General features: G+C 32.8%; 42 protein-coding genes. 10 read left to right on the forward strand and 32 right to left on the reverse strand.

Going from position 1 to position 57,283, the window contains the following annotated elements; all coding sequences use genetic code 11:
- Window positions 1-46: 46 nt before the first annotated feature.
- The 30 genes from HY951_06335 to HY951_06480 form a co-directional block, all read right to left on the reverse strand.
- Complete coding sequence (locus HY951_06335; GenBank protein MBI5539658.1) at window positions 47-1,957, reverse strand: general secretion pathway protein GspD; 1,911 nt, start codon at window positions 1,955-1,957, stop codon at window positions 47-49.
- Window positions 1,958-1,967: 10 nt separating this feature from the next.
- Complete coding sequence (locus HY951_06340) at window positions 1,968-3,407, reverse strand: type II/IV secretion system protein (protein MBI5539659.1); 1,440 nt, start codon at window positions 3,405-3,407, stop codon at window positions 1,968-1,970.
- Window positions 3,400-3,933 (reverse strand): hypothetical protein, encoded by a 534-nt coding sequence (locus HY951_06345; GenBank protein ID MBI5539660.1) that lies wholly within the window; start codon window positions 3,931-3,933, stop codon window positions 3,400-3,402. Before HY951_06345 ends, HY951_06340 begins: the two co-directional genes overlap by 8 nt.
- A complete protein-coding gene (locus tag HY951_06350) occupies window positions 3,933-4,337 on the reverse strand; it encodes a type II secretion system protein (protein ID MBI5539661.1) in 405 nt (134 codons plus the stop codon). The genes HY951_06345 and HY951_06350 overlap by 1 nt, the downstream gene beginning before the upstream one ends.
- Window positions 4,334-5,125, reverse strand: a complete 792-nt coding sequence (locus HY951_06355; protein MBI5539662.1) for a LytTR family transcriptional regulator — start codon at window positions 5,123-5,125, stop codon at window positions 4,334-4,336. The genes HY951_06350 and HY951_06355 overlap by 4 nt, the downstream gene beginning before the upstream one ends.
- A 32-nt stretch (window positions 5,126-5,157) precedes the next feature.
- Complete coding sequence (locus tag HY951_06360; GenBank protein MBI5539663.1) at window positions 5,158-5,493, reverse strand: HNH endonuclease; 336 nt, start codon at window positions 5,491-5,493, stop codon at window positions 5,158-5,160.
- Between the two features lie 123 nt (window positions 5,494-5,616).
- The gene (locus HY951_06365) at window positions 5,617-6,360 is read right to left on the reverse strand and encodes a tetratricopeptide repeat protein (protein ID MBI5539664.1); all 744 of its coding nucleotides are present in this window, start codon (window positions 6,358-6,360) and stop codon (window positions 5,617-5,619) included.
- A complete protein-coding gene (locus tag HY951_06370) occupies window positions 6,353-6,931 on the reverse strand; it encodes a sigma-70 family RNA polymerase sigma factor (protein ID MBI5539665.1) in 579 nt (192 codons plus the stop codon). The genes HY951_06365 and HY951_06370 overlap by 8 nt, the downstream gene beginning before the upstream one ends.
- A gap of 63 nt (window positions 6,932-6,994) precedes the next feature.
- A complete protein-coding gene (locus HY951_06375) occupies window positions 6,995-7,465 on the reverse strand; it encodes a hypothetical protein (GenBank protein MBI5539666.1) in 471 nt (156 codons plus the stop codon).
- A 99-nt stretch (window positions 7,466-7,564) separates the two neighbouring features.
- Window positions 7,565-7,882: a hypothetical protein gene (locus HY951_06380; protein MBI5539667.1), complete on the reverse strand. Its 318-nt coding sequence runs from the start codon at window positions 7,880-7,882 to the stop codon at window positions 7,565-7,567.
- Window positions 7,883-7,936: 54 nt separating this feature from the next.
- A complete protein-coding gene (locus HY951_06385) occupies window positions 7,937-9,454 on the reverse strand; it encodes a hypothetical protein (protein MBI5539668.1) in 1,518 nt (505 codons plus the stop codon).
- A 41-nt stretch (window positions 9,455-9,495) separates the two neighbouring features.
- A complete protein-coding gene (locus HY951_06390; protein MBI5539669.1) occupies window positions 9,496-11,562 on the reverse strand; it encodes a T9SS type A sorting domain-containing protein in 2,067 nt (688 codons plus the stop codon).
- 86 nt (window positions 11,563-11,648) lie between these two features.
- The gene (locus HY951_06395) at window positions 11,649-12,185 is read right to left on the reverse strand and encodes a hypothetical protein (GenBank protein MBI5539670.1); all 537 of its coding nucleotides are present in this window, start codon (window positions 12,183-12,185) and stop codon (window positions 11,649-11,651) included.
- Complete coding sequence (locus HY951_06400; protein MBI5539671.1) at window positions 12,169-12,390, reverse strand: hypothetical protein; 222 nt, start codon at window positions 12,388-12,390, stop codon at window positions 12,169-12,171. Before HY951_06400 ends, HY951_06395 begins: the two co-directional genes overlap by 17 nt.
- Window positions 12,391-12,539: 149 nt before the next feature.
- A complete protein-coding gene (locus tag HY951_06405; protein MBI5539672.1) occupies window positions 12,540-13,013 on the reverse strand; it encodes a hypothetical protein in 474 nt (157 codons plus the stop codon).
- Window positions 13,014-13,023: 10 nt separating this feature from the next.
- Window positions 13,024-13,992: a hypothetical protein gene (locus tag HY951_06410; protein MBI5539673.1), complete on the reverse strand. Its 969-nt coding sequence runs from the start codon at window positions 13,990-13,992 to the stop codon at window positions 13,024-13,026.
- Window positions 13,989-14,213 carry a hypothetical protein gene (locus tag HY951_06415; GenBank protein MBI5539674.1) on the reverse strand — a complete coding sequence of 75 codons (225 nt, stop codon included), beginning with the start codon at window positions 14,211-14,213 and terminating at the stop codon, window positions 13,989-13,991. Before HY951_06415 ends, HY951_06410 begins: the two co-directional genes overlap by 4 nt.
- Window positions 14,214-14,227: 14 nt before the next feature.
- Window positions 14,228-14,716 (reverse strand): transglutaminase domain-containing protein, encoded by a 489-nt coding sequence (locus HY951_06420; GenBank protein MBI5539675.1) that lies wholly within the window; start codon window positions 14,714-14,716, stop codon window positions 14,228-14,230.
- Between the two features lie 61 nt (window positions 14,717-14,777).
- The gene (locus tag HY951_06425) at window positions 14,778-15,035 is read right to left on the reverse strand and encodes a hypothetical protein (protein ID MBI5539676.1); all 258 of its coding nucleotides are present in this window, start codon (window positions 15,033-15,035) and stop codon (window positions 14,778-14,780) included.
- 151 nt (window positions 15,036-15,186) lie between these two features.
- Window positions 15,187-15,762 carry a hypothetical protein gene (locus HY951_06430; GenBank protein MBI5539677.1) on the reverse strand — a complete coding sequence of 192 codons (576 nt, stop codon included), beginning with the start codon at window positions 15,760-15,762 and terminating at the stop codon, window positions 15,187-15,189.
- The gene (locus HY951_06435; protein ID MBI5539678.1) at window positions 15,755-24,697 is read right to left on the reverse strand and encodes an RHS repeat-associated core domain-containing protein; all 8,943 of its coding nucleotides are present in this window, start codon (window positions 24,695-24,697) and stop codon (window positions 15,755-15,757) included. Before HY951_06435 ends, HY951_06430 begins: the two co-directional genes overlap by 8 nt.
- Window positions 24,694-25,446 carry a hypothetical protein gene (locus HY951_06440; GenBank protein ID MBI5539679.1) on the reverse strand — a complete coding sequence of 251 codons (753 nt, stop codon included), beginning with the start codon at window positions 25,444-25,446 and terminating at the stop codon, window positions 24,694-24,696. Before HY951_06440 ends, HY951_06435 begins: the two co-directional genes overlap by 4 nt.
- A complete protein-coding gene (locus HY951_06445) occupies window positions 25,443-31,703 on the reverse strand; it encodes a hypothetical protein (GenBank protein ID MBI5539680.1) in 6,261 nt (2,086 codons plus the stop codon). The genes HY951_06440 and HY951_06445 overlap by 4 nt, the downstream gene beginning before the upstream one ends.
- On the reverse strand, window positions 31,700-32,389 hold the full coding sequence (locus HY951_06450) for a hypothetical protein (GenBank protein MBI5539681.1): 690 nt from the start codon (window positions 32,387-32,389) through the stop codon (window positions 31,700-31,702). The genes HY951_06445 and HY951_06450 overlap by 4 nt, the downstream gene beginning before the upstream one ends.
- Window positions 32,358-32,900, reverse strand: coding sequence for an OmpH family outer membrane protein (locus tag HY951_06455; GenBank protein MBI5539682.1), 543 nt, complete (start codon window positions 32,898-32,900; stop codon window positions 32,358-32,360). The genes HY951_06450 and HY951_06455 overlap by 32 nt, the downstream gene beginning before the upstream one ends.
- A gap of 38 nt (window positions 32,901-32,938) precedes the next feature.
- A complete protein-coding gene (locus tag HY951_06460; GenBank protein ID MBI5539683.1) occupies window positions 32,939-35,923 on the reverse strand; it encodes a DNRLRE domain-containing protein in 2,985 nt (994 codons plus the stop codon).
- 20 nt (window positions 35,924-35,943) lie between these two features.
- Window positions 35,944-36,369: a hypothetical protein gene (locus HY951_06465; protein MBI5539684.1), complete on the reverse strand. Its 426-nt coding sequence runs from the start codon at window positions 36,367-36,369 to the stop codon at window positions 35,944-35,946.
- Between the two features lie 315 nt (window positions 36,370-36,684).
- A complete protein-coding gene (locus tag HY951_06470) occupies window positions 36,685-38,397 on the reverse strand; it encodes a tail fiber domain-containing protein (GenBank protein ID MBI5539685.1) in 1,713 nt (570 codons plus the stop codon).
- A gap of 746 nt (window positions 38,398-39,143) precedes the next feature.
- Window positions 39,144-40,064: a cytochrome c gene (locus HY951_06475; protein MBI5539686.1), complete on the reverse strand. Its 921-nt coding sequence runs from the start codon at window positions 40,062-40,064 to the stop codon at window positions 39,144-39,146.
- A 132-nt stretch (window positions 40,065-40,196) separates the two neighbouring features.
- Window positions 40,197-41,153, reverse strand: coding sequence for a 4Fe-4S dicluster domain-containing protein (locus tag HY951_06480; GenBank protein MBI5539687.1), 957 nt, complete (start codon window positions 41,151-41,153; stop codon window positions 40,197-40,199).
- A 179-nt stretch (window positions 41,154-41,332) separates the two neighbouring features.
- Between HY951_06480 and HY951_06485 the strand changes: the two genes are divergently transcribed.
- Genes HY951_06485 through HY951_06525 form a run of 9 tightly spaced genes read left to right on the forward strand, consistent with a single transcriptional unit; the run spans window position 41,333 to window position 54,243 of the window.
- Window positions 41,333-42,208 carry a c-type cytochrome gene (locus HY951_06485; GenBank protein ID MBI5539688.1) on the forward strand — a complete coding sequence of 292 codons (876 nt, stop codon included), beginning with the start codon at window positions 41,333-41,335 and terminating at the stop codon, window positions 42,206-42,208.
- A 31-nt stretch (window positions 42,209-42,239) separates the two neighbouring features.
- Window positions 42,240-45,857: a nitrate reductase subunit alpha gene (locus HY951_06490; protein ID MBI5539689.1), complete on the forward strand. Its 3,618-nt coding sequence runs from the start codon at window positions 42,240-42,242 to the stop codon at window positions 45,855-45,857.
- Window positions 45,858-45,874: 17 nt separating this feature from the next.
- Entirely contained in the window at window positions 45,875-47,362 is a 1,488-nt protein-coding gene (narH, locus tag HY951_06495) for a nitrate reductase subunit beta (GenBank protein ID MBI5539690.1), read from the forward strand.
- Window positions 47,363-47,365: 3 nt separating this feature from the next.
- A complete protein-coding gene (locus HY951_06500) occupies window positions 47,366-47,971 on the forward strand; it encodes a hypothetical protein (protein ID MBI5539691.1) in 606 nt (201 codons plus the stop codon).
- A 12-nt stretch (window positions 47,972-47,983) separates the two neighbouring features.
- Entirely contained in the window at window positions 47,984-48,706 is a 723-nt protein-coding gene (gene narI, locus HY951_06505; protein MBI5539692.1) for a respiratory nitrate reductase subunit gamma, read from the forward strand.
- Window positions 48,707-48,722: 16 nt separating this feature from the next.
- The gene (locus HY951_06510) at window positions 48,723-50,213 is read left to right on the forward strand and encodes a NarK/NasA family nitrate transporter (protein ID MBI5539693.1); all 1,491 of its coding nucleotides are present in this window, start codon (window positions 48,723-48,725) and stop codon (window positions 50,211-50,213) included.
- A 19-nt stretch (window positions 50,214-50,232) separates the two neighbouring features.
- A complete protein-coding gene (locus tag HY951_06515; GenBank protein MBI5539694.1) occupies window positions 50,233-51,576 on the forward strand; it encodes a NarK/NasA family nitrate transporter in 1,344 nt (447 codons plus the stop codon).
- A gap of 12 nt (window positions 51,577-51,588) precedes the next feature.
- Window positions 51,589-52,902, forward strand: coding sequence for a polysulfide reductase NrfD (gene nrfD / locus HY951_06520; GenBank protein ID MBI5539695.1), 1,314 nt, complete (start codon window positions 51,589-51,591; stop codon window positions 52,900-52,902).
- Between the two features lie 42 nt (window positions 52,903-52,944).
- Window positions 52,945-54,243, forward strand: a complete 1,299-nt coding sequence (locus HY951_06525; GenBank protein MBI5539696.1) for an alginate export family protein — start codon at window positions 52,945-52,947, stop codon at window positions 54,241-54,243.
- Window positions 54,244-54,347: 104 nt separating this feature from the next.
- Here the strand turns inward: HY951_06525 and HY951_06530 are convergent, their stop codons facing one another.
- Entirely contained in the window at window positions 54,348-55,463 is a 1,116-nt protein-coding gene (locus tag HY951_06530) for a hypothetical protein (protein ID MBI5539697.1), read from the reverse strand.
- Window positions 55,464-55,676: 213 nt separating this feature from the next.
- Between HY951_06530 and HY951_06535 the strand changes: the two genes are divergently transcribed.
- The gene (locus HY951_06535; GenBank protein MBI5539698.1) at window positions 55,677-56,477 is read left to right on the forward strand and encodes an alpha/beta fold hydrolase; all 801 of its coding nucleotides are present in this window, start codon (window positions 55,677-55,679) and stop codon (window positions 56,475-56,477) included.
- Here the strand turns inward: HY951_06535 and HY951_06540 are convergent.
- Window positions 56,474-57,184: a 3'-5' exonuclease gene (locus tag HY951_06540; GenBank protein ID MBI5539699.1), complete on the reverse strand. Its 711-nt coding sequence runs from the start codon at window positions 57,182-57,184 to the stop codon at window positions 56,474-56,476. The genes HY951_06535 and HY951_06540 overlap by 4 nt on opposite strands.
- Window positions 57,185-57,283: the final 99 nt, after the last annotated feature.

Consider the following 57,283-nt stretch of genomic DNA (forward strand, 5'->3'; position numbering starts at 1 on the left):
ACAGAATTGCCTTTTAATAGCTCTATTTTTTTTAGCTTTTGAAGCATTAATAAATCACTGTAGGTTTAATAAAAATATTGAGTTTACTTACTTTTTTCTCCTTAGTTCTACTACTAAAAACCCATTTTATTATTGGTATTCTTGAAAGTAATGGAACACCTGTTCCTGAATCACTACTTCCATTTTCTTCAAGTCCACCCAACAAAACCATTTCTTCGTTTTTTATTCGAATTAATGATTCAAAATTTCTTGTTACAGAACCAGGAGGTGCGCTTGGGGAAATTCTTGCAGTAAAATCTGATTGTTTAACTTTAATTTCAAGTGTTACCTGATTATCACCAGAAACAATTGGTTTTATTGTTATAGATAAATCAGCATTGATTGATTTATAAGTTCGTGTAGTAATATTTTGAGGGTTTTGTGTTCCTACTACATTATTTTGTTCTTCCATGTAATATTCCGTTTTTCCGATACTTAATGTTGCTTCGTGACCATTAAGTGTAGACATTTTGGGTGTTGACCGTAGGTGCAAAACTCCATTATCTTCAAGAGCCTTAATACTTAAATAAAAATTAGGTGTAACATGACCAAGATTAAACCAACCAAATCCGTTAAATGAATTTATAAGATTATTAATTGTACTTGTACTGAAAGTCATGTCTATTCCCGGAAAAATACTTCCTGCGGTTTTCACTTGTGAATTATCAGCTATACCTGTAGAAATTCCAGTGGCTGTTATATGTTTCTTGGTTACATCCACAATCATTACTTCGATTAAAACTACAGGAACCACCTTGTCAATGCTTCGGATAAAAGCTTTAACAAGCTGCACTTTGGGACTTATTCCGGTTACCAGAAGACTGTTTAGTTCTGGAAACTCTTTAATCTCCACATCTTTTTTAACATCAGCTGGAATTATCTCCATGATTTTGTCAACGGTTCTGTATTGCAATTGAATAACTTCCGATTCTTTCAGAACCATTACTTTCTGTTCACCCAAGACATAGATATTGCCATTTTTTCGATAGGTAAATTCCGTCCCATTCAGCACATTATTCAGAAACTCATCATAGTTCATCCCTGTAATAGCCATATCTACCGTTCCGTCAATCGGGGAAACGATGGAATAATTTATATGCAGTTTGTCTGAAACTTCTTTAATTAAATCAATAATCGGTGCATTTACTACTGAAATATTAATGCTATCCAAAGAAAATATCTGAGTTAATATACTGGCATCAGTAGATTTTCTATTTTTCTTTACATCCCCAGTTGATTTGTTATCAATCTTCTGAATTTCCTTTTTATCCAAAATATAAAAACCATCAGAATTCTTTGTCAGGCTTAAATCATTTGAATATGCCAGCATTTCCATTACCTGATCGAAAGGTTTATCCTGAACAAAACCATTAATTAATATTCCGTTAAGCGAAGATGCAAGAATTATATTCTTGCCGGACTGTCTGGTTATTTCTTTTGCGACTTGTACAAGTGTATCTTTTGTTAAATCAACTGAAAGCTGATCGTTTGCCGAAATGTATTTAATGTTGAGTTTTTTAGGAATAATTTTCACTTCTTCTTTTGGAGCCTGATATTTTGAGACCGTAATAATTGTTCCGATTACGTTTATTTCAAGGTCAAATTCTTTAGCCATGAACATTAACATATCTATAACTCTTACATTTGAAAAATTATTTACAATATTGATATTCAAAGTCGGGTCAACAGAAATATTGATTTTTGCATTATTGGCAACAGCTCGTAGAAACTCTTGTATAGATACTCCACTTACAGACACATCCACCGATTCTTCCATTGCAGGCATTGTAACAGAAAGTGTTGTTAGTTTTTTTTCGATTTCTTTAAACCGGTCTGTTTGCGACCAAGCAGAGCTTATAATCCCCGAAAGAAAAATAAACCATAGTATTTTTAACAAAGTTCCTTTGATTTTTTTCATTCTATTTTCTTTATATCGTAGTCATAAGGATTGGATACACCTCTTCGGATGTTGTTAGACCCTGTTCAAGCAGGCTGAAAGCACTATCAGATAGTCGCAATATTCCCTTTTCTTTGAGCAGTGAACCTACATTCATATCTCCGGCTTTTATCTTTTCTGATAAATTATAATCTATGGTAATTACCTCATAAACCGCTCTACGTCCACGATAACCTGTATAATAACATTTTTCACATCCGGTTGCCGTAAATAATGAATCAATCTTGTTTGGTAAAACAAAATTCTTTGGTAACAGAGCACTGTCATACGGAATTTTCGTTTTACAGTGAGGGCATAAAATCCTAACCAAACGTTGTGCTACAGAAAGACTCAGGGTATTTGCCAGTAAGAACGAAGGAACCTCCATATCAATGAGCCTTGAAATGGTTCCCCATGCTGAATTGGTGTGAATGGTTGATAAAACAAGGTGTCCTGTCAATGCTGCCCTGATTGCCATTTGTGCGGTTTCATTATCCCTGATTTCTCCCAACATGATTATGTCAGGGTCTTGTCGTAAAAAGGTTCGCAAAGCACTGGCAAAGGTAAGACCGATACTTTCTTTTAACTGTACCTGATTTACTCCTTCAAGGGTATATTCTATAGGGTCTTCTATTGTAAGTATGTTTACATTCTCTTTGTTAAGGATTTTCAGGGTAGCGTATAAGGTGGTTGTTTTACCGCTTCCGGTAGGCCCGCTAATAAGGATTATTCCATGAGGCTTTTTAATACCCTCGTAATAATCCTCTAATTGGTGTGCATTAAAACCAAGCGATGTAATATCAACGTTGGTCGAATCTTTACTTAAAAGCCTTAAAACAATCTTTTCTCCGTATAGAGAAGGCAGGACTGAAACTCGTATATCAAATTTATCTTTTCCTGTATTGAAAAATATCCTACCGTCCTGTGGCAGTCTTTTTTCAGCAATGTCAAGGTTTGACTTGATTTTTATTTTGTTAACCAGAGAAGGATACTCGTCTTTTTTAATCACATATCTTTCTACCAGTTTACCATCAATTCGTAAACGGATACGACAATTTTCTTCATAGGTCTCAATGTGAATATCGGAACTGTTTATAGAATTTGCTTCCGAAATAAGTCGGAATAGGAAATCGTCACTTAACCTGCCATTCACAGAAAGCGTTTCTTCACTTGTTTTTCCCTTCCCTTTTCGGTAATAAAGGCTTAATGATTTCTGAATAACCGGTGAGGACGTTTTTTCTAATGTTATTATCTTTCCGAAAAGAACTTCCAGTTCATCTTTTATATTTTCATTGCACTTTATTACATCAATGTAGAATTCAAGATTTCCGTTGTTGGCAGCTTTGGGTAAAATACCATAATGCCATGCCTGATCTGCCGAAACCAGTTGCAATAAATCCGTACTCAGGGTTATGTGGTCGTTCTCAGACATAGTATATTCCTATTAAGTTCGCAACATAAGTATCGTTTTGTAGTTTTCCCGGACAAAAAGAAAATTCAATAATAAGAACCACTATAAACAATATGGCAACTAAACCTGCCAGAGGTATTGTTTTTTCCTTTTTATTCAACAATAACAATGTGGCTAAATGAATAAACAGACTGATAATTAATGCTGAAACCAGAAACAAAATAAAGTTAATGGGTGAAAAAGCCAAACACAGGCAAACAAAGAAGAGCCAGTCGCCTAATCCAATATATTTATTTAAAATATTTACAGGTTTATGGGATTTAACAGAGAACCATACTGAAACCAAAAGAAATTGTAATAAAACAAAGCAGAAGTTTATTCCTGCATTATATAACACTTCCAATAATGTTTTCTCCTGTACTGAAAATAAAAGAAATGAACTTGCTAAAAAAGGGATTATAAGCCAATGAATTCCCCGCCATCTGAAATCCTGATATGCCGTTATTAATAACAATGCAAATAATATTATATGAATAGTCCAGAACATCAGTCTTTGGTGGTTTCTTTAAGGTTTTGGTTCTGGTCTATTTCCCAGACATTAAATACCCCGTCTCCATCAAAATCTACCACTGCTGTTGCCGTTGCTTTAAAACTATTGGTACTGGCTTCCACCACTTCAATTTTGTAGTTTGCTTTGCCGTTTTCAGTAACCAGTTTTGACTGCTCAAAACCAACATCGTCTATGAGTTGTGAGTATTTGGAGTTTTGATAGAAATAGCTTTTCTCAAGGGTATATAAATGGTTTAACTGAACCTGAGCTTCGGTACTTTTTGCCTTTGTTATTAATGGCATGAGTTCAGGTAATGCCAGAAGAATCAGTATTCCCATAATTACAAGTGCAACCAATAGTTCGGTTAACGAAAAGGCTTTTAGCAGATGTTTTTGTTTCATATAATGTTAAGTTGTTTCATTATTTTAGGTTTCCTTCGTATGGAAATTTCAAGCAGCAAATCATTCTCCATGTGTACTGTGTGATTTTTAATTTTATCTATATAATTTTTGTTCACTATTGTTGACCTGTGAATTTTAATAAAACAATCATGTTCCATCAGAATTTTTTCCACTTTATATAAAGGCTTTACTAAAAATTTACTCGATCCATTCCGTAGAAATAAAGTAGTATAGCTTCCATCCGCCCCACAATAAAGGATCTCTGAGACATAACAAAAAAATGTGCCATTCTTATCGCTTATGCCTATTCGTGGTCCTGAATTATATAAACCTCCGAGTTTGTTGATTCTTGAATCAAGATATTCCATCTTGTAATAATTGACCAATTGTTCAATGGAAAGATTAAAATCTCTGACAAAAGAGCAATTATCATTTATAAAATATGTGTTTTCTGAACTGACAATTAAAAATAAGATGAACCCGGAACTCAGTTGTTGTACAGAAACAAGGTTCGGATTTCTTGAGTATTTACATTGTTTGCAATGGCTAATCTTTTTTGAAATCTCGTAATCAAAACCCTTAATCATGTGAGGTGTAATAATTTCCTGATCACTTCTTATTTTGCACTTTTTTGAAAATATTTTAGACTGTAGCTTGTTTTCGCTATCTACCAGATAAGCACAAAGACATTCTATTTCCTGAGTTGAGCATAGCCTGTTAACATTATCAATTGTAACTGGTGGAATATGAGGTTTTATCCACTTGCTGATTTTAGAAATATCATTCATCTTTTTAATTTACTTCAAAAGGAAGGCAAGCGTTATTTTATATACTTATTTTTCAAGGCTCCATCTGCTGTTACCGTACAAAGCCATTGGGGATAATCGTCTGATTTTCCTTTATTATTTTCCCACTGTAAGGGCTGCAAATTTGATAAATCATCTTTCCCTCCTTTACTTTTTGGCTGAATATGATCGATTTCCCATCCCATTGACAATGGGCTATTATTGCCGTGCATCTCTTTTTTTATCCATGCCCCGCAACGGTCTTTTCTATACACATTAGGATCGTAACCCGGTACTGCTGTTGCTTTTTCCCATACAGCATCAATGATGGATTTACCAAAGGATTCGTTTAAAACAGTTTTATTTCTCATAATTCGGTTAGTTTGATTCTATACCCTATAGAGTACGAAAATCAAAAACCTAACCAGTAAAAAAGAAGAAATTTTTAAACTATTTTCAGATTGTGTTGAAAATGAGCAATATAGAAAATTAAATTATTCCAGTTTTTCTAATATTTCGGAAGCTCGTTTGTTTAAGTAGCAATCTTTATTTAATAATTTCCTGAAATGAATGATTGCTTTTTGGGTCTGATTCAATTTAAGGTAACACAAACCGGAATACCAGACAGCATTTTCATGGAAAATACTTTGATTGTCAGAAATTACATTCTCAAAATGTTTTATCGCATCATTAAATCCCTGTAAACTCATGTAAGAAAGTCCTGTAAAATATTCTTTATTAGTATAGAAATCTGAGGTATCAGGTATAAGTTTGAATAATTCAATTGCTTCATAATATTTTTCGAGGTCGTATGCCCTTAACGCCTGAGTATAAATATCGGTATTGGTTTTCTGAGCTCCTCTCGTAATTGTTCCGGCATCATAACGCTCAAAATAAGTAGCATAAAGTTCATCGTTTGTATTGGATTTATTAAAAATGCAAATGGTAGAAATTACTGCTATTACTAAAATCGCACAGGCAGCATAAAGAAAGACCCACTTTTTGAATCTTTTAATCTGTTTTTCTTTTTTAAACTCTTTGGAGATTTCACTTAATTGATTCCGTAATTCATAAACATCTCGATTGGAAAAAGCAGCCCTGATTTCTTTTTGCAAAAAACAGTCCTGCGCCAGTTCTTTATCTGTTTTAAGCTGTAATTCAAAATTAATTAAGTCATCGCCCTGCAACTCTCCGTCAAGGTATCTTTCAATTAATATGGTGCGATCTGATTTATTCATTTACCAAGTTATTATAGGCCGGATGATTTCTTAATAATCCTCTTAAATATTCCAGACACCTGAACTTTTTGTTCATGGCAATCTGGTTGTTTCTATACTCCATCCGGTGAGCAATTTCGTTCATCCCTTTTTCCTGCAAATAATACATGTCCAACACTTCCTGACAATCAGCTTTAAGCTGCTCATATTGAGTCCACATAAGTTTGTGCAACCGTTCTAAATTATATTCACGTAAAAGATTAGTGTCTTCGTATTCTTCTGTAAAGAAATCGATAAAAATCCGTTTATTCTTCATTTTTACTGCATAAATCCAATTATTTTTGCAAATGCTCATGAAATATGCGTCGAATGAACACGATAACAAGAAATCCGGTTTCTGAATCTCCGTATATGCTTTTACAATGGTTTCCTGAAAAATATCTTCCGCCTCAATTACACTTCCAGAATTAATGGTCACATGGCGAATTACTTTTTCCCAATATTCAGAATATAGGAACCTTATTACATGTCTGTTTCGTGCCTTAATTCCTTCAATAATCTGTTCATCAGAATAGGGAAGTCTTATTTTCACATAGTAAATTTTGTATAAAGGTAAGCAAGAGTTACCATCTAACAATTTAACAATGTAAATTATTTATTTAATGTGAGCGATAAAATTCAATAATCCAAGAATTACTAAATATATTGATTCCGCTTCTTGTCTTGAAAAATCTCTCTTTTGCCCGGCATGGTGTGTTTTACCGGACAATGCTGTATTAGCCTTATTTAATTCATCTATCCACTTATAAGTTGCGGTATCGATACTTTTTAACCATTTAAATGCAGTTTCCGAAGCCTCTTGTTTTCTAATTTTTATTAAGTTCCGGGTCAGTGCATCTAAGGTACATCTGCAATGGGCAACGCATTTATTGTAATCTTTCTGATTAAAATATCCCTCTGCTTTATTAAACTCGAAAATAATATCGCCATAGGCTTCTTTTAAAGTCTTATGAGTAAGAGGAATTTCAATAAGTTTTAAACTTTGATAGCCCAGATTCGGAAGGATTTTCTCAACCCAATGGGATTTTGGAATTGAAAAATACAAGTTAACCGTTTCTTTACGCATACCTTCTGCACTATTTATTCTTCTTCCATCTGGAAAATTTATTTCTGTTTTAATAATTGTAAGAACTGTAAAATCAATGATGAAATTAACATCATCTTTTCAGTATTTTTCAATTACACTAATAGCTTTATCATCAAGTATAAAATTAAAGCTATCACTTTCTTTGGTTTCATCTTCTTTTATAGAATAACCTGCAAAAAGGACTGTTTCAGAAAGAAACATGTCAGGATTCTGAAATTTCAGTTTAGCTGAAATCGAAACAACATCAAACACAATTTCTTTTGAAGGTCTATTGTAAACAAAAGAAATAACAATGTTTAGAAATGATTTTAACCCATCAAAGTTTGCGGTTATAAGATTAGTGTCGATTTTTATATCCTGATTTCTTGACAAAAGAGAAAATGAAGAATTATTCATTGTGTTTTATATTTTGTTAAATGTGAGTAAGAAAATTCTAATATTAACTTTTTTTTAAAAAATAACTTTAATTAGTACATTTTCCTTTTTAGAGATATTTGCTTCTAAAATAAAAGCGTTTTGAGATATTGGAATTATATTTTTAACTATCAATTTTTCTATATTTAAATTATTTTGAATATTTTCTGTTGAGAAAATAGGAGTTTTATCTATTTTACCATCGTTATTATGAATTTTATATGCCATTAAATATCCTGAATTACCTTCGGAATATTCTTTTGGTTGTACATCAAGGGGAATTGTCAAATTATCTTTCTTGTCTAAAAATAAGAAAAGGCGGTATTGTTCATTTTCTATACATTTAAACGACATTCCACCAGGCTTTTCAAAACCTGATTGATTTTTTGGTAACCTTTTTATAAATTCTAAAGAACCCTCATTATTTATTTTAGCATAAGACATATCACCAAATAAGCTTTCTGCATATGACTCATGTATTGTTCCTGCACTTTTAACTTTTTTATCGTTTACATTGTATGATTCGCCTATTAGGAAAATATTCTTATCTGAATTTACTGAAATATTACGTACAATAATATCATTAAATTCGGGCGGAAACTCGTAAAATTTTTTATCTGAAAAACTTCCATCATGTTCTATTTTAAATACTATAAATTTATCACGATCCTGAAGTTTTTTACCTTTGTATGTATAGCCTGCACAAATTACAAAGTCTGATGACACCTGATAAAAAGAAAGATCATTTATGAATTTTTCATCAGCTAAAACAGGAATAGTTGTTATAGAATCTGTATTTGAAGCTAATTTTAAAATTTCAATATGAATATTTGGTTTTCCATCCTTTGTCATATAATATCCTGTGTTACTATTAAAAACCCTTGATATTATATAAATGTTTCCTTTTTCATCTATAGTATAATCATAATTTGTCATCAGGTTCCTAGTATAGGGCATTTTTATTTCTTTACCTCTTTCTAAATTTAAATCTGAATTAAAAACATAAAAACCTATTAATTCATTAAATTTACTTTTGTCCTTTTCTAATGATTCGATTTTATATATAATCAAAAGTTTTGTAGAATTAAATGAAAAATTAAATGAGAAATTTTTAACAGCTTGTTCACTGTAATAAGGACCAAATACAGATTTATTTATTTTCGCATTAACCGTTAATAATAGCTTTCCTTCTAATTTTGCCTTAGTCTCATCTGTGCTTAACTCCTTATAAAACAACTTTGTTGTATTTAATTTTACATCACTTATAGAATAAAACAAATAATCTTTATTTCCAATTTTCCCAATGTATTCTTTATCAGCACCTTCAGGTATTGAATATTCGAAAGAATTAATAAGGGAAAGTTGGTTAACATCAAAGCTCTGAATATTATTATCTTTAACTGCAATTAAATTTTCATTTTGTAAAAAATATTGCACTTTTTTTGATTCTATTACCGGATATGGTTTACTTACTTCAACTTTTGGTAATTGTTGAGTATAACCAAATTCATATGCAAAAAGAATTAAGATCGCTATAAATGAAATTGATTTCATAGATTAAATATATACTGTAATTTGTTAATAATTTAAAATTATTATTCTGTCATGACAAATTTAATAAAATTCTTCCCAAAATAATCAAATACATTAACATTGTATATTCCAGACGATAAATTTTCGAGATTTAAACTGTAATCATTGGTATTAATGTTATCCACCTTTATAACCATATTACCCATAATGTCTGTAATTTCAATACTTGAAATCTGGTTTCCTGTAATACGAAGCATTCCATTACAAGGGTTTGGATAAACAGCAACTTTAACATTTTGCATGTCATTAACTGATAACACATCCACATAAATCGAATTAGATGGAATGCTTGAACAACCAGTTTCAGTAACAATACAATAATAAGTGTCGGATACGGCAGGGATATAAATTGTATCGGTTGCACCGGCAATTATTCCTGAAGAATTATACCATTGATTACCGGAAGAAGCATCAGAGTATAATGTATCATTGTTAAAAGATATAACCGGTGTATTTGGAACTGAATTTACTGTTATTAAAACATCAGAAGATTCACCAACTCCATTGCTATTTATTGCGTAAACTGAAATGGTCCCAGAGGAAGCACCTTGTGCAATGTCGACTAAAATAGTATTCGTATTACTTGTACCCGACATACCAGCTGGCAATGTCCAATTATAAGTATCGGCATTAATTACTTCAGGTAATGTAAACTCAACGCCAGTTGAGTTTTCACAAACAGAGAAAGGTGTAATGATACCTGCTGAACCCGGAGGATTTGTATTGTCAATACGGGCTAAAAACGAATTTTTAACATCAATAGATTTAAAGTTAGATGTTAATGTATAGCCTACAAAATAAACGTCTCCTTCAATACTGGTATAAATACTTCCCATATTTCTGTTAGCTATATCTCCACCATTTTCTGCCCATACAGGATTACCCATGCTGTCCATCTTGCACAATATTACATCATCCCATGCACCATCGGCAACAGTATAACCGTTCGCAGTTAGTGTATCATTTCCCAAAACAGAGGTTCCATTAAATCCAGCCATAATATATATATTTTTGTTAAAATCGGCTGCAATGCAAACTCCCATTTCGGTATCTGTATCTTCATCATTATAGCCTTTTATCCATAGCGTATGACCGTCCTGATTCATTTTCAGAACAAACATACCTGTATTTCCCCCAACATTGCTTATTGCACAAGTGTCTACTGTCAGTGTAGATGAATACACTCCGGTAATATAGATGTTTTGATTGTCACAATAAAAGTCTGAAATATCTACCCATTCCTGAGAAGAAACAGCCCACTGACATAAACCTAATGTGTTAAAACGAGCAATGGTCATTCCATAACAAGAGGGAACGAAAACACCATTCCCTAAATCATAATTTCCTGTATTATGTAGTAAAATAGTCCAACCATTTAGATCTGTAGCAATTTCAACAAGTCCACCAACACCAGCCATTTCATCGTCAACCGACACAATTGTGCACTTTGTTGCATTTCCGGCTGTATCCATTACTAATACATAACTATTAATCATTCCTGCACTACCTGTTCTTGATATTGTATCAATTGCCATATCGTTGGAAAAAGTACCACCAACCAAAATCTCACCATTAGGACCATATTCAAGCGATTTAATAAGGATTCCAGAATTTGAAGAGTTTGCAATTTCGTTTGACCAGATAAGATTTCCTTGTGGATTAAATTTTGCAATAAAACCCGGATTATTAGTTGTATAACCATCAAACATTGTAAGCCCACCACTATACGATAAACCCAAATAGATATTTCCATCGCTATCGAGCATCATATCACTGTACATATAAAAGCCCACTGTAAAATCTCTGACCCATTGATAATTTCCAGTATTGTCAAATTTAACAAGGAAGAAGGAAAATACACCAGAAGAGAAAATGGAGTCAGATTCAAAAGCCAGTGTATCTTTAAAACAACCTAAAACATACATGTTTTGATTATTATCGAGAAGTATCTTTTGTGAAAAATTCTCGTGAGTAGAACTCAATGTATGCGTCCAGTCCCATGTTATGGCTTGGCTGAAAAGGCTCAAGCTAAAAAAAATAATGATCGTTGTTAGTGAAATAGTTTTCATATGCGTGATGTTTATTTAGAATATTATTTTAATGTGATTTGTTTTTTCTTATTCGATGTTTAATATTTAAAATCTTTTTTACTTTTCTAAAGTACTATCAGTTTAGGTTGAACCACAACCGAATCTTTTATTGTATTTGTATATTTATTAAGAGAATCTTCAAGCGGAGTAATCTTGTTTGAAGCATAAAAGAACAAGATGATTATTGTAATTAACATTATTAAAAATGAAGCAATCAGACTTTGCATTACACCTCTCCAAAATGATGATTTATTTTTACGAATAATTTCTACAACTTCTTCGCTTGAAACACTGCCTTGCAATAAGCCTTCAAGTGCAGTAGCATAATCCTGTTGTATCTTTGTTACTTGTCTTTCTGTTAATTCAGTTCCATATTGTTGAACTTTTTGGGTAGCATGTGCTTTATATTGCTTAATTGCAGGATAACAGCTTTGGTGAAAACCTGCTAGTTCTGTGTCAGTAGGATGTCTATTGTTATCTTTTTTAAAATTTTCGATAAACTGAATTTTATTCTGCTTGTATAATGCATACGCAACAACTCCAACAAAATCATCATCGTTTTCAACAATCTTACTATATATTTTACTATAATTCCTTTGCATTTTTATTGATATTTGCCCATGCCTGATTGATTTGTTTAACTGTAAATTTTGGCCGATAAATTTTAGACTTCCCAAGTACCTTTATTGTTATTGTACTTGTGCTACATTTATCCATCATGCGATTATTCGTTTGAATAACATCTGTAATGGTAATCTCTTTTTTTTGCTTAAAAGATTCTAATAGTTCTTTTTTATTCATCTTCAACTCCAAGATTAATTTATTCTGAGTTTCTTAATTAATTATGTTGCTGCTTAGTTACAAACTAAGCTGAGTATTGGGAAAATCCTTTTCCTTATTTCCTTTTTCAATTTCTAAAATCTTAGTAACTTTAAAAATAGTTGCTTTCATACGTTTTATTTACTTGTTATTTCCAGAATCTTTTTCAATATAGTATTAACAATGCCATTCTTTATTGTAAACTTTTCAGACTTAACATTACTGTATTCTGTAAAAATTTCTAAAGCAATTTCATTCTTCTTAGAAAAATCATCCATGATCATTCTATAAGTTGATCCGATTCTATTTACACTTCGAGCACAGCAGATTATTACATCAATCTTAATGTTTATAAAAATATTCAGATTATCTCGGACATCATTTGCAATATCTCCAGCACTTAGAATGCCAATTTTTTTGTTATTACAAGTCAACTCTGCTTTAAAATCTATTACCGTATCATTTTTAATGATTAAACTATCTGTATTTACAGTAGAACCATTAAATTTATGTTCTTTGTTACAATACTGCAACAACTCTCGATAAACTAAACCTGCAGTTGTTGTTTTGCCAGATTGTTGTGTGCCTCTTATAATTATTATTTTAGCCATAATTAAAATATTAATTTATTAAATCTTCCTCTGAAATATCTATAACAGAAACTTTGCCCGGTTCACTGGCTTTTTCATCCGAATAAAGATTAATCGTAACAAAGAACAATGTTTTATTATTTATAACCATCATTGGTGGAAAAACCTTACTGGAGTCAGATAATTTAAAATTCAGTTCTGCATTATCAATATTAAAAATTACCAAATAACCTACATCTTTGTTATAATCGCTGGTATATTTTAATATTTGTTTGTAACCATCCTTGATTCGGTTTTTACCGTATTTTTTTACTTTATCAATTATTTTTACCTCAATAATTATCGGATCGTCGGTATCAATTGCACCAACAATATCTGCTCGTTTTCCTGTTGATGATTTTGGTGTTGAAAATGGAAAATCAATACCTTGATCGAATAAAAACAGTCGTAAATCATCTTCAAAAACACCCTCATAGTTCTTTGTAGCATCTTTGTACTGATTTAACAACGTTTCTTTAGTAAACCACTCTGTACGTCTCTTATATTTTTCAAGCAAATAAATTGTTGAATTGGATTTATCTAACCTATCATGAAAATAATTAAAAATAGGGGTTATGTATTCATCTATAATATTTTGAATTGTTTCATGAGCATCGCCACGTTGAAAAGAACTATAATGATTTATGTTATATTTTCCATCTGTATAAGTTTTAATATAATAAGTCAAATATTGATAACAAAAAGCTGCTTGATGTACGTCACTATTAAACTCCATTTGCATTCTGTAATAGTCCTCGCGCTCTATTAATTTGTTAAGAACAGCATCGTTATATGGATGACTTATACATGCTTCATTTAAAAGACCTGACAATTGCTTATTTTTATTTATACTTGTTAATATAAATTTTAATTGATTACCAAATTGGCTATGTGTTGATCTACTAAGTCTGCTTTTCCATTCCTGTAAATCTGTACGTAAATTGTGATTGTTATACATTATTTTCCAAAGTTTTTAAAAATATTTTCTACTTCTTTCATAGCATTGTTTACAGAATCTATTCCAGTATGTACGGATGCTTCACTATCCTGCAACCGGATTGTTAACTTACAATTGTGACAATATACATTTTTCTCAGACTTTGCATCAATTAACTGAATGTCGAATTCATATGAGCATTTCGGACAATTAATACTAATCCATGTGTAATTAAGGTTTATCATTTTCTTCGATAATATTATACACGTATGCAAGAATTGTTGTACACATAGGTTGTTGGTACATATCCATTCGAATAACCTGTTTTTATTGTATAAGCATTTCGACCAATGCAAAACACATCATCAGATGTACTTTCTAATATTAACCAGCCATAATCACTTGTATCAACCTCAACCCAGGCATGACCTTTTCTATGTAAGAAGCCGATGACCACTCTTATATAATTTTGATTTATTCCAGATGCAAGTAGCAATGATGCAAGTAAAAATGAAGTATCCTCACAATCTCCCATACGTCTACTTATTGTTTCTTCTGGAAACGCCCAATACTCATCAAAACCATATTGTTGTTTATCTATCACATACTCAATATTCAGGCTTACATAATTAAAACAAGATTCAATTTGGTTACCCGATAATTGATGAACAATTGCTATCACATCTTTATTGCTAGGTGTTATATAGTCATTATAATAATACCTATTGTTATGTTTTGGGCAGTTCATCTTTTAATTCTAATAGTTTGTTATTCTTATTAATGTTCATCAGCTGCACATTAAAAAATAATTATTTAATTATTCCTAATCTTCTCAAAACACAAATGATAAAATCTTTTCTTGGTCGAGGAGGAGCAATAGTACTACAACATACTTTTATTGCTAATATAATCTTCTCATCATCTATTGATGGATAAATTTCTTTAATTTTTCCTCGTAAATATTCAATTTCCCACTTTTCTTCACAGGAAAAGAAGTTGCTGTCCGTTTTCTTTTTCTTTAGATTATCATAATCTGCCCAATTTTCAAAAATTTTCAGATATTCCATATAACAATGTTTAAATTATTTTTTCAATAAACTTTCTTTTACCAAAAGGTAAGCACCATTTTTGACTTTTTTATTTTTGGGAGGGTCATTGTGAAGTTTTGTTATTATTTATAGTAAAAGATACTAAATGAAGACTTAAGATAGGCAATTTTTATTTTTTGAAATGATTAAACAAATCTTTTTTCATTAAATAAGAGTTATTATCTTCAAACACAATTCTTTTTAAAGAATCATTCTCATATTCAATAATTTTATTTAAACAACCTTCATCATAGTACAAGAACAAACCATTTTTTCTTCCTTGCTTATATTCACCTCTAAATTCCATAATAATATTATATTCTAATCCATGCTTACAGTACCACCAACTTTCCTCAATGCCATTTTTTAATCCTGTTTTATAATTACATTGACGAATATATGAAGGTGTTAATTTACCATTATTAACATTATAATTAATTTGAATAAATTCGCCTTCTTTAAGCCTCTCTTTATATTCACCTTGGAAATTAATAACCAAATTTTCTGAAGAGCTATCTTTTTTTTCCAAATTAAATAATATATATTTTCCATCTGGCAAGGAATCTTTTAAAGAGTAATTAAAACCGTCTAATAAACCTTTTTTCTTGATAAATATAGTATCATCCTTAAAAATTTTAAAAATATTTTGACTCTGAACAATCAATGATGTCAAAAAAAATATAAATAATAGAATTAGTCTAATCATTTGAAACTGCTTCTTTAGTTTTTTTAATAATATCTGTTCCTATTCTTCTTTTACTCTTTCCAGTTGCATCAATAAGAACTTCTCCCTTAACTGATTTATTTTGTCCATTATTTTTAAAAAATGCCCATCCTTTTCCTCTTTTATCAACTAAAACTTCTGCTGAAATATCTTCGTCATTTATAGGTTTCCCATCATATAATGCATCATTTAATCTCTTGGTTAATACACCCTCTTTTTTCAATAGTCTTGCATAATGATTTCTTTTATCTGAATCAGTCAATAAACCTCCTTTACCAAGATGTGATGGGTCATTTTGATTACCAATATTTCCAGTAGTCTGATCAGAATTAGATTCTGCATACTGAGTACATGTAACCTCTATAATTTCTCTTGTTGAGAGTAATCCATAATAATCCCAAGCTTCATTTATTTGATTTTCAGTCATCTTAACATCTCCCAACTTAAGTGCAGTTCTAAATTCATCTTGGTCACTATATTTTTCAGTTGCTGAATATACACCATCTTCTTCAACAATACCTAATACCCTTTTGTATGAGCTGTTCTTTTCTTGGAAAACTTCTGTTGTAGTTTCATTAGTAGGTTTAATTTTTTTACCATCTGGGTCCACAAAAATAATTGGATTATTTGCACAATACTGGTATGGACTTAAAAACGGGTAATTAAATGATAATGGGTCAATAGTCAACCACCTTGCAATCCTACTATCATAAATTCTTGCTCCAAAATCTAAATTACTTCCTGTTGAGCCAGTAATCTCGTCATCCTTTTCTTTGCCGTTAAATCCGAACCTGTAAGTTGTTGCTCCAAAATAATTTCTACCCGGAGTAGGGAAACCAAATGGCATGTAGTTATTTGTTGTTAGATCGTTAACAGTAAAACTATTGGGACCACCAACAGTATCGCCATATTCTTTTACATCGCTCAAAACAATGCGCACATTACCCAAATGGTCGGTTAATTCGTATTGTTTTTTATTTACATTTCGTGTAAACAGGTTCTCTTCCTTAGTATAAAAGCAAACCGGTTGGTTCATCATAAAATTAGCATATTTCCAGTTGGCATCGGTCATTGTTTGGGTAAGAGTGCATGTTGGTGTAGCAGCATCTGGGTTGGTTATAATATATTGATTTTTTGTACCACCCGGAGTAACATATATTTTCCCGTTTTTACTACGCCTTACTTCTCCCGTTGCATTTGCAAGAGATACAGCATTGCCTGTGAAATTATTTATAAGGTGGCGTTTTATTTTTACAGGAGTACCCATTCCCTGATTTATTTCGGTGAAGTAAATGTACTTATTTTCAGGCGAAAAATCAAAACTTTTGCAGAATTTGGCATTGGGTAACCTTACCGAATCAATAGCAGTCGATAAAGTGTCGTGGGTTGCATTAAGGCTATAGATATAAATGGTTCCACGCAAATAACTGCCTGTTCCGTTTTCTTTGTCGGCTACAGCCAGCATAGTGCCATCGGGCGATACCCTTATCTGGCTTACGCCAGCGTTATCTTTTGAGAATTGCTTTTTAAGAATCCTTCCTGTTCCCACACTGTCGGGATACACAGGAAACGCCCATATACTTGTTGAGTCGCTATTGTAGCTTCGCAAATATAAATAACTAAGGTAACCGGGACGATAATCTGCCAAAAGTGCCATAGTACGACCAAAATAAGAGTTGTTAAAGAAATTAATATTCCGTGCCTCGGGTGCTGTTGTGTTGGTAAGATCGATGGTTGTGCAATAGGGCTTTCCTCTTAAAGTAAAAAGATAAAACTGTCCTGCCGAGTCGGGCGTTTGCATAGCCATAGCTTCATTTTTAAATGAAGAAGGAATACTGTAGCAATTATTAATTATGTTATTTGAACGGTCACGCAAAACAGTTACATCAAACATACTGTTAATCGTTTGAAATGTTACTCCGTCAAACCAAACATTTCCGTATCGGTCTTCGCCTGCTGCAAGTGCGCCCGGATTTAAACCGGTTGATAAAAAGCTAACGTTTGGATACGTTGGAGTTGCACCACTGAAGTTTACATATTTAATTCCTGTTTTTGGAGACTGAAGAGGTATAACAACATTAGATTTAAACGACATAAGCGAAAGATTTGCACTGCTTACATCATCAATATTGGGAATAATAAAAGTTGAATAATTTGCAGTAGTTCCAAGTCTTATTTTTTCTGATTTTATTTCAGAGTAATCTGTTTCTAATACCTCATTATGATGCCAGTCATAAGTTTTAACCAACAAATCCGATGTTCGAGTTCCTAAACGGCTACTTCCGTATATTGGTTGTTCCTTTAGCTTGTACTTTATAAGCTCGTAATTATAATCCGTGCTATCTTCATATACAGCCATAATATTTCCCTGTGCATCCCGTATATAAAATGTTTTAAAAACATTATCATTAAAATCAGTTACTTTCTTTATTACCCTGTTTCCTGCTGCATCATAAAAATATTCAAGTCGGTCTTTTTCGGAATTAGAAGTACGAACTATTTTCTTGATTTTTCCAAAAGCTGTCCAGTAAATAGTATCAATCTCATCATCATTGTTCGGGCTTGAAATAAGATTTCCATTAGCATCATATATTAATTGTTCCAAAGATTTTTGAAGATCAGTGGTATACATACCTGAAATATTCTCAATAACAGAATTTACCTGATTAGTGTTATTGTTATAGTTATATGTAAAATCATCGAAAGTATTTCCATTTTCATCAAAACGTAAAAGCGAATTTATATTCCCGTTCGGGTCATATAAATAACGAGTTTCATAAGTGCCGGTAGTACTTAAACTATTATCATACCACTGGCTTGTCAGCAATCTGTTCAGTTCATCGTAATGAAATCTATCACCCTGTAGACCATTATAATTCAAATTATTATTTGTCTTATGCTGATAAGTCCAGGCTGCTATGTTGCCGTTATATAAGCCATCGTACCCCGTGTAAGTAGACGCATCGTTTATTGTCATAAAAGAATTAGTACGTGTAAAGTCGCTGTTAAAATATTCTAATTGCATAGCAAAAGCATCTTGTGCCACATTTTCATTTGCAGCACCATTACGGGCATCAAATCCCGGATCAAGTGAAGGTATAAGAGAAGTTTGATTAATCGATTTAAGCCACCCCTGTAAAGTATATGTGTAATCAGTTCCCTGAACTTTGTCTTCACCCAGCAAAGTACGCCTTAACGGACCGTGAAGAAAATAACTGTACTGAGCATCTTTATCCCAGATATTTCCGTCAACGGATGTTTCAGTTAATACAATCCTGTTATCAGCATCATATGTATACCGATGGAAAAACTGATCGATTTTACCTTCATTATATTTTACTTTTAACACATTGCCATTTACCAAATCGTAATCGTATCCAATATATTGTTTTCCCAGATATGGCAACTCCTGAATAAGCCATTCAACGTTCCCGTGAGGATCGTAACTGTACCATGTGTAAACTGAATCAGCAGTATAGGTATAACTTATCCGGTTAAGCAAATTATGTTGAGAAGAACCATCCAGATAATGAATATTAAAACCAGGAGTAGTATAAACAGTATATACCTGTTGTTTGCAATGACTTGCTGAAGGCCAGGTATTATCATCTAAATGGGCTTGATCCATAAAACCATTTCCGTCAGCTCCTTCACCAGATTCAATTACCCGGAAATTATTATCATATTTGGTATAAGAGAATTTTTCATCAATAGTCTGTTGTGCACTTTGCGAGAATCGCAATAAACCCATGCTGTTATAATAAAACTTTGTTTCACCGGCATCAGGTGTTTTTTGCTCTATAAGTTGTCCCAAACTGTTATATTGATACGTTGTTGCAAGTGGATAAACAGTAGTATCACTTCTTGAATAAGTTTGAGTTAAATCAATCGCAGCAGGAGGTACGGTTTTAATCAAATGACCAGCCCTGTCATAATAGTAGAGTGTATAGTGGTGGTAAGCGAGATTGTATTGTGCAGTATAAGAATCATTAAGAGATGCAGCCAGCGTACATTTATTCTGATATTCCTGAATTAATTCCAGACGGTGTGATTCTATAAAATCATTAGCCTGTATAAGTATCATATTTTTTATGTCAGATATAATAGCCTGTTCACAATTCATAGGTTGTATATCAACAAAACCATCCAGAGTATCTGAAATTACAGGGAATGGTTTCCATTTAATACAAATAGTCTGGTCTTTACAAACATATTTATATTTTAATGTCCAGTAATCGTTTGATAAATTAAATGCTTTTGCACTTTTCTGATTTCCTATTGTATCATTTGAATATCCTCCGAAAACAATATCCCTGTCAAATGTTTGTATTACTGATGTACCATTATTACTAAATGTTATTGGATTAAGATATCCCAGTCCCTGCAAAGCTATATCATAAATATAATTTAATGAATCATCCACTATCACTGACCACATTATTTTGCTTGCAAGACTTCCGGTTGCATGGCGCGTTGAAGTTGTATCATTAATTGTAATAACCTCAGCTGTTGTCATTAAATAATAATTCCCTGAACGAGCTCTCATAATATCTGCACCTTCTTTTGCTTCATGAACATCTGAGCCGAATGTGCGATCATACTGGTATTGTCCGAAAGGATTAGTCCGTACCAGCCAAAGGTCAGATTCACTATAATTTGCTGCATTATGGTCGCCATATCCCTGAGTTGAATAAGAACTACCTGCAATAATAATGTTCCAATCGGGTGTTTCGGTAACTGACCATGCAAAATCATCGTTATTTCCTCCTAACACTTCATTCCATAATACATTTCCATTCTTATCAATTTTAACAAGCCAGTAGTCGGTTGAATTATTCGCAAGAGTATCGGTCACATAGCTGGAAGTGAGCGAACAAGTATCGCATAATGGAGAGTTTGTATATCCACATAACAACACATTGTTATCTCCTGTTAATATGGCATCTGTTAACACATCTGAACCATAGCCTCCATAGGTTTTATCCCAAATTATTTCACCTAATGAACTTACTTTAATTACCCAATAATCACTGGTGCTATATATACCATTTTTACGATTATGAGTCGTTTTATTTCCCGAACTATCGGAAAAAGAAGATCCGCATAACATTATAGATTTATCAGGTAATTCGACAATGGCTTTCAAGTCGTCATTGTCAGTACCACCGTAGGTTTTATCCCAAATTCTATTTCCACTTTTATCCAATTTAATTATCCAAAAATCGTCATATCCGATAGCTCTTGACAATTTGGAATACCCTGGAACCGAATCAGACCTTGATGTACCTGCTAACAAATAACCTTCATCGCAAGTCTGAATAGCACATTTCAAAAAATCTTTATCAGCTGCCTGGATATCAATACCCCATTCTTTTGCCCCAGAACTATCTTTTTTAACAATCCAGTAATCTTCATTAACAGCTGGTAAACCATCTTTGTTCCCGATAGTATCAACTGTATTAGAAGTACCGATTAGTAATAATCCTTTATCCTTAGTTTGAATAACTGAACTGAGTGTTTCCGTATTTCCTCCACCATCAACTTTATCCCATACTTTTAGAAATTTACCATAAGTAGTATCTGTAACATCAGTGGCACTCATAATCTCACTTCTTATTCCGTTGGTTGACACAGTATCCCATCCAGTGCCACCATTAAATGACAAATCGTACATGCCGTTAAAAGACCGTTGAAAATGCGCCCATTGAGTTGAGTCACCCCAAGAATCACCAACTTTTGTTAGTTCACACCCTTCCATGCAATAATCAACCAAAGCATTTGTTAAGCATTGTACCTGTGATTTGGATTTATCAAAAATATCAGGGTCATGAGATGTTGAATAATCAAAAATATAATGTAGCCCAAAAGTAGTATCGGCTGCTAACTGATGCCAGTCACCTTCTATATAATCCTGTTGGTCGTGTATCAGTTGCACCACATTTGATTCAAAACCGGCACGACGTTGATCGCATCGTTCCCTGCACTTATCCATATTTGCTTGTGCAATGGAATCTATTACATCCTGAGTATTTGCAGGATTGCTAAAATAATCCAGTGTAAATGTAAAACAATCGGCACAATCATCGAAAAAGTAATTAGACTGACTGCCAATACAGTTATTTAAAAGTTCAAGATAATGATTTAATGTAGTACCTGTACCCCAACAAGTAAAATCATCATCTGCCCGTGTAAGACAATTTGCACATGAAGTAGTGTCAGCGCAAACTAATTGATTAATGGCTTCCTTACAAGCAGTATGAGATTCGATAGCAGGATTATAATAAACCCATTCATATGCATGAGGATATACTGCTGTCTGACTTGTATCTGTAGAGTTAAAATGATAACCTGTACAAGCAAGAAATTCACTTACTAAATTGAGTTGATGATTATTAGAAGAATCACTTCCCGATATTGTTTGGTATTGTCCATAACTATATACAACTCCTCTCCAACAATTCCATATAGCTTCACAATCATAACCATCCTGTAGCATATTATCAACCATTGTCGCAAATGTATTCCATGTATAATGACTTCCAAAAAATCCTAGATAAGTGTCATGATTTGTAATAACTGTATCATTATAAGATGAAAAATAGGTCATGAAAAGTTCTGCCTGTTCTGCTGTTGTATTTTCAACATCGCATGGAATATTAGGGCAGGCCATAACGGGAATTGGTATTGAGAAACAAGAATTTACAGGAAGTATTATAGTTGAATCATGAAGATCTTTATCTGGAAAAAGATATGCGTTCACATTAACACCAAAAGTATAATAAAAACTATCAACACCTAAAGAATCAAGCAAATGAATATAATATTCAACTGAATCACGAATCAATAATGAATCAGCAGTAAATAAATCATGGACATCGCTAGTCATAAACAAATTCCCCTGACTGTCTGAATTCATTACTGTAACTTCTTTTTGTAATAGATAAGAACCGGCTGGAAGTTTAAATGAATGAGTAATAGTTTTGGTTGTTTGGCAACTATCTGGATGAAGTATTTCCAAAGTATCAGCTGTTATCACAGAATCCAGATCTGTATTTATAACTCTGAGCCTAACCACATAATCGCAAGTACGACAAATGGTTGTATCACAATCATTTTCTAATCTCTGGGGAGTTATTGTGTAATTTACATCAACAGTTGTACTATCATTATCAAATAAAATAAAAGCACCCTGAGCTGTAATTAAATTTCCGTTTTGTGTATTACCATTAGTAGCAAAGTTTACTGAAAAATTAGCATCTGCCTGCGAAGAAAGAGATTCAAGTGCTGCATTGCGGTAGGGGTTTACAGCCAGACAGGTAGCTATTAATTTTCCATCATTCTCATAATATTTTACCGAGGTTGAATTATTTGGATCGGTTACAATCTCCTTATACACGGAATTTCCGGCAGGGGCTTCATTTGCCATAACACGAACCAACTCATTATCGGCAACACCTGTATAATATGTTTTGATAGTATGTGAGTCATTCTTACGAACTGTATGAATTGCTCCAGGATTACTTTGTTGTATTACCCGTCCGGTACCTCCCTGATAAAGTGTTCGGGAAAAAGGATATTTTTCAGCATCGGGAACATAAACATCGCTGTTATTTTCAGAATAATAAGTATAAAAACCAATACTATCAACTGTTTGTTTTGGGGCAAACCATGTAGAATCAGAATCAAAATGTCTGGCAGAATACAAAGAATCGGAATGTCGTTCTTTTAATAAATCCTGAACATATTCCAAAGAATTTGTTGAGACCGGAACCGGTAAAGAAGTTAAAGCTGGTCTACCCGCATAGTCATATACAGTAGCTTTTACCATTACAGTGTCGGCACTTTCGAGATGAACCTGATCTTGTTCCATCTGCTGAAGACCATTGGCAAACGAAATTGTTTCTTTTAGCTTAAAAGGACTCTTTGTAGCAGCTCCACCTTCAGAAAAAACACGGCTATAAATCCAGTTTATATCTTCATTAAATTGATTGTAAAAAAAGATATCATCAACACTTGTGTTATCAGTAAAATTATAAAGTGTTCCCTGTGCAATATGGTGCGACCAACTTCCATAATTTCTGGAATCAGCTTTACCACCCGGATATTGTGTGCTTATTGGTCTTACTCTCCAAATATAGTAACCTGTTCCTTCAGTAAGTGTGAGATCAAGAAAAGTTTGATTTGATTGTGTTTCTATGGTAAGTGCTTTATTCCAATCTACCCATGCATCTACCTCGTCTTCATTCACACGATCAGTACTGGTAGTATCGTACATTTTTAGCAACTGAAATTCATAATCCGAATAAGGACAATCCGATGACCAACTAAATCGCACCCTGTTTGTGTTAGTTTGATTCATGTCAACAGATAATCCTGAAACAAGTTCATTTGCAGACATCGCTAACCAATGAAGATCGATTATATACCATGCTGTTAATTTTACCCAAGTAGCCCAATAAGAACTTGAGCAACCAGAGCAACTCGTATATTCTACTTTAAAATGGTCTACAATTCCTGCAACATCGCTAAAATCGACATGCATTAGTACTTCGGGCTGAGTTTGTGACAAAGCAAGTGTTTCAACCTTCTGAAATAAAATATTGTTAAGAGCATCATATCCAAAAATCGTAACAATTGTGTAATAGCTAAAAGAAGTTGAGCCGAATTCATAATCATCATCTGTAGCAAATCGCACATCAAAGGTGCCATTTCCTCTAGCATAACCACATCCATTTGGTACGGTTACTGATGATACAATAAAATTAATACTATCTGCACTTAGCAAATCAGTTTTATTAATAATAGATGTATCGGTTAAATAATATTGAGATTGGGCTTGTATTGAAGAAAATGAAATTCCTGCTAATAAAAACATCAATACAAAAAGTATCAGCCGATGTTGAATATATGTATTCATAATTTCTTGGATTTTCGAAAATCTTTTACTTGATATTTACTGTAGTCTGAACGTAGTTTTCCGTTAGGTTGGAATACTTTGGAATAAAAATTATTTGTAAGAACTTGTCCTGAATATTTATTATTTATTTCGTTTACTTTAAGCTCCAACGATCTCATTTGTTTTGAAGAAGGAGCAAAATACATTTTCAATGCTTTAATCTGATTTGTAGTGCAATCAATAATATAATCAACTGTCGTAAAACCAAATGATTTAATTCCTTTCTCGTTTAACCTAATTCTTATTTTTCTAATTTCTTTGTTTCCGGTTTTTTCTTTTTTATCACTAATCACAGTACTTACTTTAAAAATACTATCCTGAATAGCAGAAGGTTGAATGGATTTCCTCTGATTTAATTTATTATTGTCAGGATCGTAAAGAGTAATTCTCTTTTCTATAGGTTGTATCACCATCCAAAGTGCATTATCTCCATAATATTGCATATCTGAATTGAGAATAACAGACTTGTCATTTTTTGAATAAAACTCTACTGTTGAATTTGTTGTTTTCTCTGCATTTTCCTGCATGTATTTTATAGTGACACTGTATTTTATGCAAATGGCTGTTTCTTTTTGTTCTTTTAACAATGAATTCCATTGTGCATATGCCTTTTTTAAACAATTAACAGCATCTGTTTTTTCGCTTGTATTAAGCGAAAAAACAGATGTGTTTAATAAAACCAGAATTGATATAATTATATTTTTTATCATGGATTCTGAGAAAAAGGTTCTGATTTAAAATTGTATTCTGTTTCCTGGATAGTTTTTACTCCCTTAGTCGTTTCTTTCAGTTTTCGTATAAGCTTTCCTTCTGCATTATACTGGTAAAAAAGTCCAAAATGCTGGTCATCAAAAATGCAAAGCACATTCTTTGTTGCAACATCGTATACATATGCCTTTACAACAGCATCGGAAGGCTGAAAACGAATGTCGTCAACACGGATAGTTGTAGTACCCTGCGGGAAAATATATCCTAAACAGATGTAAGCAGCAATAGTACTATCATACGAAGAAATACTGCCATCAAACAAAGCCCAGTCACCCACACGGGCAACATATTTTAGGTAACTAAAGGTTTCAACATCTGTCGTTGCTGAATCCCTGACTTCGACCTTAAGTTTATTATAAAACAAATCCTGATGATTTGTTCCTAAATAAACCCATGTCTTAAAAAGTAATCCCTTTTGGGCTATTTTTGAGGAGACAGGAGCATAAGAAAGGATTTTTGAATCATTTCCAGAATTCAATATAAGGCAACTTCGCCCTGCATGACCCAAAGTACTGTCAATATCAACATATGATTCTATGGGAGTTCCGTCTTCAAGAAAATCATTGGAACCATCTTCATAAATATTTTCAAAACTTTCAAAGTAAGAACCTTCATATGTGGAATTTGTTGCAACAAGGTAAGGAAATGAACGGTTATAGCCATATTTGGCGATTGATTTAATTCCCAAAATATTCTCTTCAACTATTTCGTTCCCATCCGGTGTGTAAGATTTAATTCTAGTGAGAGGCAACCAATTATTCAAATTGTTAGCAGATGGCGATGTCCAATTAAATAGTTCCATTTTATATACACCCGAACCATATGAATACGCTGTGTCTTGAATAGACACCGATGTTCTATATGAATAATCGGCATCTTTTCTCCATTTACCAAGTATACCCTTTTCATAATCGTTTCTTCCGGTTAATAATGGATAATATATACTCTCATTATAAGTCCATAGATCAGAGAAAGTACTTGCTTGTGAAGAAATAGTGTTATTTACATAAATTTTTGGTGATGTGTTGTTACAGAATTGTAAGTTGGTTACATATTGTGGAGCAGGTTGGAAAGGAAGGTTAGAATAGTATACCAATTGCATGTTAGTTGTATCAATCGCAAAGGTTCCTATATTACCACTGGGTTCATAAAGTTCAATAGTTGTACTTAACACTCCACCGTTATTTACTTCAAAAGATAATATTGGACTACTCATACTTAAAACAGCTCTAAAATGGTCATCAATCCCACACCCGCTTGTGAATGGATTTGCAATACTGTCAAGTATTGAAGGTGATAGGTCTGAAAAGTATAAAGTACCAATTCCTGTTGTATTAAGGGCATCTGATAATTCATCCCTATAATCCAAAATATCAGTATATGTTGTATCTGTCTCAATATCATCTTCACCGTATGTTGTAAAAGTTCCAGCCATTTCATTTAATTTGTTATTACACCCACTTCTGATAACTTCTAATTCTACATTAACCTCATTACCCAATACCAGAGGGTCAGAATAATATACAGGCAATAGACCTACATAATTTCCACTCACTGAATTAATATTGAAGATTGCCCTCTTGTTCATATCGTTTTTATCAGTCAGAAGAACAATATCTCCTTTTTGCAATTGCTTGATTCTTCTACCTTTTTCCGATGTGTCAGTGACACTCACTAAAACATGTTCAGGACTTTCATAATAAGTTATTTCAATACCTGTAGTGTTGTAAATTTTAAGACGCTCATTTGTTGCTTTTTGCTTGAAATTCGCATACGGAAATGAAGCTGGAATATTATATGTTTTCATTTCACCGTTATGGGAAACACCTTTTAATTCTTTGTCGTTATATGCATCTGTAGTTTTTACAACAAGAGGCTTACCTGTTTCAGGACTGAATGCCAGATTTTCTGATACGATATTCATCCCATCCCTATAGATTTTAATTTTCTTCACAACTGCCGGATATGATATAACCTTTGTTATTGCATGAGTATAAAGTTCCGATTCAGTATATGTGATGGTTGGTTTTAGTGAAAAATACACAAGTGGAATAACACCCGCAAGACCTACATCAGCATCGAATTCTAAAGAAATATTATCATTTTCATCCCGTGTTTCCCTTGTTTCAATCACAGTTTCCATTTCTTTTCCCAATGGCATTTTTGACAAATTATCCCAACCACCTGGAAGCATTACTTTTTTCAAATCCTGAATGGAGGTTAATACCGGTAATTTATCGCCCGGATTGAAATACTCGAATTCTTCACCAGACATTTTTACACGAGAAGCATTCTCAGTATTTGTTGTTGTATTAAAAGAATAGTTTCCTGCATATACAGTTGTCCCTTTTGGCTGTCCATGCATATTGTTCATTTTAAACAAGAATCCTTGTGTTAACCACATATTATCAATTATTCTGTTTATATAGCCTAATGTTAAAGGCAGGTAATCGGTTTTTTTACAACCGCCACTCAGGGTTGTTTTTGAAGCTATAAAAGGAAAATCTCTACATGTATTAAATTCTTTTATTGAAAATCCTGGAGATGTCCTTTTATTGTGAATACTATTTACAACTACACGACCATATCCAACAGACGGGCCGGGTAATAATCCTTCACCTAAAGGCCCTTCAGACTGTTTTCTGTCCCGACCCGAAATAATCCTTTCCAAATCCGGTTGATCTGGTCTTTCTATTGCCTGCACAAGTGCGTTTTCTTCACGCATCCCCCCAGGCTCATTTGTTGCTACACCACTACTACGCCATTTTCTTTTAGCTGCATCCCAGTACTTATATGTATAATCGCTACCAAATAAAACCGGTTCTCCACCAGAAATTCCTTCATCATATAACAATAGTCTTTTTACTCTTATTCCGCCTCCCTTTTTATCTCCGATATATGGAATCTTAAAATAAGAGTCATCATTTGAAATATGTTTGCAAACTAAACTTGCATCAACTTCTGAAAAACTCGCCCCTAAGCTCATTAACCTTTCTGCAATATCTAATGCTCCGTTCGAGGAGAAAATTCCATTACCACAATCACAATTTCCAGAAATTTTTATATCACCAACTCTTTCTTTTTTAACATAATCTTCGCAAACCTGTTCAGGTAAATTGTATTTATTCGAGTCCTTTGTTTTTAATTCGATATAAACCATTCCTGAACCTACATCTAACTTTGCTTCTTTAATATACACATATCCATCTATGTACTCGTTGTTGCAAACAGTTGGGTTTAAATCAGGATTATTTGATCCGATTAACTTATAAAGAAACTTGAAGAAAATCCGTTTATTCGGATCTCGATAATTTCTATTAATAGCATCAGCCACTTCTTGTAATTCAGATGAAGAATAATCATAATCTGATAAATCAAGAAAATATTTAGTAGAATTTGCTGTTTCTGTAATATGATCTATTGATGCCATTACATGAGCATCCTTATCCTGAACATAGCAATAATCATCCTGTTCATATTGTACGTGGATTTCACCACCTGATGGTAGTTGTATCTTTTTTAATTGCCATGCAGCTGGATCAAAAGTCGTGTCCTGAATCTGAGAAAGCCATGGTCTGAGATTATTAAACCTATCCTGACCATTAGTCCTGTAATTTCCCCAGGGATCAAGATTGTAAATACTGTAATTAGGATTTTGTTCAGAGGATGAAAATTGTCCATAATTTGCGAATGAACTATATTCATCAGGGTAGTTTGTTGTGGGATATTCATAGAAAAATTCATAAGGACTGATTCTGGCATTATAAATTCCTTTATAATCGAACCATATTTTACGTAGTGAAAGTTTCCCTTTATTTGAGTTTCCACTTACACTTGTATTTCCGGTATTGTTAACTACATTTCCACACAGTGAGTAATCATATGAAAAATTTACAACTTTTATTAATTCAAGCCCCCCATTCTTTTTAGCATATAGTTCTATTTTATCAAGTTTTTTTAGTTTTTCATTTACATTTTTAGTAGTATCAAAACTTGATGCGTTTCTTACGTTAGGTGAAGCACCTAATCCATCTTCACGAAATGAAGTAATAAATTTGGCAAGATGTGTTTTTGTCTCAATTTCCTTTAAGTAATATATTTCCTTTTCGCCTCCACTTAATGATAACAAATCATCTTTAGGATCAGAAAAAATACCTCTGTTGTAATACATTCCATTATAAGGTGTACGCCAATCGTACCAACCACTACCGTGCTCTTTATCATAAGACCCATAAAGACTATCATACTCAAATCTGGTATATCCACCGAAATCATCATCTGATGGGCCGTTATTTGTTCTGTCAATGTAATCTGGGGTTGTGATTGATGTAAGTAAGTATGCAGTTGCATAAGGTGTTGTAAAACTTTCTCCAACTTTTGATTTCATCGGAGTTGTTATGTCATGATATAATATGTAATAATCATTACTTGTAATCTGTGCTGAGGCAGGATTTATTCCATACGACATGCTTTTTTCATTTCTGGCATATACAGGTAAACCATAGGTATAACTATTTCCATCTGCGTTTACAATCTGATATTCTCCGATTTGTTCTTTTATCCCATTTGTATTTCTGTTAATACAGGAATTTATTTTTGAGTCTTTACAATATGCCCGATAACGACAGGTATCATTGCTGAATATCATTTCTTCAAGCATTTCGCTATTGGTTGAAAAACCAATATAGGATGATCTTCCCGAACGAGGGTTATTTTTAAGTTTAATGATGTCTTGACCAACAACAGGTTCGTATGCTTTTAAGCCAGGTATATTATTCGAACTACTCAGGTTTGCAGTTACCAAATTATCATCATTTGCATAATCAACATATCCTCCTAAATCGTTATTAAATCGAAAGAATAAGGGTTCGTTAAATCCTGTTGAACCCAATGAACTAAAGCTCAGATTATTTTTCCAGGGAGCTACACTAAGAATCTGTTGTCCAAATTGTAATTCAGCACCACCACCGTTATCCAGACCAAGTTCAATTTCTACTCCCACTGTATATAGATTAGTAGTACTACTTACTGAATTAGGTCTGAAATTTCCAGTTTGACCCAAATAGGCTCTAAAACCACCCTGAACATCTTCGCCTGTTACTGAATACATATCAGCATCACTAATTGGAATACCTATAAACACATCTCTTTTATTGTATGAGGAACCTTTTTCTGTATGATAATCCATTACCGAACTACCATTAGTTGCATTTGATGTATATAAATAACCGTATGCGTTATGTGTCTCACTGGGGTTACTTGCCTGATAAGAGAAATTACCCCATATATCTCCGCTTAATCCTATTTGAGCAGGAACAGGAGTCCCTTGTAAACCAAGATCAATAGTCCAGTTGTTACCACTATATCCTGAAACTGAAGTGGGTCTTTCTGTAGTATTAAAATAATGGGCAGTATACATATTACCCATTCCTGCAACAGGACCGGCAAATGTTTGTAATGTTGAACCTTTACTATCTTTATATTTACCAGTATTTGGTTTTGGGTTATTTTCCTTTGGGACACCATTTTTTTTGTTTTCTTTATATGTATCCACCTTTTTTTTAATTTCTGAAGAACTTTCTTCATTTTTTTCTTTACAATAATTTAAAGCAGCAGCAGGGTTTATCGCTGCCGAAAAGCTTTTTTCGCCGTCGTCAACATGAAAACCAAGACTCACAACTCCATTAAAAAGATTTACACCTGCACCCCATGAATATCCAAAGCCTTTATAATTGTTATACCGGATACTCCCATTTGCCCCCAGTCCGGCATCAATACTAAAAAACTCTATATTCACAGCACCCCCTATAGCAGCTGTCATACTGGGATCAGATTGATTCCAAAAGGTAACAGGTGCTCCTTTCCAATCATCAGGGTATCCTCTTTTATTCCTGCTAATTGATCCGGGATTTAATGTCCAGCCATATCCAACCCAAGAAGCCTCTTCTTCAGGAGTTGCACCACTATGATAGGATAATGAAAGAGCATACCCTGCATCATTAGGGCCAGGAATTTCTATTACAGGAAGGTTGTAAGTTAAATCACCCGAAAATTCACTTACCATATTTGTAGTAGCAACTGGCTCAAAACTTGAAAATTCCGGTTGGCTTGGTCCGCTTGTCAATGCAAGGAACGATCCTCCAATGGATAATAAGATTAGCCCACGAATAACATGAGCAGCTGGCTTGGGGATTTTCATATGCTAATTTGATTTTTTAATTTGTTTTGTAATGGCTTTCTGTTAATCTGATTTCGCAAAAAGATAAAGTGATGTATCCCAGTACCAAAAATTTTATCTTCGTAAATAACATCTAATGTATCTGAACTGTAGAATTCTTTCTGAGAAAGGGATTCAGGAGCAAATACAAAAATAAAATCACGGTCAGGCTTAAGTCCGTATATGTTTTCATAATTATATAAAACGGGCTTTGATATTAAATTTCCTGTTTTAAGTTTTATTTGTTCAGACATATTAAAACTCAGAAGCTGTACTCTTTCTTTAAACTCATTAAGGTCTTTTACCCCATTCATAAAAAGATCTGTTTTTTCCTGAAGTTCATTGTTAGGCCCAATAGTAAGCATGATGGTTAAACAACTATCGTAAATAGAAAAAAGACTATCTGTATTTTTAAGATCAATTGTTTTGTCCTTTAAATCTTTTAAAACCAAATAATCTGAAGGCAGATACCTTGCCTGATAAACGATTCCCCAGACCCTTCTTTCTTTTATATAGCCATTATCAGGATCATTTATCCATGATAGGTACTCGTTGTATGTTTCTGGATCAGATTTCTTACATCCAGAAAAAACAAAAGAAGCAACTATGCAGATTACAAAAACTAATGGTATATAATTACTTTTTCTCATCTCCTTTATAATGGTCATTTAGAAGTTTCAAAATAGGGTCGGTTATATCAATTACCTTTGTTCCATATAATATACTCCCAGATAAAGTTGTACCCAGTATTAGGTCATAATCGTGTTGTTCTCCATAATCATAAATAAAACTATTGACCTGATTAAGTACTCCTTCCAGTGCTTTGCTTTCTTCCTGTTGACTCATTGATTCAATAGCCTGGCTATATTTTTGAATATCCATTTGTTTTTGCGTTAACTCTTCGTTTAAAGAAGATTTTTCATTTGGGCTTTTAACCAATTTAAAATTCTCTTGCACTTTGTTGAATTCAGTGATTAACGAATCCAAATTTGATTGCATTCCTGTGATTTTTTCCTTATAACTATATTGTGCATCTTTTGTTCCTGCATAACCCATAATTAACTCCTGTGAACGCACATAACCAATTTTGGGTCGTGTATACCAATAAATAAACACAGATACTCCAATAGAAGTTAATATTGCTATACTGAAAGTTATGATGCTTCGTTTTAATTCCATTTTATTTTGTTTTTAAATTCTAAGATTTTATTTAACATTTAATACTGAACAAGAAAATATCCTTCAAAAGTCAACCCGTCAGCTGTAATAAGGTATCTGTATTGCCCTACAGGAACAAGTGTACCGGAATACTTGCCATCCCAACCTTTGGTATAGTCTGTTGTACTATATAATTCAGTATTCTCAACATTATATACATTAAATTCAAAATCACTAATATATTCTGCCCCTTCAATATTCATAATATCATACCTTCCATCATTATCGGGAGTCAATAATGTTCCATATTGTAAAACAGGATAAATGGTATTATTTACAACAGATAAAGAACTATCTCCATCAGTAAAAGCTATTTCATTCATGAGAATTTTAAAGTAACTGCTATCCATTGATAATGTATCATATTGACTTCCATTCCATACTAGCCACTGTGGAACCTTAGGGGTATAAGTAGTGTCCATAACAAATATTATAGTAGAAGTATCAGTCATAGTGCTATCATAAAAATGCAGCTTAAATTCTTCCGTATTCCCCGGTAAAATTCTGTCAATCCAATAATTTGAGACAGTACCATTATTGCACGTGTCAGAAATCCCGCCACCATTAATTATATAGGTATAAGTTGAGTCCAAAAGCGTTGTGTTTACTCCCAGGCATGGCATATTTCCAAAAGAAACTTTTACATCTTTAAAGTACGCATTTTGATTATATAGCCCTACATCGGCAATAAGCTCATCACTCATATTAGTAGAAATTGAATATAATTGAACTGAATTTTTATAAAAATAAATGTATCCACCTGAACGAAGTATCTTAAATTCATCACCTACTGTATAACTCGTAGATCTTCCAACTGTGCCGTTAACCTGATAAGAATAATTTCCTGAACTAAACCTGAAAGCATAATAAATACTATCCATCTGGGCTTTATTTTGCTTGTTAAATCCAAGAATACGGGTTACACTTGAGTAATTATTTTCACTCACTTTGTAATATATATACCCTTCTTCATTTGCTTTGAGAATATTCCTTGAAACTCCACCTGCATCCCAAGCTGAGGAATTATAAGTTTTGATAATTGAATCTCCACTGAATTCAGCCTTTACAAGTTCTGTCCAAAGAACTTCTCCAGGAATATTTACGGAAAGCACATAATTGGAGTCTAAAAAATCAGTAACTGTAACATCGTATTTTCCAATCCATAAATTCTCTAAACTACTTGTCGTATCACCTGTTTCCCAACTATATAAATATGGCGGAATTCCCTGAGAAGGATTTAAAGAAATACTCCCCAGCGTACTGTCATTCTGGCTTATGCCCACAACCGTATAATTCACCGTTAATGGTGGAATATAGTTAACACAAAATTTTGGAACTGCTGTCTTCTTCCATCGATCAGAAGAGCCCATATATAAATATCGGTATGAAGTTTCTGTAGCTAGTTTATACAACATCCCATTATTAGTCCAGGTTCCACTATGCCAATTTTTAACAAATGAAGTAATATCAACTTTGAAGTTCTCAGTATTTGTTGTTGCCGCTGGGATTGAAACATAATCGGTTGTTGAATAATAATTATTAATGCTATCCCATGTTATTCCGTTCTCTGTCCAACCCAATGTAACACGATTTAAAGTACTTTGACTATTACTTGTACTATGTCTAATCCAGGCAGCAGTTGAATCATACCAATTTAAATAAAACTCAGCATTGCGAATTGTTGATTGACTAGGAATACCAGACAAATTAAGTTGAACAATACTTCTGATTTTATAAGCATATCCGCTAACTGTCCCTGCTTCTGCATTAAAAAAAGGATGTGTCCCAAAATTCGAAGAAGCCCAACTTGCATCATTTACTTTCCATTTTAAAAATGCGTCTTTATCTGGATTAAAATACTTGTTCTTAATATATGGGATATAATATTCTACAATTAGTTTTGGGCGTTCCTGTGTGGCAGACGTATCACTTGAAGCAAAAATTAAGGCTCCTGTTGATGCCTCAGACTGTTTAACCAACAACAAACCATTATTGCTTTCCTTAAGATTAATCCAGTTTTGTGTTACTGTTTTTACATCTATATTGTAATCCTGAGTAGAAGAAGAGGATTGAGATAATGATATCTGGTTATTTGTTGTTGTAGAAGGACAATTTGACCACGTTACTGAATTTTCAGACCACGCTTGTGAAAGTACTTGTAAATATGATGGGTTTGTTCCTGAATGATTTACTCCCTGTAAAATCAAAGTAGCGGTTTTAATTTTTGCTTCTGAAGAAATATTAGATAAATCAAATTTTATTAAGGAACGTTTTTTCGTTGTCCCTGCCAAACTTGCTTCAATATATTTACTACTTCCGTAATTTGTGGTTGTTTGAGAGGAGTTAATTAAAGCATCTATATCTGGATAAAGAGTATCTCTTTGAACTACTACTGAACTCAGCGAATAACTTATTTCCAGTTTTGGCTTTTTTGATGAATTGCCATTATCGCTTGAACCAAATTCAAGCCCGTTTGCAGATCCTGTTTCGCTTATTTGTCGTAATAAAAAGCCATAATTGTATTCTGAGCTATCGTATCCAACCCATTTCATAACAAAGTCTGTAATATCAATATAGTAATTAGCCGTTGAATCACCAGTATTTGCAGGCATCGTTATTTGGTCGGTTGACGAAACAGTAGGTTGATTTGTCCATGTCACAGTATTTTCAACCCAAGACTGTGTAATTCTTTGAACATATGATGAATTTGAACTTCCATTATGATCTATTCCATACAGTGTTAATCTTGCATAATTTATAACTGCATTTGAAGGCAAACTAGATAAATCAAATTTCATTAAGGCCCTGACTATATCAGTAGAACTTGTGTAACGAGCGATAAATGTTACATCTGAACCATAATTAGTTGACGAGTTAAGCTTTTTAACGTTTGCATCAATATCTGGATAAATAGTGATTTTATATTGTGCTTTTCCCATCATGGTAAAGGAAAAAAACATTACAATCAGTGATAGATATTTCATTGCATTCATGTTATTCACAATTAATGTTTTCGTATAATAGAATTAGAAGAGTTGCCATTGTTGTCTATGTAACGGACTTCATAATCGAAATCAATAGGGTTAACATTTAAAATCTCAATTTTGGCATCACCATTAATATGATTAAAATTAAAGTTTGAATTATTATTTCCTGTTTTATTCACAGTGTAATCGTGCAAAATATTACCATTCTCCAAAGACTTTATTTTAATTTTAAAACCGGAAATGTTTTGCAAAGAAATTATTTTACCTACTTTAATTTCAACATTATAAATCGTATCGGTTTGGTTAAGCACTTCACCTGTTGGCGTGTAAATTACGTCAAAAGTAGTATCGCTAATTTGTTGATTATTGTTAGTGTTATTTTGAGCCTCTATGTAAAGACTAAATAATATCAGAATTGCACATAATATTCCTTTAACTATCATAAACTTTTTTAAAACAAAAAAAAGCCTTATTTATAAAAGGCAGAAGAGTTTTTAATAAAATTACTTTAACGTTCGTTTTTGAATTTGAACGTAGGTGATTTGCATTTGAACGTCGTATTTTTGAAAATTGAAAAATGAGATTTCTGAACCTACACCAGACTATTTTGATATTTTTCTGCGTATTTTAGCTGAAAAGTTAATTTTATTAAAAAAACAAGAAAACTCTTGTTCGATTTTTTTGAAAATTCATAACAAAATAAAAAAGAGATTACTTTTTAAGGCAATCTCTTTTTTGAAGCTTGATATGGGCCTTTCTTAGTTTCTAATCATTTTTTTAGTGTCTATGGTTTTATCATTTATAATAATGCTGTATGAATAAATCCCTAAAGCAAGATTCTCGGCATTTACATTCATATTACCGTAGCCTTTGGATGTAATTTCTGTTCTATTCATTTCCTTTCCGTACATATCATAAAATACAATGAAAGTTTTTCCGTTTGAATTTTCAGGGATAAAATAACGAATTACAGTTTTCTCTCCAAATGGATTGGGTTCGTTCTGGTAAAGTATGGTCTGATTGTTATTAGATAATTTAACCTGTAACGTTGTTAGGGATTCTTCTTGGTAATTTATTTGTCCTGTTGTTTGCAAACTTGCAATTTTTGTCTGTAGTTCTTCAATCATTTTTTGTTGTTCTTGTACAGCTTTTACTAATGGAACTACAAATGAGGCATAAACTAAAGAATAATTGTCATTATTGTCAAATGGTACATGAACAGCATCAAATGTAAATCCACATTCTTTGGCAGCTTGTTCTACTTCCTGAGCTATAAATCCTGTATGAACTGTGCTTAAAGATTGCGTTCTTGAATTTTTACTGACATTCATACTATCTGATTTATCCGAAGAATTCTTCAAAAGGAAATCATCCAACTTTTGTAAATCTAACTGATAATTAACCGGACGTAGTTTCTTTATGAATTCTATTCCTTTTACTTCTTCTTTAACATTGACTTTAAATCGTCCATCTGAAAAAGTTGTCCAACCTACATAACCACCAATTTGCCCACCATTAGTAGCGTAGTTTGTATGTCCAATTACAATTTTCCTACTTGCATTAGTTTTTGCGCCAAATCCAAATGCACCGCAATTACTTAAATTATTTGCAGTGGCATCAGCACCATATCCAATAAAAGTATTTGAATCGGTCGCTATAGTTGTAAATCCTGCATAATAACCAAATGCTGTATTATATTTTCCAGTAGTATTTGAATAACCGGCATAGCTTCCACTATAAGTATTGCTGTTGCCTGAAGTATTAGAATATCCAGATTTCCATCCACTAAATGTATTAAAATTACCAGTGTTCGGAAATCCCGCCATAAATCCTATAAACGTATTATAATTGGCTGTTGTTCCATTATAACCTGCTTGTATACCCATATATGTATTTTGTGAACCTGTTGTATTATTATTTCCAGATTGATACCCTGAAAATAAATTATAATTTCCAGATGTATTTGAAAGCCCACTATTAGAACCTATAAAAGTGTTATAACTGGCTGTGTTAGCATTACCAGATTGGTATCCTGAAAAAGTATTGTAACTTCCACTCACTATAGAATATCCAGAACGATAACCTGAAGTAGTATTATAATTACCTGTTCTATTGTTTTTCAAAGTTTCATGACCTATAGCAGTATTTTTAATTCCTGTAGTATCGCTGAAAAGTGAATAATTTCCTACTCCAACATTATAACTGTCAGCTGAGTCAGAAAAAGCTTGCGTATAAAGTGCCCTATATCCAACAGCAACATTTTCTGTACCACCTATATTTTGGTATCCTGCTTCATGACCTATAAAAGTATTATGCCTAGCCCAATTGCTATTACCTGCCCCACAACCAACTAAAGTACTATTTGTACCCATTGTACCAGCAGCAGGTGTACAATTATTAGTCCCTGTGCCACTTAAAGTAGTAGTCTGGCTTTTTACAATAAAACTACTGAAAGCGAATAAAACCGTCAAGACGATTGTCAATTTAATAGAAGTTGTTTTCATATTTATTTGCTTTGTTAAATGAATTTATTTACGATAGCAAATAAATGACATAATTGAAGGTATTAATATGTTTTAGTTACTTTTTACTTTAACGTTGCATTTTGAATTTAAGCGTAGGCTTTTTGAATTCTAACGTAGTACTTTTAATAATTGAGAAATAGAATTTCTGATCTTTTGTTAGAATATTTTTTTGTTTTCTGCGTATTTTAACTGAAAAGTTAATTTATTAGAAAAGTTCCTTTTTCTATTTATCTATAATTAACAACAAAGTAAAAGGGACTACTTCTTAAACCTATCTTTTTTATATTTAATTTGACTTAAGTCTTTCTTAATTTTTAATTATTTCTTAGTATCTTTGGTCATTATCATTATATATAATGTACTTATTATTCATTAATATAAATGTTTCACTAATGTTTCACCGAGCTAATATTGACTTCGTTTATGTTTTGACAACGTGTTTGTTATCATGACAAATTCGAATCCAGTACAGCTCACATTCATTTCATCAATTAAATAATCTCTGAAAGTTTTATGTGCATTTGCTTTTGTGTCTGCACTGTGTTATAAACAAAGCACATACAATAACGTGAATTCAAATAAGAAAACGATGTTATTCTACCTCGTAAAAGTAACAAAGCTATGCGTTCTTATATTTTATATTGAACTCACTTAAATATATTAACATTGTGTAAATATTTTAATTATTTTTATTATTTTGAATTTCTTGTTTTTGATTTTCTTTTTAAACGCAGCAACTGAAAAATAACATATAATATACATCCAATAACAATTAGAACAACTGTTGAATAAGAAATAGTGAGCCATAACGGCGCTTTGCTAACAACGTTCCATAATGCTCTGTTTTCATTAAGTGGTGGATTGTTGGTTGGAATTCCAATTTGCATCTCAATTGTATCTTGAGTTTCACCAAATTGCTTTTCATCTGTTATTCTGATAATAAAAATAACATTTCCTGTTTGGTCTCCACGAATATTTTTTGGTAAATTAAAAGTATTAGGACCTGCAGAATCAGTATTCACTGTTTTTCCAATTTGCATATCTCCAAAATATCTTTTAACAAATAATGAAACTTCTGCATCAGAAATTGGAATGTTATTTCCATTTAACGTACCGATTGCTTTTAATAACATTCTACTACTATCTTGTAAATACATTAGTTCAATATTCGTAACACAACCCTTACAACCTGAAGACGGAGCACTAAGGGGTGGCTGAGCATATGCATCATTAAAACTTCGTAAATATGAAATTAATTTCCATCGCTCCTCTTCTTTTAATACATTCTTAAATGAAGGCATTAATCCTCTACCCATTGTTATCTTAAAAAAAAGTTCTCCGTCAAGTTGCTTCTGAACTTTATCAGTTGAAAGATCTCCAGGAGAAGGATTTAATTTTGCAAAATTTTCTTTTCCAGGTATACCATGACAAGATTGGCATGTTTTTAAATAAATTGCCTCACCATCAGAAACTGAAACCTGTGAGAATTTAAACGAACTTGTTTTTTTCTTTTTATTATCAGGAACAATCCAAACCTGTGCAAATGAATTGTAAACTAAACAAATTGTAAATACAATTAATAAAATAGCCGATCTGCTTAAAATCTTTTTCATTAAATTAATTTTTTATTAAAAGGTTCAATTGGAATTTACCAAATATTATTTTTTTTTATTTGTACTGTAGAATTTTGAATACCTATAAAAATCATATCTGTATGCATATTATTATTTGCATCAATTTCATAATCATATATGTTCTTTAAAATTTTTAAGTAATTCTTCCGGGAAAGGCTGTGTTCTGTTTTTAGCAGGTAAATAATAAACCCTTGTTTCTGTTCCCAATTCGGGCATTAAACGATACCCACCATTATCTTCCAATAATTTTCCTAACTGAACTGTTTCTTGTGTAGTACCATTTGTTACTGCATCTTCATTTTCATCCCCAAAATAATACACACCATTAGGACAAGCGGAAACACAGTACGGCAGTTTACCTTCTCTACAACGATCGGCACTAAACAAACATTTGCTTACAGTTCCTTTTTTCTGAGGAACATTTTTTTCTACATCGTAAGGAATATCTTTATCTTCTTCTGATTTTAATGGCTCGGTCCAGTTGAAAATTCTTGCACTGTAAGGACACGCAGCCATACAAAATCTACAACCAATACACCTTTCATTATCAATTAATACAATTCCATCTTGTCTTTTAAATGTTGCATCAACAGGGCAAACCGAAACACAAGGTGGATTATCACAATGCTGACACATCTTTGGCATAAAAAAAGCTCCGGTTTCTTTTGACTCTTTTATTTGCAATACATTAATATGATGTTGTTCGGGCTTTAAATGATGAGCCTCCTGACAAGCACTCATGCATTTTCTTGCATTTTTACATTTAGATAAGTCTATTACCATTGTCCATCTTCTACCTTTAATGCCTTCTCTTCCTCTTTTTTGAAGCTCTGTTAATGGCTTGTATTTTTCCGTATTTACTTTTATTATTTCATTTTTATCTACCTCAACAAGTTCATTATTAATTGTAAGTACTTTAATTTTTTCTCCGGATTTTTTTTTCTTTTCTGTAGAATTAGCAGCAAAAACTGCTGCACTGCCTAAAACAGCACCGGAGCCTATAAAAAAGAAAGTTCTTAAAAAATTTCTTCTACTCTCTTTGCTCGAATTGCTTTCATTTGTTTCCATTTCAAAACAGTTTAGTGTTAGATATCAGTAACATATAAATTAAATAAAAAATATTTATAAAAAACTTTGCAAGTATAATAAATAATTCTAATATTTGCGTAATTAAATACTATAATTATTCTATTATTTTTAACATTTATAATTTCCTCTATTAAAAATTAAAAAAAACGGAAATAGAAATGAATATACTGAAACGAAAAAAACAAAGAATAGTGAAAATAAAACAAAAACTTATTCTGCTATTTAATATTATCTTTTTTGGAGTTATTCCAATAAACATATATTCTCAGGATTCAGAGGCTATTTTTAAAAAGGCATGTGCATCATGCCATACAATAGGTGGTGGACGACTAGTTGGTCCGGATTTGCAGGGAATTACCTTAAAAAGAGACAATAATTGGCTTGTGAAATTTATTACTAATTCACAATCATTAATAAATAGCGGTGATGCTGATGCTGTTTCAATAGCAGCTGAATACAATAATTCAGTTATGCCACCTGCCACAATTTCAGAAGGTGAAATAAATTCAATAATTTCTCTGATTGACTCAAAAGGCAGTGGTGGACCAAAAAAGAAAACTGTTGATTATCTATTAAAAGCAACTTCAGAAAATGTAACCAAGGGGTACTATTTATTTACAGGTAGAAAGAGATTTAAAAATAACGGGCCTACTTGCATTTCTTGTCACACAGTAAATTGTATTGGAAACGGTGGTCTTCTTGCAAAAGATCTTACGTTATCTTATAATACCATGAAAGGAGAAGGAATTAAAGCCCTTCTTGAGTCACCCGCATTTCCGGCAATGTTAAATGCATATTCTAATAATAAACTAGAAGAAAATGAAATCTATAATCTTGCAGCTTTCTTAAGATCAACAGCAACTTATAAAATTCCATCAAAATATTACGAACCAAAAATCGCAAATAAATTTTACTTATTTGGAATAACAGGATTTTTGTTTTTTGTATTGTTATTTTATGCAGGCTGGCATTTCAGAAAAAGAAAAAGTGTTAATTACGATATTTTAAAGCGACAACTTAATACTGAAAAATAATAATTTCCCATACCTATTAATAATAAAAAAGATGAGCTGGATAAAAGATATTATTTCGCCAAATACACGAAAGTGGGAAGAATTCTACAAGAACCGTTTTCAGCATGACAAGGTAGTTAGGAGTACCCATGGCGTAAATTGTACAGGTGGATGCAGCTGGAATGTTCATGTAAAAGACGGAATTGTTGTGTGGGAAACACAAGCAATTGATTATCCAACATTAGACAAAAACCTTCCACCATATGAACCCAGAGGTTGTCAGAGAGGTATCTCTTTCTCCTGGTATTTATATAGTCCGTTAAGGGTAAAATATCCACTAATAAGAGGAATATTAATTGATTTATTCCGCGAGCAAAAAGAAAAAACCGGTGATGCTTTAAAAGCATGGGAAAATATACAGACTGATGATAATTTACGCAAACAGTATCTGCAGGCAAGAGGAAAAGGTGGCTTCAGAAGAATAAAATGGGATGAAATTCTTGAAATTATTGCAGCAGCAAACATTTATACTGTTAAAAAATATGGACCTGACAGACTTGTCGGTTTTTCACCTATTCCGGCAATGTCTATGATCAGCTATGCAGGAGGCTCACGCTTTTTACAATTAATGGGTGGTGCAAATCTCAGTTTTTATGACTGGTATTGCGATTTGCCAAATGCATTTCCAGAGGTATGGGGTGAACAAACTGATGTTGCAGAAAGTGCTGACTGGTACAATGCAAAATTTGTTGCTTGTATGGGTGCTAATCTTGGTATGACAAGAACACCTGACGTGCATTTCTTCTCAGAATCACGCCACAATGGGACAAAAACTGTAGTTTTTTCTCCCGATTTTAATATGGTTGCAAAATATTCTGACCAATGGATACCAATACATGCTGGTCAGGACGGAGCATTCTGGATGGCTGTTACTCATGTACTATTAAAAGAATTTCACTTTGAAAAGCAAACACCATTTTTTTTAGATTATGTTAAAAAATATACTGATTCACCATTTTTAGTAGAAATAAACCATATAGATGGAAAATATATTGGTGGTAGAATGGTCAGAGCAAATTCAATTTCAAAATTTAAAGACATTGAGAATGGCGAATGGAAATTCCTGAATATTGATGAAAAAACAAATGATTTTGTTTGTCCGGGTGGTAGTTCAGGTCATAGATGGGGTTGTACTGACGGAAAATGGAACATGAAGCAGGAAGACGCCGAAACCGGAGATAGCTATAGTCCATTATTAACACTTATAAATAATAACGATGAGATTCTTCAGGTAGACTTTACTGATTTTGCTAACAATAAACATTCATTAAGGGGAGTTCCTGTAAAATATATTCAAACTATTGAAGGAAAAAGAACTGCTGTAACAACAGTATATGACATGATGATGGCTCAGTATGGTGTTGACAGAAATATTGAGGGAGATTATCCAAAATCATATGATGACGAAAACAGTGCATATACACCTGCATGGCAGGAATTATTAACAGGTATTGGTCGTAACACTTTACTACAATTTGCACAGGAATGGGGAAATACTGCCGAAATAACAAAGGGTAAATGCATGATAATTATTGGAGCCGGAATAAACCACTGGTATCATAACAATCTGATTTATCGGGCAGGAATTATGTCATTAATAATGACAGGTTGTGTAGGACGAAATGGTGGTGGAATTAATCATTATGTTGGACAGGAAAAACTGGCACCAATGGATTCATGGAGTACTATAATGTCGGCAAAAGACTGGCAACCGGTAGCACGTTTACAGCAAGCTCCAATCTGGCATTTTATGAATTCTGACCAGTGGCGTTATGACGGTAATCAGGCTAAATATAATACTTCTCCTGAAAACGAATTTTCAAATATGCATACTGCTGATATGATTGTACGTTCTGTTAGAAATGGCTGGATGCCATTTTATCCGCAGTTCAGCGAGAATAATTTTAACATACATAAAAAAGCAGTTTGTGCAGGTGCTAAAACTGATGAAGATGTTAAAAAATATGTAGTAGATAAATTAAAAAATAACGAACTGGAATACTCTGTTGCAAATCCTGATGCAGAAGAGAATTTTCCGCGTATATGGTACATATGGAGAGGTAATGCTATTATGTCGAGCGCAAAAGGTCACGAATATTTTTTAAAACATTATTTAGGAACTCACAACAACTCTATAGCAGAAGAAGTAGCAAAAAAACTTGTAACTGAAGTCAACTGGATTGATAAGGCTCCTCAAGGTAAGATGGATCTTATTGTTGACTTAAATTTCAGAATGGATACAAGTGCACTTTACTCTGACATTGTGTTACCAACAGCATCATGGTATGAAAAAGCAGATTTGAATAGCACAGACATGCATTCTTTTATTCACCCACTTTCTGCTGCAATTCCTCCTGTATGGGAATCAAAAAGTGATTGGGCCATATTTAAAGAAATTGCAAAAGCAACAAGTGAAATTGCAAAAGAACATTTAAAAGAACCTTTAAAGGATATTGTTACAACACCAATTGCACATGATTCAGCAGGAGAAATTTCACAGTCAACATTAAAAGACTGGGCAAAAGGTGAATGTGACGCTATTCCTGGAAAAACAATGCATGGGATTGTTGTTGTAGAAAGAGACTATACAAAAATTTACGATAAGTTCATTAGTCTTGGGCCTAATGCAAAAACCGGTATGCTAGGTGCGCATGGTAATTCCTATAATGCTGGTGATTTTTATGATCAATTGTTAGAAGATAAAGATCATTTACAAATAGCTGACTCAGTTACTTGTCCCTCTATTGAAAAAGACGAAGAAGTTATTAATGCAATTCTTCATTTGTCATCATTAACTAATGGCGAATTAAGTTACAGAGCTTATAAAAATGCTGAGAAAAAAACAGGTTTAAAATTAACAGATCTAGCAGAAGGGAGTCGTAATTTAAAGTTAACATACGCTGATTTACAAGCACAACCCAGAAGATATAACAACTCACCTTTATGGTCGGGTTTGCTTAATGATGGCAGGGCTTATGCTGCATATACTTATAATATTGAAAAATTAGTTCCATGGCGTACTTTAACTGGTCGTCAACATACATATCTTGATCATGAAGGATATATTAAGTTTGGTGAGAATTTTCCTACATACAAGCCATCACCAACCCCAGAACTTTATGGTGAACTTAATAAAACAGTAGCCGAAGGCAATGCCAAAGTGTTAAATTACCTGACTCCTCATGGCAAATGGAATATTCATTCAACTTATGGTGATAATATTAGAATGTTAACATTAAGCAGAGGTATGTTTCCTGTCTGGCTTAATGAAATAGACGCTGAAGAACTAGGAATAAAAGATAATGACTGGGTAGAATTATTTAATGATAACGGCGTTTATAGTGCACGAGCCTGTGTTAGCGCAAGAATTCCAAGAGGACTCTGTTTTGTATACCATTCACCTGAAAGAACATATTCTACTCCAAAATCACAAGTACGCAACGGAAAACGATCAGGAGGACACAACAGCCTTACAAGAGTTCATTTAAAACCAAATCTTTTGATGGGTGGTTATGGTCAATTTACTTACCATTTTAACTACTGGGGGCCAGTTGGGGTAAATAGAGACACATTTGTAATTATTAAAAAAATGACAAAAGTTGAATTTTAAACAGAAAAAATAACAATATGAATATCAGGTCACAAATTGCAATGGTGTTTCATCTCGATAAATGTATCGGTTGCCACACTTGTTCCATAGCCTGCAAAAACATATGGACCGATCGCAAAGGAACGGAATATATGTGGTGGAATAATGTTGAAACAAAACCTGGTACAGGTTATCCCAGTAAATGGGAAGATCAGGATATTTATAAAGGAGGTTGGGAAAAGAAAGGAAAGAACATTAAGTTAAAAGGAATGGATAAAAAATCCACTTACATTAACATTTTTCATAATCCAAATATGCCTTCTATGGACGATTACTATGAGCCATGGACATACGATTATGGACATTTACTTGATGCTCCTGCTGGTGAGGATCAACCAACAGCAAGACCAATTTCTCTTGTTACCGGAGGTCCAATGGATATTAAAACAGGTCCTAATTGGGATGATGATTTGGGAGGTTCGCAGGATTATGCGCGTAAAGATATAAACATGAAGAACATCTCGCCAGCTGAACAGGAAGCAATGTTTCAGCTTGAGCGAATGACTATGCATTATCTTCCACGCATTTGCAATCACTGCCTTAATGCTGCATGTGTTGCTGCATGCCCCTCAGGTGCCGTTTATAAAAGAGGGGAGGATGGTATTGTTTTAATTAATCAGAACAAATGTCGTTCTTGGAGAATGTGCGTTTCTGCTTGTCCGTACAAGAAAAGTTACTATAACTGGAATAGTGGAAAATCAGAAAAATGTTTACTTTGCTATCCACGTCTAGAGTCAGGTCAGGCACCTGCCTGTATGCACACATGTGTAGGCAGAATAAGATATTTAGGTGTATTGTTATACGATGCAGATAGAATAAAAGAAATCGCTTCCTGCGATGAAAAAGATTTGGTAAGTAAACAAATGGAGATATATGTAGATCCTTTTGACGAAGAAGTTATTAAATCTGCAAAAGCTACTGGTGTTGCCGATAGCACTATTACTGCAGCTCAGCAATCACCTGTTTGGAAGTTCTTAAAAGTTTGGGGAATTGCCTTACCTCTGCATCCCGAATTCAGAACATTACCTAATTTATTTTATGTTCCACCATTATTACCAACAATGGGAACAACTTCTAGTGGGACTTACGAATCAACAAGCTCTTCATTATGGGGAACAATTGAAGAATCAAGGGTTCCTATGCAATATCTGGCAAATCTCTTCACAGCCGGGAATACTGAAAAAGTAAAAGAAGTTTTAAAAAAACTTATGGCTGTAAGAATTCATCGTAGAGACGTTACGGTTGGGGATTTTAAAAAAGAAGAAGTTGAAAAAGCTTTGTCTGAAACCGGTTTAACTTCCGAAATCGCTGACGATATTTTCCGCTTAACATCACTTCCAAAATTTAACGAACGATTTGTTATTCCAGCTGCACATAGAGAAGAAGCGGAAGAATTAATAGAAAACACTGCTGATATAAAGGGGAATAAAGGATTTGGTTCTGTTCAAAAACCTAAAAGAATATAATCTATGAAACATTACAATTTACTTGCAAATATGTTTAGGTACCCTGAAGCAAAATATAAAATGCAGATGGAAGAATTAAAAGAACTTATTATAACAAATTATCCACATGCTATCTCAAATTTTGATACTTTCTATAATCAACTTTCAAATACAAATAAAATAAACGAAGAGTACTACTTAAAAACTTTTGAAATTGAAGGTATCTGCTGTATGGATATAGGTTATGTTTTATTTGGAGCAGATTACAAACGGGGAGACTTTCTTGCAAAAATCAGTCACGAACAAAAAGAATCTGGAAATGACACAGGAATAGAACTTGCCGATCACTTACCTAATGTGCTTTCGTTATTGCCTTTGCATAAAGACAATAATTTTGTTAACGAATTGGCATTCGGACTCATAATTCCTGCAGTAAAGGAAATGCACAAAAAATTTACAGGTACCGAAAATTATTATAAACTAGCTTTTGAAATTTTGTTACAGGTTTTAGAAAAAGACTTTCACAATTTGCCTTTTGGTCAATTTATTATTAGTAGTAAAGAAGAAAAAAGTTACTCGGAAGAATATGCCTGTGGGGCAGACTTTCTAAAAGAAAAAAGTTTAAAATAAAAATTATTATTTATGGTAGATATATTTATTTTTATGGCTCTTCCCTACACTGCATTGCTGATTATGATAATTGGTTCAGTGTTCATGTACAGGTTACAAGCGTTTAAAATATCCGCATTATCAACCCAGTTACTTGAGAATAAACAATTATATTTTGGCTCACAATTTATGCACTGGGGAATTATTTCATTATTCATCGGACATTTATTAGGATTCCTTATTCCACAAACAATCATTTCGTGGAATAATCAACCCTTAAGGTTATTTATCCTGGAAGGAACAGCACTTATTTTTGGTATAATGTTTTTTACCGGTTTAAGTATTTTAATTTATCGCAGAATAAAAAACAAAAAGCTACATGCTTTAACATCTGACATGGATTTTATAGTGTACGCTGTGTTACTAACACAGGCAATTTCAGGAATATGGATTGCGGTAGTACTTCCATGGGGATCATCATGGTTTGCATCTGTGTTAACACCATATATAAAATCATTATTTGTTCTACAACCCGACATAGCAGCTGTTTCTGCAATGCCATTAGTTGTTAAGATACATATTTCAACAGCATTTATTTTAATAGGCTTAATACCATTCAGCAGGTTTATGCATTTTCTTGTTTTCCCTTTTCAATATGTATTCAGGGCATATCAAGTTGTTATCTGGAACAGAAACAAATCTACCATAAGAAATTCAACCGCAATAAATCCAGAGATAAAAGCAAAAAATAATTAAAATATTTTACATAACAATGGAAACAACAGTAAGTGGAAAATCCCATAGAATGTTATTTTTTAACACGCTTGCATTTACTATATGCTTTGCTGTATGGACTTTTAACGGAGTAATGATTACTTTTCTTGTTGACAATGGAGTCTATAATTTTTCTTCCATTCAAATTGGATGGCTATTAGGAATTCCAATTCTAACAGGATCTATATTCAGATTACCACTTGGAATGTTAACTGATAAATACGGTGGTAAATGGATCTTTTTAGGTCTTTTACTTTTCTGCGCTATACCCATGTATATGTTTTCAATGGCTGACAGTTTTACCGAATTTGTTTTATGTAGTTTAGGATTTGGTATGGCAGGTACAGGGTTTGCAATTGGAATTGCAAATACCTCGGTTTGGTATCCTAAAGAATGGCAGGGAAGAGCGCTTGGAATATTTGGTGTTGGCAATGCCGGTGCTGCATTAACAACGTTACTTGCTCCAACTATTTTAAATAAATTAACAAATGGTAATGCAATTGAAAACTGGAGAATATTACCACAAATTTATGCCATATCACTAATTATTATGGCCATTCTTTTCTTCTTTTTCACAGAAAACAAAAAACACTCTATACAGGGAAGATCAATGAAACAACTTTTACAACCCTTAAAGAGTGTCAGAGTCTGGCGTTTTGGGCTTTATTATTTCCTTGTTTTTGGGTTCTTTGTAGCAATTTCTCAATGGCTTGTTCCTTATTTTGTAAATGTTTATGCAGCATCACTTGTAACTGCAGGATTACTTGCTTCAATTTTCAGTTTACCTTCAGGTATTATTCGCGCTTTAGGTGGATGGTTATCAGATAAATTTGGAGGAAGAGCAGTAATGAAATGGGTATTTATTATTTCTGTTGTTACGGCTTTATTTCTAAGTATTCCTAGAATGGAAATTTTCTCACCTGGCAAATCAGTCATGGCTGCAAAAAAAGGTAAAATAACCTTCGTCTCAGACAAGCTGATTAAAGTTGACAATAAAGAATACCCAGTAATAGAAAGAATTAACAAAACAGAAAACACAAATGATGATGCTGTTTTGATTTTACCAACAAAACAGGTTTGGCAGGTTCCTTCTGTAAAAGTAGGAGATACAGTTGTAAAAAAACAAATTCTAGCTAAAGGAGAAACAAAGATCTATTTTCAGGCAAATATGTGGGTATTTGTAGTACTTGTTTTTATCATCGGAATTGTTTGGGGTATTGGCAAAGCCGGTGTATATAAATTAATTCCAGATTATTTCCCCAATGAAATTGGGGTTGTAGGTGGAATGGTCGGTGTTATTGGTGGATTAGGTGGCTTCTTTGGTCCGATTATTTTTGGCTATTTATTAGAATGGTCGGGGCTTTGGACTAGTTGCTGGATATTTTTATTAATCCTTTCGGTTATCTGCCTTTGGTGGATGAATAAAGTTGTAAAAAGATTAACACATAACGCAGCCCCTGAAGTAGCAAACGATTTCGAACATAAATAAATTAATAACAAATTACAACATGGCAACTTGGATAAAAAAATGGGAACCAGAGAATCATGAATTCTGGAAAAATGAAGGAAGCAAAATGGCTTGGAAGGTTCTTACAGTAACTACCTTATCCCTTATTCTTTCTTTCGGAACATGGTTTATGATGAGTGCAATTGCAACCAAGTTACCAGGTATAGGATTTAAATTTGACAAAGACCAGTTATTCTGGTTAGCAGCTATGCCGGGATTAGCAGCAGGAATATTACGTATAATACACACATTTATTCTTCCCATTTATGGTTCACGACACGTTATTAGCATAGCAACAATAATCAAACTTATTCCTGTAATTGGAATAGGATTAGCAGTAATGAATACAACAACACCATTCTGGGTGTTTATGGTGTTAGCATTTACAGCCGGTTTTGGAGGTGGCGATTTTTCCTCTTTTATGCCTAGTACCAGTTTGTTTTTTCCAAAACGACTTCAGGGAACTGCATTAGGAATACAGGCAGGGATTGGAAATTTTGGCGTAAGCGTTGCACAGTTTATGACACCTGCTATGCTTGGCATTGCTACCTATGGAGCATCTGAGATTTTTACCAAAACAAATCCTAAAACAGGTGAGGTATTAGGAACTTCAGAAATCTATCTTCAAAGTGCTGCATTCTGGTACGTTCCACTATTAATAATTCTTGCAATTGCATCCTGGTTTATTATTCGCAGTATTCCTGTAAAAGCATCTTTTAAACAACAACTAGATATTTTAAAAGATAAACATACCTGGTTTTGTACTATGACTTATGTTATGACATTTGGTGGGTTCTCAGGTCTGGCTGCAATTTTTCCTTTGATGATAAAAACAGTATATGGAGATTTTCCGAATGCTCCGGACCCTTTAAAGTATGCATTTCTAGGTCCACTAATTGGTGCAGGTAGTCGTGTATTATTTGGTTTTGTAGCAGATAAAATCGGAGGAGCAATCTTAACAACAATTACTGGATTGGCATTAATAATCGGTTGCATAACAATGGTACAAATGGGCTTATTAACTCCAACTTCTGTAGATCAGTTTCCTGCATTTCTGTATCTAATGTTAGCATTATTTTTTGTAACAGGTATGGGCAATGCAGCTACTTTCCGTCAATATCCAATTATTTTCGGACATAATCCCCGTCAGGCAGCAGGCGTAATTGGCTGGACTGCAGCAATTGCCGCATTCGGACCTTTTATATTTGCTACATCAGTTAGTTCGGTAATGAAAAATACAGGCAATGCAAATGCATTTTTTTATGGAATAGCAGTATTTTTCTTAATTGCAACTCTTATTAATTGGTGGTATTATAATCGTAAAGGTTGTGAAAGACCAAGTTAAATTTATAATGTTATGACTCAACATAAAATTCATTATGAAAATGCCGTTTCTGACCTTTTAAGGCCAATTTATCCTAATCGTTCTTTTAAAAGATGGATGGCATTTCTTATTATTTCTCTAATTGTATCTATTGTTGCCTATTATTTCCAGATAAAAGACGGACTAGGTGTTACAGGACTTGGAGATTATGTCTCATGGGGTATGTATATTGCCAATTTCGTGTTCTTTGTTGCAACAAGTTTAGTCGGAATGCTCATAAGTGCAGTACTTGGCTTAACTGGTGTAAAATGGGCAACTCCTCTTACTCGAATTGCAGAAATTATAGCATTAGCATTTGCAATGGTTGCAGGTTTAGTAATTATTGTTGATATGGGACGCCCCGAAAGATTACTTAACGTTCTTATTTACGGCAGAGTTCAATCTCCTATTTTATGGGATGTAACAGTTGTAAGTGTATACGTTATTATTAGTGCATTACTTTTATATATTCCACTTATTCCTGATATGAAAATCTGTTCTGAACGACTTGAGAAAGCTCCGGCAATATTAAGAAAACTATATAACTTTTTATCTTTAGGCTGGACAGGAAGTGAAGAACAAGCAAAAATTATTAGATCCTGTATTAGAATTCTTTCAATATTAATTATTCCGGTAGCTCTATCAATACACACTGTTACTTCGTGGTTATTCGCAGCAACACTACGATCTGGCTGGGATAGCACTATTCTGGGACCATACTTTGTTACAGGTGCATTTGTAGCAGGGTGTGCCGCTGTTAATATTGCAATGTACTTTTACAGAAGAAATTATAACTTAAAAGAATACATTACTGATTTTCATTTTGATAAAATGGGCAAACTGCTAGTATTAGTTTCTTTAGTATATCTATATTTTAACATTAATGAATTTCTTGTACCTGCTTATAAAATGAAAACTGCAGATGCAATTCACCTTCACTCGCTATTCACAGGACGTTATGCTATACTGTTCTGGAGTACACAAGTATTAGGATTAGTGTTACCAATTATTCTTCTATTATTTAAAAAAATGAGAACTCCCGGGTTTTTGCTTATAATATCCATATTTGTACTTGTAGGATCTTGGTTAAAAAGATATTTAATTGTTGTACCAACAATGGAACACCCATTCCTACCTATTCAGAACGTACCTGAAGAATTTAAATTTTACACACCAACTTTAACTGAAGGAATAATAACATTTGGAACAATAATTCTTGCATTATTAATTATTACAATTCTTTCAAAACTTTTCCCTGTAATTCCAATTTGGGAAATAACGCAAAAACATGAATCAATTGACGATTAAAAAAAGCTTTAAAATATTTAACAATTAACACTTTTTTATTAAATGAAAACAACATTTTTAACTTTAGCTCTACTATTAAGTCAGTTTATTTGTTCTTATTCTCAGTTTAAATTAAGTGGCGAATTAAGACCAAGATTTGAATATAATCATGGCTACAAATCACTCGCTAATGAAAATCAGGATGCTTCTGCATTTACTTCACAAAGATCAAGATTGTTATTTGAATATAAAGATGACAATTTGTTATTTAGTATAACATTACAGGACGTAAGAATGTGGGGAAGTCAAAAACAACTTGCAACAAATGAAGATTTTGCGACATCTATTCATGAAGCATGGGCTGAGGTATTATTCACTAAGAAAATCTCTTTAAAGGCTGGTCGACAGGAATTGTCATATGATGATCAGCGCATTTTAGGGGGAGTAGACTGGTTACAGCAAGCAAGAGCTCACGATGTCGCAATATTTAAATATACAGGTAAGTTAAATGCTCACTTGGGATTTGCCTTTCATCAAAGCGGAACAATAACCAATAATTTCTATACAGGACCAGATTCCTATAAATCTATGCAATTTGTTTGGTTAAACAAGAAAACAGATAAATTAAATATCAGTTTATTGTTTTTGAATAACGGAGCACCATACACCAAAACAAAGGACACATTAGGTAACATGACAGAGCAGGGAGTTCGTTACAGTCAGACACTCGGACCTAGAATTGTTTATTCAAAAAACAAAATTTCTACCTCATTTAATTTTTATTACCAGATGGGAAAAACATCTGCCAATAAAACAATTAATTCGTACGAAGGTGCAATGGAACTAGGATATAAAATAAGTGACAAATTAGGAATCAATTTAGGTTTTGAAAGATTATCGGGTACAAGCCAAACCGATACAGCAAACAAAGAAGATAATTCGTTTAACCCGCTTTATGGTACAAATCATAAATTTAACGGAACCATGGATTATTTTTATGTTTCGAACCATATTGGCAGTGTAGGATTAAATGATATTTATTTAAAACTTGCATATTCAAAAAATAAAATATCAGCATCATTAACAGCTCATAATTTCACATCTGCAAGTGATATTCTAGATAAAAAAGAATTTGTTAATAATGGGAAAATAACTGCGATGAGTTCTTCTCTTGGAAATGAAATTGATTTAGACTTTGGATATAGCATTTCTAAATCAATTACTTTTAAAGCAGGTTATTCACATATGTTCGGAACAGAATCTTTAGTTGCGTTAAAAGGTGGAAAAAAAGAAGAAATTTCTAATTGGGCATGGCTAATGTTAGTTGTTAAACCAACATTTTTTGATCCCACTTCTAAATAAAAGCAGTTTTTTCTGTTAATTGTTTTAACACAATTAAAACGACTTCATATAATTTGTTATTTTTCATAAATAATGTGTTTAAATAAACACATATTTTATGAAATTTATTTACTTACAATAATTCTTGAATTATTTTTATATGCTACAATAAATGCATCATTATATTTGGGATTACTTGCAATTATTCTTTTAGCTTCGCTGGCTGCTTTATAAGAATAATATTCTCCTACCATATATTTTACATATTCTTTCTGGTCATTTTTATCCTGAGACAATGGACTTAAACCATAAAATTCGTTAATATTTACACTCTTAGTAAATGCACCTATTTGAATTTTGTAAACTATTATTTCAACCGGCTCATCAGGTTTTTTAATATTGTTATAGTTTTTTATTGTCGCATTTGAATTATATAAATTAGTTTTTACACTATCATTTGTAAATTCCTTATCAATTTGGCTATTTATGTTTATATCTGCTGAAAATTTAGCATATTCGCTTTTATTAATTGGCATATTATAATATAGAGAATATGCCTGCTCGTATTTCTTAATTGCCTCTCTTTTTAACAAATTAGCTTTTCTTAAGTAATCTATCCCATCTTCATAATTAAAATCATAACTTGCTTTATCCTGATGAATTCTGGCTTTTTGATATAATTCCTGAGCTTCATCTCTTAATTCAACAATTTGTTTCTGATATTTATGATCCCTTGCAACTAAAATACCACTCGAGGGAAAATGATCTTCGTATATTTTAAATAATAAACTATTTCCCATTTCAAATAGCTCTTCTGCATCATATCTTAAAGAAAGTTCATAATTTTCTTGTTTTCTAATTTTTCTTTCTGTTTTAAAGTTATTTAATGAATTTTCATAAGAATTATAGGTAGTTTTATTAATTGCAATAATCTCTTTTGCAACCAAGTCTGCATCGTTTATACACTGCTTTGCTTCTATTAATAATTGCCTGATATCCATCAACAATTCCCTTTCCTTTATACTTAATTTTAAATGTTTTGTAATTCTTTCGCTTTTTGCCTGACGTATAGACTGTTCCTCTTGATTATTATCAAAAGTATTCAAATTAATTGCTGCCAACAACTTTGTATCATTCTCGTTTTTTTGCGATTTGCATGTATTACTTACAAGAAATAATGTTGATAATAAAACTACTGTTAATATTGAAAAAAAGCCATTATTAAAGTACATTGTTTTCATAAATTCAATTTATTAAAAATCATAGCTAAATTAATCGCTCATAGAAAAAACCACAAGAGTATTTATACCTCTTCTTAATAGATAAAACTACTGAAAACTCGAATTTTAATGACCACCAATTGATTTAATTTTAGAAAAACGGTTCTTATTAAAAAAATACTAATTACTATAATAACTTTGTAAAACATTTTTGATTTTTTAATTAAAAAACTAATGGAACTTTTTTTTCGAAAAATAGGGCAAGGACCTCCTCTTATTATACTCCATGGATTATATGGCTCTTCTGACAATTGGATTTCAGTTGCAAGGCTTTTAGAAAAGCATTTTGAGATTTTTTTAATAGATCAACGTAACCATGGAAAATCGCCACATTCAGAAGAATTCAATTACGAGCTTTTAAGTTCAGACATTTTTGATTTTTTTGCCAAACATAATATTGTAAATGCAAATTTATTGGGACATTCAATGGGTGGAAAAACAGCAATGCATTTTGCAAAGAATTACCCTGAATTGCTTAAATCTTTAATTTTAATAGATATTGCACCAAAAAATTACACCCATAACATCAGTCAGGAATTAATAACACATCACAAAATAATTGAAACTTTACTTCTGTTAGATTTATCACAGTTAAAAAGCAGAGAACAAGCTGACGAAGAACTGGCAAAGGATATTGAATCATTAAAACTTCGTTCATTTTTGCTTAAAAATTTACATAGGAATAACACAGGCAAATTTGAATGGCTATTAAATTTAGATTCTATCTCATTAAATTTTAAAAACATTGCAGATGGTTTTCCAATCGAACAATGGCAAAATGTTGAAGTTTCGGGATTTCCAGTGTTATTTGTTAAAGGTGGAAAATCAAGGTATATTATGAAAGAAGACGAAGTAATAATTAATAAAATTTTCCCTGGCTCAGAAATCTTTGAAATTCCAGAAACTGGTCATTGGTTGCATGCCGAAAAGCCAGTTGAACTCTCAAAAAAAATTATTTCCTTTATTTTAGACTAAGCATGTTCTACGTTTTCTTGCAGAATAAGGGGCTCTCCTTTATATCGAAGTAATAACTGAGCCAGAGCCAGAACATCCTTTTCGCAATATTTTACAATTCTTGGCAAATCTTTTTCAACATAATAAACTCTGGCTACATCTGCACCAGAAATATCATCTTTAGGAGTAGGGATATCAAATATTGCTGTCAGTAAATTTAATGATGTATAATGTTTATAATCTCCAAATTTCCATAACTCCAATGTATCCAAATGCTTTATCTCCCATGGTTTTTTGCCAGAATTATCTAAAATCTTCGGAAGCTTTAATCCATTTATTAATCCACGGCGGGCAATATAAGGAAAATCAAACTCCTTACCATTATGTGCACATAGAATATGATCATTAGAATTAAAGTGCTTCACCAACATCTGAAAAAAATCTTCAAGTAATTTTTTTTCATCATCACCCGAAAAAGATTTGATGCGGATCGTTTTTTCATTCTTCTCAGAAATAACTCCTACCGAAATACAAATTATTCTTCCAAATTCCGCAAAAATACCTGCCCGTTCATACACTTCCTCTGAAGTTTTTTCGGCTTTAAAATTCTTTGCTTTATCATCCCATAATTTTTGGAATTTATCAGAGACCTCTGTATATGAAGGAAACTGAGGAACAGTTTCTATATCAAGAAACAAAATGTTCGAAATCCTAATTTCATCAAGCATGACCGGTAGTTTTATTTAGTTTTCTTTCAATAAAATGAGTTAGAATATCAATAGCAACCAAATTATCTCCTCCTTGCGGAACTATTAAATCAGCAAAAG

The sequence above is a fragment of the Bacteroidia bacterium genome (assembly GCA_016218155.1).
In the GTDB taxonomy this organism is placed as follows: domain Bacteria; phylum Bacteroidota; class Bacteroidia; order Bacteroidales; family GWA2-32-17; genus GWA2-32-17.

Coding starts and splice junctions, on each gene's coding strand:
- HY951_06335 (MBI5539658.1), bottom strand. CDS start 1,957: ATGAAAAAAATCAAAGGAACTTTGTTAAAAATACTATGGTTTATTTTT.
- HY951_06340 (MBI5539659.1), bottom strand. CDS start 3,407: ATGTCTGAGAACGACCACATAACCCTGAGTACGGATTTATTGCAACTG.
- HY951_06345 (MBI5539660.1), bottom strand. CDS start 3,933: ATGTTCTGGACTATTCATATAATATTATTTGCATTGTTATTAATAACG.
- HY951_06350 (MBI5539661.1), bottom strand. CDS start 4,337: ATGAAACAAAAACATCTGCTAAAAGCCTTTTCGTTAACCGAACTATTG.
- HY951_06355 (MBI5539662.1), bottom strand. CDS start 5,125: ATGAATGATATTTCTAAAATCAGCAAGTGGATAAAACCTCATATTCCA.
- HY951_06360 (MBI5539663.1), bottom strand. CDS start 5,493: ATGAGAAATAAAACTGTTTTAAACGAATCCTTTGGTAAATCCATCATT.
- HY951_06365 (MBI5539664.1), bottom strand. CDS start 6,360: ATGAATAAATCAGATCGCACCATATTAATTGAAAGATACCTTGACGGA.
- HY951_06375 (MBI5539666.1), bottom strand. CDS start 7,465: ATGCGTAAAGAAACGGTTAACTTGTATTTTTCAATTCCAAAATCCCAT.
- HY951_06380 (MBI5539667.1), bottom strand. CDS start 7,882: ATGAATAATTCTTCATTTTCTCTTTTGTCAAGAAATCAGGATATAAAA.
- HY951_06385 (MBI5539668.1), bottom strand. CDS start 9,454: ATGAAATCAATTTCATTTATAGCGATCTTAATTCTTTTTGCATATGAA.
- HY951_06390 (MBI5539669.1), bottom strand. CDS start 11,562: ATGAAAACTATTTCACTAACAACGATCATTATTTTTTTTAGCTTGAGC.
- HY951_06395 (MBI5539670.1), bottom strand. CDS start 12,185: ATGCAAAGGAATTATAGTAAAATATATAGTAAGATTGTTGAAAACGAT.
- HY951_06405 (MBI5539672.1), bottom strand. CDS start 13,013: ATGGCTAAAATAATAATTATAAGAGGCACACAACAATCTGGCAAAACA.
- HY951_06415 (MBI5539674.1), bottom strand. CDS start 14,213: ATGATAAACCTTAATTACACATGGATTAGTATTAATTGTCCGAAATGC.
- HY951_06420 (MBI5539675.1), bottom strand. CDS start 14,716: ATGAACTGCCCAAAACATAACAATAGGTATTATTATAATGACTATATA.
- HY951_06425 (MBI5539676.1), bottom strand. CDS start 15,035: ATGGAATATCTGAAAATTTTTGAAAATTGGGCAGATTATGATAATCTA.
- HY951_06430 (MBI5539677.1), bottom strand. CDS start 15,762: ATGATTAGACTAATTCTATTATTTATATTTTTTTTGACATCATTGATT.
- HY951_06435 (MBI5539678.1), bottom strand. CDS start 24,697: ATGAATACATATATTCAACATCGGCTGATACTTTTTGTATTGATGTTT.
- HY951_06440 (MBI5539679.1), bottom strand. CDS start 25,446: ATGATAAAAAATATAATTATATCAATTCTGGTTTTATTAAACACATCT.
- HY951_06445 (MBI5539680.1), bottom strand. CDS start 31,703: ATGAAAATCCCCAAGCCAGCTGCTCATGTTATTCGTGGGCTAATCTTA.
- HY951_06450 (MBI5539681.1), bottom strand. CDS start 32,389: ATGACCATTATAAAGGAGATGAGAAAAAGTAATTATATACCATTAGTT.
- HY951_06455 (MBI5539682.1), bottom strand. CDS start 32,900: ATGGAATTAAAACGAAGCATCATAACTTTCAGTATAGCAATATTAACT.
- HY951_06460 (MBI5539683.1), bottom strand. CDS start 35,923: ATGAAATATCTATCACTGATTGTAATGTTTTTTTCCTTTACCATGATG.
- HY951_06465 (MBI5539684.1), bottom strand. CDS start 36,369: ATGATAGTTAAAGGAATATTATGTGCAATTCTGATATTATTTAGTCTT.
- HY951_06475 (MBI5539686.1), bottom strand. CDS start 40,064: ATGAAAAAGATTTTAAGCAGATCGGCTATTTTATTAATTGTATTTACA.
- HY951_06480 (MBI5539687.1), bottom strand. CDS start 41,153: ATGGAAACAAATGAAAGCAATTCGAGCAAAGAGAGTAGAAGAAATTTT.
- HY951_06485 (MBI5539688.1), top strand. CDS start 41,333: ATGAATATACTGAAACGAAAAAAACAAAGAATAGTGAAAATAAAACAA.
- HY951_06490 (MBI5539689.1), top strand. CDS start 42,240: ATGAGCTGGATAAAAGATATTATTTCGCCAAATACACGAAAGTGGGAA.
- narH (MBI5539690.1), top strand. CDS start 45,875: ATGAATATCAGGTCACAAATTGCAATGGTGTTTCATCTCGATAAATGT.
- HY951_06500 (MBI5539691.1), top strand. CDS start 47,366: ATGAAACATTACAATTTACTTGCAAATATGTTTAGGTACCCTGAAGCA.
- narI (MBI5539692.1), top strand. CDS start 47,984: ATGGTAGATATATTTATTTTTATGGCTCTTCCCTACACTGCATTGCTG.
- HY951_06510 (MBI5539693.1), top strand. CDS start 48,723: ATGGAAACAACAGTAAGTGGAAAATCCCATAGAATGTTATTTTTTAAC.
- HY951_06515 (MBI5539694.1), top strand. CDS start 50,233: ATGGCAACTTGGATAAAAAAATGGGAACCAGAGAATCATGAATTCTGG.
- nrfD (MBI5539695.1), top strand. CDS start 51,589: ATGACTCAACATAAAATTCATTATGAAAATGCCGTTTCTGACCTTTTA.
- HY951_06525 (MBI5539696.1), top strand. CDS start 52,945: ATGAAAACAACATTTTTAACTTTAGCTCTACTATTAAGTCAGTTTATT.
- HY951_06530 (MBI5539697.1), bottom strand. CDS start 55,463: ATGAAAACAATGTACTTTAATAATGGCTTTTTTTCAATATTAACAGTA.
- HY951_06535 (MBI5539698.1), top strand. CDS start 55,677: ATGGAACTTTTTTTTCGAAAAATAGGGCAAGGACCTCCTCTTATTATA.
- HY951_06540 (MBI5539699.1), bottom strand. CDS start 57,184: ATGCTTGATGAAATTAGGATTTCGAACATTTTGTTTCTTGATATAGAA.